Below are 45,418 nucleotides of genomic sequence, written 5' to 3' on the forward strand. Positions count from 1 at the left end.
GTCTGACGAGGTCGGCCGTCAGCAAGGCCGTCATGGAGTTGGAGCAGAGCCTCGGCGCACGCCTCCTGGATCGCACGACGCGGCGCGTCACGCCGACGGAAGCGGGCCTCGCCTATTATGAGCGGTGCCTCGCAATTCTGGCCCAGGTCGAGGAAACGGAAGCTCAGGTCTCAAGGCTACACGACGAACCCAAAGGCACGCTGAGGGTCAACGCGCCGATGTCGTTCGCGCCGGAGTTCTCGCCGGATGGCGGGACGGTTGCGTTCTCGGTGAGCAACGGCGGCGTCACCAACATCTATGCTGCCGGCGTCAACGGCAGCAAGCCGGTGCAGCTCACCTCGGGGGCGGAGATCGACACGGCTCCGTCGTATTCGCCCGACGGGTCCAGAATCGTGTTCGAATCCGACCGGGGCGGACAGCCGCAGCTCTACGTGATGAGCGCCAGCGGCGGCGGTGCGCAGCGCATCTCGTACGGGCAGGGCATCTACTCGACGCCGGTGTGGTCGCCGCGCGGCGACCTCATCGCCTTCACCAAGCAGACCGGCGGCGAGTTCCAGATCGGCGTCATGAAGACGGACGGCTCCGGCGAACGCATCCTCTCCTCCGGCTTCCAGCAGGAAGGCCCGACCTGGGCGCCCAACGGCCGCGTGCTGATGTTCTTCCGCGACTCCAATGGCGGTCCGAAGCTGGTTTCGGTCGATCTCACCGGCCGCAACGAACAGCCGATCCCGACCGCGAACTTCGCCTCGGATCCGGCCTGGTCGCCGTTGCTGGAGTAAGGGTTGTTCTCCTTACAACAAATACTGAAAAGAGGCCCTTTCGGGCCTCTTTTCACGCCTTCGTCGCGTTTTGGCCGCATTTCCGCCTAGGGTCCGCGCGCAATGTCGCCTCTGTTCAGCGTTGGGCGTAAAGGGTCGCGGACGGCGATCTAAACCGAATTTTAACCGTGTTTCTTGAATGCCGGTTAACCCAAACGTGGTTACTGGGTGATCAACGAAATCACTCGAATGCGAAGGAGAGGCGGCATGGGCCGTATCGCAGCACTTACCAGAAACCCCGCCATGATCGCACTGGTGGCAGCGCTTGCCATCACCGGCTGCGCCTCGAAGAAGACCCCGAACAATCCCAATGACCTTGGCCTCAACGGCGCGGGCGCCGCGACGCCGGGCTCGGCGCAGGATTTCACCGTCAACATCGGCGACCGCATCTTCTTCGACACCGACTCGACCGCGATCCGCGCCGATGCCCAGCAGACGCTCGCCCGCCAGGCCCAGTGGCTCAACAAGTACCGGCAGTATGCCATCGTCGTCGAAGGCCATGCCGACGAACGCGGTACGCGTGAATACAATCTGGCGCTGGGCGCTCGCCGCGCCGCCGCCGCCCGCGACTTCCTGGTTTCAAAGGGTGTCGCCGGCAGCCGCCTGAAGACCATCTCCTACGGCAAGGAGCGTCCTGTCGCGGTGTGCGACGACATCTCCTGCTGGTCGCAGAACCGCCGCGCGGTCACCACGCTCAGCGGTGCCGGCTCCTGACGTATGATCCCGAAAATCAGTTTCGATTTTCGGAAAAGGATCATGCGTCGGAAGTAAGTGCTTCAGTGGCCTTTGCGCGTCCAAAGGACGCGCGGCGCTGAAGTCGGCAAAAATGCAACACCACCCTTGCGAAAGGCGGCCCCCGGGCCGCCTTTTTCACATCGGCATGCCTGAAACAAAATTTGGCCGAAGTCTCGCGCCCTGCTATGAGCCGAGGGCGCTTGACTGGTCCCACTCTGATTTGGAAGGCGCGGAAACAGGCTAACGACACGGCGAGAGGCACATGCATTTGAGATCGGTTCTGAGCGGCACGCTTGCGATATTGCTCCTATCAGGCGTCACCGCCTTTGCCAGCGGATCGGGGACCGGCGGCGCCGGGCAAACCGACAGCGGCTTTTCCTTCCATTTGCCGTCGATCGAACTGCCCAGCCTCTTCGGCGACAAGAAGCAGCCCGAGCAGGTCCAACTCGCGCAGGCAAACAGCACCGCCCAGCTCGAGGACCAGCTGCGCCAGATGAACGGCAAGCTCGAGGAGCTCAATTTCCAGATCCTGCAGATGCAGGAGCAAATCCGCAAGCAGCAGGAAGACAACGAGTTCCGCTTCCAGCAGCTCGAGGGCGGCTCGCAAGGCGGGCAGCAGCCGGCAGGGCAGAAGAAGTCGCAGGCGGCCCCAGCGGGTGCTGACACCAGCGTGGCCGAGGCGCCGGCCACGCAACCTCCGGCCGCTTCGGGCAACCAGGCCGCCAGCCAGTCGTCGGGCGGCCAGAGCGTCGAGGACGTCATTGTCGAATCCGGCAATGGCGATCCGGGCAAGGTCATTCCCGGAAAAGGAGCGCCTGAAAAGACCTTCGGCTCCATCACCGTCGACAAGAACGGCAATGTGATCGATGCCGGAGCCGGCACCCAGGCTACCGCTCCCACGCAGGACGCCGCACCCGCCACCAGCGCTCCGGCCAAGGCTGGCAAGTCTGACGGCACGGTGGTCGCGGCATTGCCCTCCACCAACAATCCCGAGGAGCTCTACCGCAATTCCTATCAGTTCATCCTGTCGGGCGACTACAGCACCGCCGAGCAGGGTTTCCGCGACCATATCGCCCGCTTCCCCAAGGACGCCAAGACGGCGGACGCGCATTACTGGCTGGGCGAGTCACTGCTTGGCCAGCAGAAATACCGCGACGCGGCGGAAGTCTTCCTCGCCGCCAGCAAGGACTATCCCAAGGCCAAGAAGGCTCCCGATATGCTGCTGAAGCTCGGCGTGTCGCTGGTCGGCCTCAAGCAACACGACGTGGCTTGCGCCACCTTCAGCGAGGTCGGCAAGCGCTATCCCGATATCTCCAATGCCCTCAAGGAACGCGTCAAGCAGGAGAAGGCTCTCGCCGCGTGCTGATCCCGCGGTGATGCCGCAGCCCGGAACCGGGGCTTTCGAGGCGCTTACATTGATGCTCGACACCGAGCCCGATCTTTCGACAAAGCTTTTTTCGCACATCGATTTTACCAGCGGCGCCGTTGCAGCCGTGTCCGGCGGCAGCGATTCGACCGCGCTGCTTCTCCTTCTCAAACACCATCTCGACCAGACAGCGCCGTCCACCAGATTGCTGGCGGTGACGGTAGATCATGGCTTGCGGCGAGGCTCGGCCGCCGAAGCGCAAGCCGTGGCGAAGCTTTGCGTCGAGCGCGGCATCGCGCACCGCACCATGGCGTGGTCCGGTGACAAGCCATCGACCGGCCTGCCGGCGGCGGCGCGGCAAGCGCGCTACCGGCTGCTGGCGGGAGCCGCACGCTCTGAGGGGCTTGGCCTGATCGTGACCGGCCACACACTGGACGACCAGGCCGAGACGGTGCTGATGCGGCATGCGCGGGATGCGAACCGAGATTCCGCCGATGCAGCCGGACGGGGGCTTGCCGGCATGGCGCCGGCCACGCTCCACGACTGGCGTGAGTGGATCGTGCGCCCGCTTCTCGGGACAAGCCGTTCGGCGCTTCGCGATTTCCTGCGGCGCGAGCAGGTCGGCTGGGCAGAGGACCCGACCAATGCCGACGAGGCTTTCGAACGGCCGCGCCTGCGCGCGACGCTAGCTGGCAGCGCCGGGCAAGTGGACGATGTGCTGGCGCTGGCCAGCCGGGTTGCTGCCGAGCGCGGCCGGCTTGGCGCCGATGCGGCGGAATTGATCGGCCGCTTCGCGGGCCAGCCGGCCACCGGGCTGCTCCGCCTCGATCCCGGCCTGCTTTCGGCCGGCAACGACCGGGCGGCCGTCTATGCGCTGCGCATTCTGCTGGCCACCACGGGCGGGCTCGCCTTCCTGCCGGACCAGTCGCGTGGCGAAGCGTTATTCGGCCGGCTGAGGGCTGGATTTCTTTGCGCCACATTGTCGCGGACGGTGGTCGATTTCCGGCGCGCCGGCATCTTCCTGCGCCGCGAGGCGCGCGGCTTGCCGCCTGACATCGCGGTCAGTGACGGTGCCGTCTGGGACGGGCGACGCCGGATCACGTTGAACGACGGCAGCGGCGCATTGTTGATCGGGCCGTGCGGGATGGCGGCGGCGAAAACGCTGGTCCCTGGCGAAGGCGAAACCCCGCCAAGCCTGACCCGTGCCGCCCTGGCCGCCGAACCGGCGGCGCGACAAGCCCTTGATCCCCCTGGAATGACGCGTGGCGAACGGGCGCCGCCAGGGTTCGTCGCGCTCCCGGTCGTTGCGCCATTCGCGGGCTTTCTGCCGTCCTTCGATCTTGCGCCGGCGCGCGCCGTGGCTTCGCTGATCGGAGCTACGCCCGTTCCGGCTTCGCCCTTGCGCGGCCACAGTGCCGGTTGATCTTGGGCGAAAGCTTAACCCAGACGTGCTGTTATGCTTGGCAAGGGGGAGCGCTCTCCCTATGTTAGGCTCAAGTTTCTACTCATGACGCTGTCCACCCCAGGACACCAACGGGACAATTGATGAATCCGAACTATCGCAACCTAGCGCTCTGGGCGATCATAGCGGTCCTGCTCATTGCCCTCTTCAATCTGTTCCAGACACCGCAGACGCGCGGCGCCTCGGCCGATGTTCCCTACTCGCAGTTCCTGCAGGATGTCGCGGCCGGCCGGGTCAAGACGGTGACCATAGCGGGCGCCCGCATCACCGGCACCTATACCGACAATTCCACCGGCTTCCAGACCTACTCGCCCGGTGATCCGTCGCTGGTCTCGCGGCTGCAGGACAAGAACGTCACCATCAACGCGCGGCCCGAGACCGACGGCTCCAACTCGCTGTTCGGATACCTGATCTCGTGGCTGCCGATGATCCTGATCCTCGGCGTGTGGATATTCTTCATGCGCCAGATGCAATCGGGTTCCGGCCGCGCCATGGGCTTCGGCAAGTCGAAGGCCAAGCTTCTGACCGAGGCGCACGGCCGCGTGACCTTCCAGGACGTCGCCGGCGTCGACGAAGCCAAGGAAGACCTCGAAGAGATCGTCGAGTTCCTGCGCGATCCGCAGAAATTCCAGCGCCTCGGCGGCAAGATTCCGCGCGGCGTGCTGCTGGTCGGCCCTCCCGGAACCGGCAAGACGCTGCTTGCCCGCTCTGTCGCGGGTGAGGCCAACGTGCCGTTCTTCACCATTTCGGGTTCGGACTTCGTCGAAATGTTCGTCGGCGTCGGCGCCAGCCGCGTGCGCGACATGTTCGACCAGGCCAAGAAAAACGCGCCCTGCATCATCTTCATCGACGAAATCGACGCGGTCGGCCGTCATCGCGGCGCCGGTCTCGGCGGCGGCAACGACGAGCGCGAGCAGACGCTGAACCAGCTGCTGGTCGAGATGGATGGCTTCGAGTCCAATGAAAGCATCATCCTGATCGCCGCCACCAACCGTCCCGACGTGCTTGATCCGGCGCTGCTGCGCCCGGGCCGCTTCGACCGTCAGGTGGTGGTGCCGAACCCCGACATCGTCGGCCGCGAGAAAATCCTCAAGGTGCATGTGCGCAACGTGCCGCTGGCGCCCAATGTCGACCTCAAGGTCGTTGCCCGTGGCACGCCCGGTTTCTCCGGCGCGGACCTGATGAACCTCGTCAACGAGGCGGCGCTGATGGCGGCGCGGCGCAACAAGCGCTTGGTCACCATGGCCGAGTTCGAGGACGCCAAGGACAAGATCATGATGGGCGCGGAACGCCGCTCGTCGGCCATGACCCAGGCGGAGAAGGAGCTGACCGCCTATCACGAGGCCGGCCACGCCATCCTGGCGCTCAACGTTCCGTCGGCCGACCCGCTGCACAAGGCCACCATTATCCCGCGTGGCCGCGCGCTCGGCATGGTCATGCAGTTGCCGGAAGGCGACCGCTATTCGATGAGCTACAAGTACATGGTCTCGCGGCTTGCCATCATGATGGGCGGCCGTGTCGCCGAGGAGTTCAAGTTCGGCAAGGAGAACATCACCTCCGGCGCGTCCTCCGACATCGAGCAGGCAACCAAGCTGGCGCGCGCCATGGTCACGCGCTGGGGCTTCTCCGACAAGCTCGGCCATGTCGCCTATGGCGACAACCAGGAAGAAGTCTTCCTCGGCCATTCGGTGGCGCGTACGCAGAACATCTCGGAAGAGACGGCGCAGATCATCGATGCCGAAGTGCGCCGCCTGATCGATGATGCCTATTCGACGGCGAAGTCGGTGCTGACCAAGAAGAAGAAGGAATGGATCGCACTGGCCGAGGGCCTGCTCGAATACGAGACGCTGTCTGGTGACGAGATCAAGCAGCTGATCGCCGGCGAGAAGCCCGCGCGCGACCTCGGCGACGACACGCCGCCCAGCCGTGGCTCGGCAGTGCCTAAGTCCGGCGGCCGCCGCAAGAAAGGCCCGGAGCCCGAAGGCGGCATGGAGCCGCAGCCGTCGAGCTGAGGATTGCGCGAGAGACGTTGATTGAGAAACGCCGCGGATCAAACCGCGGCGTTTTGCTTTGGGTGGTTAAGCCTGCGGCTTGATGATCGGCGAAGCCGGAGCGAGAGCCAATCTCCCCCTTGTGGGGGAGATTGGCAGCGTCGCCGGCCGCGCGTCTCCCCGTAGCGCAGAATGGGATTCCTCCAGATCTCCTCCAACAAAAAGGCCCGCGAACCTTGCGGCTCGCGGGCCTTTGTTTCCAGGTGCTGCTACCGATCAGCCCTTCAGCCGCGCATTGCACAGGCTGTAATAACCGCCGCCCTTCTGGATCCAGCGAAGGCCGTTCAACGTACCCGCCTCCTTGTTGCCGTGGTAGCCCTGCAGGCAGGTCTTCATCCGCGCCTTCGCGGGCTTTTCGGTCTGGAACTCGGCGGCGAGGGTGGTCGGGAACGTCACGCCCGCAGGCGCTACGGTGGGGGCGACCGCCGTGCTGGTTTCCTTTTTCGGCGGCAGCGCGGTTTTGACCGTGCCCGCGCTGACGCTCTCCGTAGCGGATGCCGCGCATTTCTCCTTGCGGAAAGCAGCCCAGTCCATGCCGTTCAGGGTGCCGCCTTCCTTGGCCGCCCGATAGGTCTCGCCGCATTCCTTCATTGTCAGTGCGCTCGCAGGGGCGATGCCCCAAGCAACCAATGCAGTCACAGCCAATACCGCCAATTTCAAACTGGGCATAAGATCCTCCGGGTTGATAACAAAGTCAGATGTCTTTTTGTATACTGTTTGTTCTTCTTATGTTCAACCAGAATCTTTGCAAGCTACCGGCGGGCAGTGTGGCGAACTGACGATGCCAATAGCTTTCCCGATATACAGATGCGAGCCAGCCGCCGGCGTCTTCGCGCGAAACAAAAGGCCCGCGAAGCAGATGCATCGCGGGCCTTTGCCTGTCCTTGCCGGACTTTCCGTCTAATTCAATTCGATCTCAACCAGGTCATGCCCCGTCGATACGGGGAATGCCATGCGTCGATCAGCCCTTCAGCTTGGCGTTGCAGAGGCTATAGAAGCCGCCGCCCTTCTGGATCCACTTCAGACCACCAAGCGCGTTGGCGTCCTTGAGGGCGTAGTACTGATCAAGGCAGGTATGCATGCGGCCCTTTCCGGGGGTCTCGCTGGCATACTTGGCCGAGATCGCGGTTGGGAAGGTGACGCCCTTGGGCGCGACAGTCGTCGGCTTCTCCGGCTCCTTGGTGTAGTTCGCCTCGCTCGCAGCTGGCACGCTGTCGTCATCGGATGCGCTTGCGCCGCATTCGGACTTGCGGAAGTCGTTCCACTTCTTGCCGCCCAGCGTACCGGCGGTCTTGGCAGCCTGATACTTGGTGCTGCATTCGGCCATGCTCAGGCCCTTGCCGCTGGCGGCGGCGGGGGCTGCTGCGGCCTTCGTGGTCGCCGGCTTGGTGGTGTCGGCGGCAGCGGATGCGCCGGCGGCGCACTGGGTCTTGCGGAAGTCGTTCCACTTCATGCCGTTCAGCGTGCCGGCAGTCTTGGCGGCCTGGTACTTGGCGCTGCATTCCTTGGATGTCAGGCCCTTGGCCGTGCTGTCGGATGCAGCGGCGGCGGTCGCAGCCTTGGTCGCCTTGGTCTCGGCGGCCTTGGTGGCCGCCGGCTTGGTGTCCGTGGTGGCGGCGGCGTCGGTGCCGCACTGGGCCTTGCGGAACTGGTTCCAGGTCTGCCCGGCCAGGGTCCCCGCATCCTTGGCTGCGTTATACTTCGTGCTGCATTCGGCCATGGTCAACGCGTTGGCTGGCGCGGCCAGGAACAACGTCGCGACCGCGAGGCCGGTCAGAGTGGCAAGTCGGTGGATGAGCATAGCGTTTCTCCGTTGCTGCAGCCCATTGTACGTCCCTGCGAATCAATAACGCTCCCCGATCGGTTGCGCCAGATGCCAACTGGCGTATATATCACCGAAATTCGCGTTCTAACGACAAGGTGATGAAATCATTGAGCGTTACGGCCGCGGCGGCAAGAATTTTCAGGGTGTATCCGCACCAAACAGCTCGCGTGAATGGTATATTGTGGCGTAACAGTGTCATCTAGCCAGGCTGCGGCCAGGTTGTGTGCAGTGCACAACAATGATTTTCTAAGGATTGGTAACATATAATCACACAATGTGATCAAGGCGCGGCGGCCAATTGTGGCAAGACGTGCCGGCTAAGAACAATCGGGGATACCGACCAGCATGGCAGGCAATTACTTCGGCACGGATGGCATCCGCGGGCGTGCCAACAAGTTTCCGATGACCGCCGAAATCGCCATGCGCGTCGGCATGGCCGCCGGTCTTTCGTTCCAGCGCGGCAGCCACCGCCATCGGGTCGTTCTGGGCAAGGACACCAGGCTTTCCGGCTACATGATCGAGAACGCGATGGTGGCCGGGCTTTGCGCCGCCGGCATGGACGTGTTCCTGCTCGGCCCGATCCCGACGCCGGCTGTCGCGATGCTGGTGCGTTCGCTGCGCGCCGACATAGGCGTCATGATCTCGGCCTCGCACAATCCCTATTATGACAACGGCATCAAGCTGTTCGGTCCCGATGGCTACAAGCTGTCCGATGAGATCGAGGAGCGCATCGAGAGCATGCTCGACAAGGATATCGAGCTGGCGCTCGCCGATTCCGACGGCCTTGGCCGCGCCAAGCGCGTTGACGGCGTCCATGACCGTTATATCGAATTCGCCAAGCGCACCTTGCCGCGCTCGATGTCGCTGTCGGGTCTCAGGATCGTCGTCGATTGCGCCAATGGCGCGGCCTACAAGGTGGCGCCCGAGGCGCTGTGGGAACTCGGCGCCGACGTCGTGGCCATCAACGTGGAGCCCAACGGTTTCAACATCAACAAGGAATGCGGTTCGACCCATCCGACGGGACTGCAGAAGAAGGTGCATGAAGTTCGCGCCGATATCGGGATCGCGCTCGATGGCGATGCAGACCGGGTCGTCATCGTAGACGAGAACGGCGCGATCGTGGACGGCGACCAGATCATGGCGCTGATCGCCGAGTCCTGGCACCAGAGCGGGCGGCTTGCCGGCGGCGGCGTCGTCTCGACAGTCATGTCCAATCTCGGACTGGAGCGCTTCCTCGGCGGCATGAAGCTGCAATTGCACCGTACCAAGGTCGGCGACCGCTATGTCGTGGAACATATGCGCGCGCATGGGCTCAATGTCGGCGGCGAGCAGTCCGGCCACATCGTGCTGTCGGATTTCTCGACCACCGGCGACGGCCTCGTTTCGGCGCTCCAGGTGCTGGCCTGCATCAAGCGGCAGGGCCGCCCGGTCAGCGAACTGTCGAAGAAGTTCGAGCCGGTGCCGCAGCTGTTGAAGAACGTGCGCATCGCTGGCGGCAAGCCGCTCGAGGAGGCTCCCGTCAAGGCCGCCATCGAGGAGGCCCGCCACCGTCTCGGCAAGGCCGGGCGGCTGGTCATCCGCCCATCCGGCACCGAGCCGCTGATCCGCGTCATGGCCGAGGGCGACGATCCGCAGCTGGTCGAGGCGGTCGTCAACGACATCGTCGAGGTCATCTCGGAAACCCGCAGCGCCGCGTGACCCCAGGCGCCCGGCAAGGGCGTCGAGCCGCAGTCCCGCTCATATCAAGGCCCGCCCTCACGGCGGGCTTTTTGCTGGTCGGCAGCCTGTCGTGTGCTGTCGAGATCGTCGCCGCGACACCTCGCATTTTAGTGATTCTTGGTTAATCGACAGGGTTAAACGCCTTTTAACCTTTGCAATTCATTATCCACGCTTGAAAGCCAATCTCATTGTCGGACGCGATCGCCGTTCCGAGGTTCCTAGGGGTGACAAGCATGTTCAATACAGCAAGAAAGGCCCTGTTCGCCGCGCTGTTTGCTGGCCTGGCCTGGCCGGTGTTCGCAGCCGACCTGCCGGAGCCGCAGGTCGAAGAGGCGCCGCCGCCGGTCTATGAGCAGCCGGTCGATGTCGGCGGCTGGTATATCCGTGGGGACATCGGCTACCACAAGTCGAAAGTAGGCGACATCGACTACATCACTTACGGAGCCGAGCCTTGCCCATGCGGACCCGGAGCCGTCGGGATCGCCGGCAGCAAGTCCTTCGACTACGGCAAGCTCAAGGGCGGTTTTTCGCTCGGCGCCGGCGTCGGCTACAAGATCAACGAACACTTCCGCACCGACCTGACCGCCGACTACTGGTTCAAGTCGAACTTTAGCGGCGGCACTTCGGACCTCACGACGGTCTCGGTCGAAGCGTCGAAGATGAGCGCCCTGCTGCTGCTCGCCAACGCCTATGTCGACATCGGCACTTGGCACGGCATCACGCCTTATGTCGGCGCCGGCATCGGCGGCGCGCGCGTCAAGTGGGATACCGTGTACGATCCGCGTCCGGGCGAAACGGAGTCCAACCCGGGAACATCCAGCTGGCGCTTTGCCTATGCTGTCATGGCCGGTGCTTCCTACTGCCTGACCGACAAGATCATCCTCGATGCCGGCTACCGTTTCTCCCATATTCAGGGCGGCCGCATGTTCGAATATGGTCCAGCCGGCGCCACGCCGGGTGCTGGGCCGGGCTTCGACCATGGCTTCAACACCCACGAGGTGCGCGGCGGTCTGCGCTACCAGTTCGGCGGCAACAACGGTTGCGCCGCGCCTGCCGTAGCCTACCAGCCCGAACCCGAGCCGATCTACACCAAGTAACCATCTTCCTTCTGGAATCTTCGAACCGCCCGGCATCAGCCGGGCGGTTTTCGTTTGTACGCAGGAACCGAAATTAGGCCCGAAAATCAATTCGCTAACGCTCTGTTAGCCTTAACCCCGACTTAACCACTATGGTTAACAATGCTTCCTGAAACGATGGTTGCCGCGGCTTGTCCGACGGCGCCGAATCCGGGAGCCGGGGACCATGATATCAACATCGCGTATGGCGCTGGCGCTTGCCGCATTCGCCTCGGTGCCGCTGACATCGGCACTCGCCGCCGACTACGACCCGCCGGTCTATGTCGATCAGGCGCCCGACTATGTGCCCGTTGAGGTCGGATCGGGCTGGTACCTGCGCGGCGATGTCTCCTACCTGGTGCAGAAGAGCTTCAGGAACGACAGTTTCAGCTTCACGCCGGCGAGCTTCAGCGACACGGAAGACCCGGTCTTTGCCAGTGTCGGCTTCGGCTATCATTTCAACGACTGGCTGCGCGCCGACCTCAATTTCGGCTATCTGCCCGGCAACAGCGTCGGCGTCGGCTACGATAATTCCGGAACGGTAACGGCCTATACCCAGGCGTCAGGCAACCTGAAGAACTATGCTTTCTCCGGCATTCTCAACGGTTACGTCGACCTTGGCACCTACGTCGGCATCACGCCCTATGTCGGCGCCGGCGTCGGCATCGTTCGAAGCAAGCACACCCTCTCGGCGAGCTATTTCACCAACAACAGCGACCCGACCGACGATTTCGTCCTGAGCGACAACAAGACCCAGTACTCGTTGGCCTATACGCTGAACGCGGGCCTCGCCTACCAGGTCACCAAGAACGTTTCCGTCGATCTTGGCTACCAGTACTTCTCGGCCCCGAGCGCCGAATATGTGACGGCCGAAAGCCTCACCTCCTATCCGGTCAAGAAGGGCATCAACAACCACCAGATCAAGCTCGGGCTGCGCTACGATCTCTGGTAGGACGGGAGAGACCGACATTCCGGCGGCGGATCCTCGGGTCCGCCGTTCGCGTTTGACATCACGCGATCCTGATCCGGGATCGCTGATATCCTGGCAGCGACAAAAACTTTCCCCTTGACGCCCGAGGCGTGAACGCATATCGCCGTCCGTGGGCCACCCCTCCCCAACGAGGGGCCACTATCTGGAAGGATAGACCACGATGACGACGCATACGAAGCCCGGACTCCGTCCGGCAAACCCCAATTTTTCTTCAGGTCCCTGTGCAAAACGCCCCGGCTGGTCGGTCGAGGCGCTGAAAGCGGCCGCGCTCGGCCGCTCCCACCGTGCCAAGATCGGCAAGGCCAAGCTCGAACAGGCGATCGAGCTGACACGTGAAATCCTGCAGGTTCCCGCCGGCTACCGCATCGGCATCGTGCCGGCGTCCGATACCGGCGCGGTCGAGATGGCGCTGTGGTCGCTGCTCGGCGAGCGCGGCGTCGACATGGTCGCCTGGGAAAGCTTTGGCGCCGGCTGGGTCACCGACGTGGTCAAGCAATTGAAGCTGACCGACGTGCGCAAATTCGAGGCCGGCTATGGCGAACTGCCCGACCTCGCCAAGGTCGATTTCGACCGCGACGTGGTCTTCACCTGGAACGGCACCACCTCCGGTGTGCGCGTGCCCAACGGCGATTTCATTCCGGCCGACCGCAAGGGCCTGACCATCTGCGACGCGACATCGGCCGCCTTCGCGCAGAGGCTCGATTTCGACAAGCTCGATGTCGTCACCTTCTCCTGGCAGAAGGCGCTGGGCGGCGAGGGTGCGCACGGTATGCTCATCCTGTCGCCGCGCGCGGTCGCGCGGCTGGAAAGCTACAAGCCTTCATGGCCGCTGCCGAAAATCTTCCGCCTGACCTCCGGCGGCAAGCTGATCGAAGGCATCTTCAAGGGCGAGACCATCAACACGCCTTCGATGCTGTGCGTCGAGGACTATCTCGATGCGCTTCACTGGGCGAAGGCGATCGGCGGTCTCGATGCGCTGGTCGCCAGGGCGGATGCCAACGCGGCGGTGCTGGACGGTTTCGTTGGCAAGTCCTCATGGTTGGGACACCTTGCCGTCGAAGTTGCCACGCGGTCGAACACCTCTGTGTGCCTGTCCTTCACCGATCCCGATATCGCCGCGCTCGACGCCGACGGACAGGCGGCTTTCGCCAAGGGGCTCGTCTCGGCGCTCGACAAGGAAGGTGTCGCCTACGACATCGGCTCCTATCGCGATGCGCCTCCCGGCCTGCGCATCTGGTGCGGCGCCACCGTCGAGACTTCTGATCTCGAAGCGCTGCTGCCCTGGCTCGACTGGGCTTTCGCCGCGCAGAAGGCGTCGCTGAAAGCGGCCGCCTGATCCCTCCCCCTTGAGGGGAGGGTGGCCCGAAGGGTCGGGTGGGGTCCTTTCCACCCGCTCGACCTCCACACGACAAAGATTAGGCCGTGTCCGGCCGCACCGATCCCACCCCGGCGCTTTGCGCCGACCTCCCCTCGAGGGGAGGGATGCCAATCGCAAAGGATGAAACCCATGCCTCGCGTTCTCGTCTCGGATAAACTTTCCACCACAGCCGTGCAGATCTTCAAGGATCGCGGCGTCGAGGTCGACTACCTGCCTGATCTCGGCAAGGACAAGGAAAAGCTGCTCGAAGTCATCGGCCAGTATGACGGCCTCGCCATCCGCTCGGCGACCAAGGTCACCGAGAAGCTGATCAACGCCGCCACCAATCTCAAGGTTATCGGCCGCGCCGGCATCGGCGTCGACAATGTCGATATCCCGGCGGCAAGCCGCAAGGGTATCATCGTGATGAACACGCCCTTCGGCAATTCGATCACCACCGCCGAACACGCGGTGGCGATGATCTTCGCGCTGGCGCGCCAGATTCCGGAAGCCAATGCCTCCACGCATGCCGGCAAGTGGGAAAAGAACCGCTTCATGGGCGTCGAGATCACCGGCAAGACGCTGGGCGTCATCGGCTGCGGCAATATCGGCTCGATCGTCGCCACGCGCGGCGTCGGTCTGAAGATGCATGTCATTGCCTTCGATCCGTTCCTGTCGGACAAGCGCGCCGAGGAGCTTGGGGTCGACAAGGTCGAACTGGACGAGCTTTTCGCCCGCGCCGATTTCATCACGCTGCACACGCCGCTGACCGACAAGACGCGCAACATCATCGACGCGGCCGCCATCGCCAAGATGAAGAAGGGCGTACGCATCATCAATTGCGCCCGCGGCGGCCTCGTCGTCGAGGCTGATCTGATCGCGGCACTGAAGAGCGGCAAGGTGGCCGGCGCCGGCATCGACGTGTTCGAAGTCGAACCGGCCGAACAGAACGCGCTGTTCGGCATGGAGAATGTGGTCGCCACGCCGCATCTGGGCGCCTCCACGGCCGAAGCGCAGGAGAATGTAGCGCTGCAGGTCGCCGAACAGATGTCGGACTATCTGATCAAGGGCGCGGTCTCCAACGCCATCAACATGCCCTCGATCACGGCCGAGGAAGCGCCAAGGCTGAAGCCGTTCGTCAAGCTCGCCGAAGTGCTCGGCGCCTTTGTCGGCCAGGTCACCGAGGATCCGATCAAGGAAGTGGAAATCCTGTTCGACGGTTCGACGGCGACCATGAACACCCGCGCGCTGATCAGCGCGGCGCTGGCCGGGTTGATCCGGCCGCAGGTCGCCGACGTCAACATGGTGTCGGCGCCGATCATGGTGAAGGAGCGCGGCATCATCGTCGCCGAGGTCAAGCGCGACAAGTCGGGCGTGTTCGATGGCTACATCAAGCTCACCGTCAAGACCGAGCACATGACGCGCTCGATCGCCGGCACCTGTTTCTCCGACGGCAAGCCGCGCTTCATCCAGATCAAGGGCATCAACCTCGACGCCGAGGTCGGCCAGCACATGCTCTACACGACCAATGCCGATGCGCCGGGCATTATCGGCCTGCTCGGCACGGTGTGCGGCGAGAACGATGTCAACATCGCCAACTTCCAGCTTGGCCGCAACCGGCCAGGCGGCGACGCCATCGCGCTGCTCTATCTCGACGCGCCGTTTCCGGAAAAGGTGCTGGAGCAGGTGCGGGCGCACAAGTCGATCGACTCGGCCAAGCGGCTGCAGTTCGACGTCGGCGCGGTGTAGGCCATTCGTAGCAGAAAGGCGTGGAAGCACCCCGCGATCCGTCAGGCGCGGGGTGCTTCGAGCCGCTCAGCCCAGCCGCACCCAATCCACGGCTTCGAGCACATAGGGCGCGAACAGGAAATCGCGGATGCCGGCGATCCTGTCCTGCGACCAGTCGACCAACACGAAATGCGCCGGCCTTTCCATCGGGCCGGTGCCGTCGAAGACCAGCATGGCCGGTTGCCCTTCGACCGCGCCGAAAGCGAAGCGCCATTTCGTCACCTCGGCATAGCGGGTGAAGTAAGGCGCGATTTTCTCGCGCCCGTCCAGCCGCAGGCGATTGACCAGTTCGAGCTTCACGTCATCGGCAAGCATGGCGCGGATCGCGTCGAAATCGCCGCTGCGGAACAGCTGGACAAAGGCGGTCATCCTGCTCCGGTCGGGCCCTGACATCAGCGGCAGTCTCGTGTCGTCCGGCGTCCGGGCCAGTTGCTTCAGGGCTACGCGCCCGCGCTGCAGCGCGGATTTGGCGGCTGCCCCCGAGCACCCGGCGATATCGGCGATCTCGTCCACGGAATGCCCCAGGACATCCTTGAGAATCACAGCACAGCGCTGAAGCTCGGGCAGGCGCAGAAAGGTCTGGAAGCCGATCGCGACGATGTCCGGTTCGGGCATGGCCGCCGCCTCGACGTCCTCAGTGAGCGGGACGACCGCGTGGCGCGACCCGGCGCGCAGGAAATCGAGGCTGGCGTTGTGGGCGATGCGAAATAGCCAGCCATCGAGATTGTCCACCTCGGTGCCCTCGGCCCGCGCATGCAGCGCCTTGAGCAGCGCATCCTGCAGGACGTCCTCCCCGGCGATGGCCGACCCCGTCATGCGCGCGCAGTAGCGATGAAGGCGCGGCCGCAGCGCTTTCAGGCGGTCCTCGAAGTTGTCGGTGTTCATCTATCGGGTCCCGTTGTGCCGCGGCGGCCTTGCCGCTGGTGACGTCATGGAGATGTCATGAGTATCGTGGAACCGGGGCGGGTCAAACGTCCCGGTTGTCGAAGAGAAACATCCGCACGCCCGTCTCGTCGGGCGCAAACAGCCGGCGATCCGCTCCGGCCGCTTGCCCCTCGGGGCTTGCGAACGCCTTTCCGATGGCCGCAAGGTCGTCGAAATAGAGCGTGCCGATCCGATGGACATCGGAGGCTCCCACGGGTGTTACAATGGGGCCGTCGCTGACCTCGTATTTCCTGAGGCCCGGGAGCTTCAGGGCGAGGGGAACGTGGACATCGAAGTAGTGCCGGTCGAAAGCCTCGACGTGTTTCGGGGTGGGGTAAATCACGACCATCCGCGCCATTGCGGTTCTCCTTTGTTGACGGTTTGGTGAGGGCGTGTTCATGCCGGGCGGATTTCACCCAGCACCTGCGTGCCAAGTATCGACTCCAGGCTCGCCAGTTCGACAATCCTGGGGAAATAGGCCTTCATGCGCGGATCGGCGCGCATCGCCGCGACGGCCGCCGGGTTCTCCCACTCCGAGTAGATGACGACGCTGGCCCCATCCTCCGCGGCGATGAGCCGGGTCGCCCTCCAGCCGGGAAGCGTGCGGATCACCGTTTCGGTGTTCTGCTTCAGCAGCGCGATCAGCGCCTGCTGCTTACCGGGCTCGACCTTCAGCAGATTGATCAGGATGACGGATTGGTCGGACATGGCATGTCTCCTCTGTTGCCAACATGCCAAAGACGAGCCGAAGGATGAAAACGGATCGCGGCGTGAAATTTTTTACGAGCCATTGGCCGCGCATCGCACGGTTCGTAATGGCGGTGGCCACGGAGGGCGCGGCAAGGACAACAGGCGCTGGACCAAAGGCCCGTCTAGCGGCTGGCGGGCATCGCCGCCTTTCGGCCGCTGTATTCGGCGAGCGCGATGCCGCCGAGCACCAGCGCCAGTGCCAAGGCCTGGTAGAGCTGGAACGTCTCGCCGACGATCAGCACCGAAAGCAGCGTGCCGAAGATCGGCACCAGGTTGATGAACAGGCCGGCGCGGTTGGCGCCGATCAGCTCGTTGCCCCTGATATAGGTCATCTGCGAGACGACCGAAGCGCCGATCGCGGTGTAGACGATCACAGCCCAGCCTTGCGCATCCGGCACGTCGACCTTGCCGGCCGCGGCCTCCCACAGGAAGAAGGGCAGCGACGTGATGAGCGCGGCGACCGACATGGCAAGCATCAGGCTCTGCCAGCGCATTGCCGGCTTCAGCCGCAGGCCGACCGAATAACCGCTGTAGAGGACGACCGCGACCAGCATGATGGCGTCGCCGAAATTGAGCTCCAGGGTGAGCAGCCGGCGCGGATCGCCGTGGCAGGCGGTCAGGATCACGCCGACGATGGTCAGCACCACGCCGGCGATCTGCGTCCAGTTCACGCGCAGGCGGAAAAAGATGAAATTGGCAATGATGATCAGGACCGGCATCGCCGCCTGTTCGATCGAGACGTTGATCGCCGTGGTGTAGTTGAGCGCGGTGTAGAAGATGGTGTTGAACAGGGTGAAGCCGCTGGCGCCCAGCGCGGCGAGCACGAACCAGTGCCTGCGCACGACGGGCCAGTCCTCCTGGATCGTGCGCCAGCCGATCGGCAGCAGGATCGCCACCGCCAGCAGCCAGCGCAGGAAGACCAATGTCATCGGCGAGACGTGGCCGACGGCAAGCTTGCCGGCCACCGAATTGCCGCCCCACAGCAAGGTGGTGAGCAGCAGGAACAGGTAGGCGCTTCGATGCATCGCGGGATTCCGGCCGCGGCCGGTGAGCCGCATTGTTGCCGGCCTATTGCCCCCGCCTGCGCAAGTAAATGATGTCAAAGCCGAAAATTGTTGTGCCTCAGGGCATTTTCGGCGGCAAAGAAAGGTCGCGCTCACGAGGTCTTGACGCTATAGAGGCCTGTCGTTTCGAACCATATTCAAGCCGCGCCGCGGCCTCTCAAGGGAAAAGAATCATGGCCAATGTGGTGGTCGTCGGCTCGCAGTGGGGCGACGAGGGCAAGGGCAAGATCGTCGACTGGCTGTCGGAGCGCGCCGATGTCGTGGTGCGTTTCCAGGGTGGCCACAATGCCGGCCACACGCTGGTGGTCGACGGCAAGGTCTACAAGCTGTCGCTGTTGCCGTCGGGCGTCGTGCGGGAAGGCAAGCTGTCCATCATCGGCAATGGCGTGGTCTTCGATCCGCATGCTTTCGTCGCCGAAGTGGCGAAACTCAAGGCGCAAGGTGTCGAAGTAACGCCGGATCGCCTGAAAATAGCCGAAAACACCGCGCTTATCCTGTCACTGCACCGGGAACTGGATGGATTTCGCGAAGACGCGGCCTCCAATTCCGGAACGAAGATTGGCACGACGCGCCGCGGCATCGGACCCGCCTACGAGGACAAGGTGGGCCGGCGCGCGGTTCGGGTGATGGATTTGGCGGATTTGGAAACGTTGCCCCTGAAGGTCGACAGGCTGCTGACGCATCACAATGCGCTGCGTCGGGGCCTCGGTCATGCCGAAGTCACGCATGAAGCGATCATGGGTGAGCTGACCTCGGTCGCCAACGAGATCCTGCCCTATATGGACCGGGTCTGGAAGGTGCTGGACGACAAGCGCCGTGCCGGCGAGCGCATCCTTTTCGAAGGCGCGCAAGGCACGCTGCTCGACATCGACCATGGCACCTATCCGTTCGTGACCTCGTCCAACACCGTCGCCGGGCAGGCGGCGGCCGGATCCGGCGTTGGTCCGGGCGCCATCAATTATGTCCTCGGCATCACCAAGGCCTACACGACACGCGTCGGCGAAGGGCCGTTCCCGACCGAGCAGAAGAACGAGATCGGCGAGTTCCTGGGCACGCGCGGCCATGAATTCGGCGTCGTCACCGGGCGCAAGCGCCGCTGCGGCTGGTTCGACGCGGTGCTGGTGCGCCAGGCTGTCGCCGTCAACGGCATCAAGGGCATCGCGCTGACCAAGCTCGACGTCCTCGACGGGCTGGACGAGATCAAGGTCTGCACCGGCTACCGGCTCGACGGTGAGATGATCGACTACCTGCCGGCCAGCCAGGGCGCACAGGCGCGCGTCGAGCCGGTCTACGAGACGCTGGAGGGCTGGAAAGGCACCACCGCCGGCGCGCGCAGCTGGAACGATCTGCCGGCCCAGGCCGTCAAATATGTCCGGTACATCGAGGAGCTGATCGGCGCGCCGGTCGCACTCCTCTCCACCAGCCCGGAACGGGACGACACGATACTTGTGACCGATCCGTTTCAAGACTAGTTTCTCAAGCCTTTCCGGGCATTGCGGCTGATTTGCGGGGGCCGGCGCGGAAACAAAATACAGGTCGACCGAAGCATGGTAGATTTCGTTGCTATTCTGAAAAATGCGTTCGAAAAGCACGGCGACGAGACGCCCGAAAAGCGCACGCGCATCTATAACAGCGTTCGTACCATGCTGGCTAAGAAGCTTGCGGAATATTCGCCGCCCATGGCCGCCGAAGCCATCGCCAGCCAGAAGCGCTCCCTGGAAGACGCCATCACAAGTGTCGAGCGGGATTATGCCAGGAAAGCCCCGGAGGCCGATCCGCTGGCCGAGCTGGAGCACATCTTTTCGTCCATCGACCGCAACAAGAACCAGCCAAGCCACACCAAGCAGCCGGCGAAGCCTGATCCGACCCCCGCTCCGTCTCCGTATCGGCCCGCGCCCGCCGCTGCGAGGCCGGAACCATACAGGCCTGAGCCTTACAAGCCGGCGCAGCCCGCGGCGAGCCCCGAACCTTACCGGCCGGCGCCTGCCCCTGTCGCGAAGACCGAGCCGAGCTGGCAAAGGCCAGCGCCGGTGCAGCCGGCTGCGGACTTCCCGGAGAAGGCCCTGCCGGGCATGGACATGGCCCGGGACGACGATCAGGACGACGTCTTCGCCAATGATGAAGCGCCCGTGGCCGACGACACTTTCCAGCGCCTGCGCCCGGTGGAACGCAAGCGCAGTTATGGCGGGCTGATCGCCGCCGTCGTCGCGCTGCTGGTCGTGGCCGGCGGCGGTTACGGCATCTGGCTCAACAAGGACGCTTTCGGCAAGATGCTGGGCCTGGGCGGCAGCAAGGTCGTCGCCAAGACCGAACCGGTGAAGCCGGCGCCGGCCAAGCCTGCGAACGACGCCGCGGCGACGCCGCCGGCCCCCGCGACCGGTGCGGAAGGCACGAAATTCACGCAGCGGCTGACGCCGGAAGGCGGCGAGACCGACCCCGGTCCGGCCGGAGGACAAAGCGGCATAGGCGAGGGTGAATCGGTTGCCGCGCTGACGACGCCGCCATCGGCGACGAATGCTCCCGCCAATCCGCCGCCGGCCACCGGGGCACCGGCCGCGACGGCGCCTGCCACGACCCCGCCTGCCGCTGCCACGCCAGCCGCGGGCGCCGCGCCGGCGACGCCGCCCGCCAATGGAACCGCGGCGCCGGCCGCAGCGGCGACGCCGCCGGCTCCGGCTGGCGCAACGCCACCCGCACCGGCCGCCGCCGCTGCACCGGCCTCGGTACCGGTTGGCCAGAAGGCGATCTTCTATGAGGAGCGCACGAGCACCGCGCAGGGCTCCGCCGAGCCCGGCAGCATTGTCTGGTCGCTGGTGCAGGAATCGCCGGGCGGTGACCTGCCGCCAGAACCGGCGATCCGCGCCGAGGCGACCATTCCGGGCAAGGACATCCAGCTGCGCATGACCATCCGGCGCAACACCGACCAGACGCTGCCGGCGAGCCACATCATCGAGATGATCTTCCTGACGCCCGACGGCTTCGAGGGCGGCGGTGTCGACAACATCCTGCGCGTCGCCATGAAAAGCTCCGAACAGGATGCCGGCAGCCCGTTGATCGGCATTCCGGCCAAGATCGCCGACGGCTTCTTCCTCGTCGCGCTCAACGACACCAAGGCCGACGAGGACGCCAACATGACCCTGTTGCGCGGCCAGGACTGGATCGACGTGCCGGTCGTCTACAAGACCGGACGGCGGGCACTGCTCACCATGGAAAAGGGCATTCCCGGCGAGAAGGTGTTCGACGAGGCGATCAAGGCCTGGCAGGCGAAGACGGCGGGTTGACGATTGGGGTCTCGCCCCGCCGCCGCCTTCGTTCAGAAGCCTTGGAACAGCATGTCGAGTGCGGCGACGATGTCGTCGCGATGCCTCGTCAGGTTCAACCGACTTTCGCCCAATTCGCTCACCGGAACGGTGGCAATGAGGTGTGTGGCCATAACCAGCTTGCGGGCGTTGACCTCGAATATCGGATGGAGTTTTCGCATTGGCGGCGGCACCATTGCCACCGGCAGAAGCGGGACGACTACGCGTGTCTTGAAATTGTCGAGCAGGTCGGATTGAACGTCGAGCAGATAGCTGCCTTCGACGCGGCCTGCGAAGACGTCATATCGAGGCATCAGAACTGCCGATACTCTTCCAACGGAATGCCGTTCTTTTCGGTATAGTCGTTCCAGGCATCAATAGTGGCGCGGTTCTCAAGCTTCCACAGCCGCGTTTTTTCAGCTGCCACCGCTTCCGCGATACCAGCTTCCGCAGCGCGCGAGACATTGACGTCCAGCCCCTTGGCTTCCCTCATGAGACTGGAATCGATCGACAGGTTTGCAGGCTGACGGATCGCATTCAAGGCAATCTTACGCATAATGGCCTCCGCAACATGCGCATAATATATGCGCACTCCCGTTCTGGAGCAATATCGAGCGACTTGGGTTGCCGGTCGACTGTGCCTACCCCTCCATCTCTTCCCGCAGCATCTCAAGCTCCAGCCATTCTTCCTCCAGCGCCGCCAGCGTGGTGCGTTCCTTGTCCAGGGCGGCGATGGTCTTCTGGAACGAGACCGGATCGCGTTCGTAGAAAGCCGGGTCGGCGATGTTGTTCTCCAGCCGGGCGATCGACGCCGTTACCGCTTCCATCTTCTTGGGGAGAGATTCCAGCGCGAATTTCTGCTTGAACGACAGCTTCTTCGCCGGGCCTTTTGGCGTTGCCGGCTCGCTTCTGGCTGCCGCCGGGGCCTCGCTCCCTTCGGCCTTCGCACGCGCCTTGCGGTCGTCGAGCCTCGTGCCGCCGCGCTGCGCCAGCATGTCGGAATAGCCGCCGGCATATTCGACCCAGCGGCCGCCGCCGTCGGGCGCAATCACGCTGGCGACGGTGCGGTCGAGGAAGTCGCGGTCGTGGCTGACCAGGATGACGGTGCCGGCGAAACCGGCGACCAGTTCCTGCAGCAGTTCCAGCGTCTCCATGTCGAGATCGTTGGTCGGCTCATCGAGCACCAGGAGGTTCGCCGGCCGCGCCAGCACGCGCGCCAGGATCAGCCGCGCGCGCTCACCGCCGGAAAGCTCGCGCACCGGCGTGCGCGCCTGCTCGGGCTTGAACAGGAAATCCTTCATGTAGGACACGACATGGCGCTGCTCGCCATTGATGACGAGGTTTTCGCCGCGGCCGTCGGTGAGATACTGCGCCAGCGTCTCCTGCGGATCGACCGCCTCGCGCTTCTGGTCGAGCGTGGCGATCTCCAGATTGGTGCCGAGCCGAACCGAACCGGCGTCGGGCGCCAATTCGCCGGTCAGCATCTTCAGCAGCGTCGTCTTGCCGGCGCCGTTCGGCCCGACGAGGCCGACGCGGTCGCCGCGCTGGATGCGGGTCGAGAACCCCTTGACCACGGTGAGGTCGCCGAAACTCTTGTCGATGGCCTTGGCCTCGATCACCAGCTTGCCGGATTCGGCGGCGTCGCTCGCCACCATGGTCGCCGTGCCTTCGGCGCCGCGGTGGCCGCGAAAGCGCTGGCGCATGGTCTGCAGTTCACCGAGACGGCGCATGTTGCGCTTGCGCCGCGCCGTCACGCCGTAGCGCAGCCAGTGTTCCTCGCGCACGATCTGGCGGCCGAGCTTGTGCTGCTCGCGTTCCTCTTCCTCCAGCACCTGGTCGCGCCATTCCTCGAAATGGCCGAAACCCTTGTCCAGCCTTCGGGTCTGGCCACGGTCGAGCCAGACGGTGGCGCGCGACACGCGTTCGAGGAAGCGGCGGTCGTGCGAGATGACGATGAGGGCCGAGGAGGTCCGGACGAGCTCTTCTTCCAGCCATTCGATGACCGACAGATCGAGATGGTTGGTCGGCTCATCAAGCAGCAGGATGTCCGGTTCTGGAGCCATGACGCGGGCCAGAGCCGCCCGCCTGGCCTCGCCGCCTGACAGATCGTTGGGCCGTTCCTCGCCCGACAGGCCGAGATGCTCCATCAGATAGCTGGCGCGGTAGGGATCGTCGGCAGGCCCGAGCCCCGCCTCGACATAGGCGCGCACGCTGGCAAAACCCTCCATGTCGGGCATTTGCGGCAGATAGCGCACGGTCGCGGAAGGCTGGCGGAACACTTCGCCGTCCTGCGGCGCGATGAGGCCGGCGGCGATCTTGAGCAGCGTCGACTTGCCCGAGCCGTTGCGGCCAACCAGCGCGATCTTGTCGCCGGCCGAGGCGCTCAAGGCGGCGCCGTCGAGCAGCGGCGTGCCGCCGAAGGTCAGTTTTATCCCGTCGAGATTGAGAAGAGGCGGGGCCATGTCAGCTTTCGGGCAAAGGATGGGGATGGGCAAGCAGCAGCGCACGGCCGTGGCCGAGGGCGATTTCGAGGCCTCCGGTCTTGTCGACCCTGACCTCGTTGGAGATGGTCAATGAAGATCCGAAAGCGACCTCGACCTGGTCGAGCGGCCATTTGGCGCCGGTAACTGTCAGGCCGGCAAGTTCGGAGAAACCCAGGATCGAGAACAGCGTGCCGTCGGCGTAGTCGAAGCGCGCTGTTCCATGCAGCAGGGGAATGCCTTCCTGGGCGCCACTGGTCAGAAGCACATCCGTCCCTGCCTCGGCCAGCCGCAGGCCGAGCGCCAGGTGCAGGAAGGCATGGTCGGCGCGCTTGCCGCCGAAGGCGCCGGCAAGCACAAGCCTGGTCGCGCCGCGTTCGAGTGCCGCCGCGATCGCCAGTTCGCCGTCGGTGGCGTCCTGCTCCGCCGGAAATGTCCGGCGCGGCACGTCGGCGAGATCGTCCGGCAGGCCGGCCGGCACGGAATCGAAATCGCCAACCCACAGTTCCGGCACAAGGCCCAGAAGCCGCGCATGGCCGATGCCGGCATCGGCGGCGATGACGCGCGAGCCTTCGACCTGGAGGTCGAGCCGTGGCGTGCGGACGAGGTCGCCGCCAAGCAGGATGGTGAATGTGCTCATATCCGGTGGCCCTTACCAGCCCGGCACGGGAAACGGAAGGCGGCAAACTCCCACTTGCGCGGTTCTCCGGCCGGGCCTATGTGTCGAAACGCTCTAACGGGGTGCCGGCCGCGATCGTCGCGAACCGGCTGAGAGGCAGTCTCGCCAACCCGCTGAACCTGATCCGGTTTGTACCGGCGGAGGGATTAGACGTTTCGGACAGTCCGACGCCTCAATTCCTTTCAATTCGAACGAAGGAGGCGCCGATGCGCACGCTTTTATACGCTCTTGTCTCAGCAGCCGTCATGGCTCTGTCCGGACCAGCCTTGGCCAAGGACAAACTCACCGTCTACACCTATGAGAGTTTTACCGCCGACTGGGGTCCAGGTCCGGTGGTGAAGAAGGCGTTCGAGGCTGAATGCGGCTGCGATGTCGAGTTCGTCTCGGTCGCCGATGGCGTCGCGCTGCTCAACCGCGTCAAGCTGGAGGGCGCGTCGACCAAGGCCGATGTCGTGCTTGGGCTGGACACCAACCTCACCGCCGACGCCAAGGCTACCGGCCTGTTCGCGCCGCATGGCGCGGTAACGGACGTCAACGTGCCCGGCGGCTGGAGCGACGATACGTTTGTTCCCTTCGACTACGGTTACTTCGCTGTCGTCTACGATACCGAGAAGCTGAAGAACCCGCCGAAGAGCCTGAAGGAACTGGTCGAAGGCAGTGGCGACGACAAGATCGTCATCCAGGACCCGCGCACCTCGACGCCTGGCCTCGGCCTGCTGCTGTGGGTGAAGTCGGTCTATGGCGACAAGGCGCCGGAAGCCTGGGCCAAGCTGAAGACCAAGGTGCTGACCGTGACGCCGGGCTGGAGCGAGGCCTATGGCCTGTTCACCAAGGGCGAGGCGCCGATGGTGCTGTCCTACACCACGTCCCCGGCCTACCACATGGTTGCCGAGAACACCGAGCGCTACCAGGCGGCGTCCTTTGAAGAAGGCGAGTATCTGCAGATCGAGGTTGCCGGCGTTACCACGACCGGCGCCAAGAACCCGCTGGCGCAAAAATTCATCGCCTTCATGACCGGGCCGAAATTCCAGGATGCCATTCCGGAGACCAACTGGATGTTTCCGGCCGGGAAGACCGACAAGGCGCTCAACGCGGCGTTCGACAAGCTGGTCAAGCCGACCAAGACCCTGCTGTTCAGCCCGGAGGAAGTGGCGGCCAACCGCAAGGCCTGGGTCGATGAGTGGCTGGCGGTGATGAGCAAGTAGTTTGGTCTTATGATCGAAATGAGCAAGTAGTTTGGTCTTATGATCGAAAGATGAGTGCTCTACGGCGCCCCCCTCTGCCCTGCCGGACATCTCCCCCTCTAGGGGGGAGATTGGCAGCTTGGGTGCCCCGCTCGTTCACCCGGCATTGGTCATTGGCGAAATCGCCAATGGCGGCTGATCTCCCCCCTAGAGGGGGAGATGTCCGGCAGGACAGAGGGGGGCGCGAAGGAACTCGACGCCTACTAAGGGTCTTTCGTGCAGCGCGCGTCTGACCCCCGCGTCACCGCCGGCATTGTCGCGCTCGTCGCCATCGCGCTGCTGATCGGCGGCGCGTTCGCCGGGCTGCTCGTCGAGGGCGGTCATGACCTCTCCGGCGCCTGGGCGGCTTTCGATCCCTATCTGCTGCGCGTCGTCCGGTTCACGCTCTGGCAGGCAATCCTGTCGACGCTGCTTTCGGTCGTCCCGGCGCTGTTCGTGGCGCGTGCACTGTCGCGGCATCCGCGGTTTCCCGGCCGCGCCTTCATCCTGCAGCTCTTCGCCGTGCCGCTGGCGCTGCCGGCGATCGTTGCCGCGCTCGGCATCCTGACGCTCTATGGCCGTGCCGGCTATTTCTCCGGCCTGTTCAGCGCCATTGGCGGTCAGGGGTGGCCGGGTATTTATGGTCTGTCGGGCATTCTGGTCGCGCATGTCTTCTTCAACCTGCCGCTATGCGTGCGCCTGTTCCTCGAAGCGCTGCAGACCATACCGGCTGACCAATGGCGGCTGGCGAGCCAGCTCGGCATGGGCGCGCGGCCGGCGTTCCGGCTGATCGAATGGCCGACACTGCGCGCGGCCTTGCCTGGTGTCGCCGGCCTTGTCTTCATGCTGTGTATCACCTCCTTCACCATCGTGCTGACGCTCGGCGGCGGGCCAGCCGCGACAACGCTGGAGGTCGGCATCTACCAGGCGCTGCGCTTCGATTTCGATCCCGCGCGAGCCGTGGCACTAACATTGCTGCAGATCGCCTTGACCTTTGTCGTGGTGCTGGCGCTGACGCGGCTCGGCGCCAATGTCGTGGGCGACACGAACCTGCCGGTGGCTCCTCGCCGCTACCTGCGGGTCAGCGGCAGTGAGGCTTCGCTCAACACGGCGCTCATCGTTCTGGCGCTGCTGTTCGTCGCCGGACCGATGGCCGCGACCGTGATGGCGGGGCTGGGCGCCGATCTTGGCAGGCTTGCCGGCGAGGCGGCGGTGCGGCAGGCGACACTGACAAGTGCCGCGCTGGCCTTCCTGTCGGCGCTGTTGTCGGTGATGCTGTCGCTGGCCCTGACAATGGCGCGGCGGGCTCTGGCCTTGAGCCGGCGCACAGCCCGAAGGACGCTGCTCGAACATGCCACCGATACCGGTGCCGGTTTCGTGCTGGTGGTGCCGCCCATCGTCATCGGCGCCGGCTGGTTCCTGCTGCTGCGCCATGCCGGCGACGTCTTTGCCATCGCCCCGGTGATGGTCGTCACCGTCAACGCCGTCATGGCCATGCCTTTTGCGTTGAGGGCCGTGCGCCCCGCCTATGACGCGGCGAGCGAGCGTCATGAAAGGCTCTGTGCGCAGCTCGGCATTTTCGGTTGGGCCAGGCTGAGGTTGATCGACTGGCCAACGCTGCGACGGCCGCTCGCCACAGCCTTCGCTTTCGCCATGGCGCTGTCGCTTGGCGATCTCGGTGTCATCGCCTTGTTCGGCAGTGATTCCGTGCAGACATTGCCCTACCTTCTCCTGGCGCGCATGGGCAGCTACCGCACGCAGGACGCCGCCGGGCTGGCGTTGCTGCTTGGCGTGGTCTGCCTGGCCCTGGTGCTGGCGGCCGACCGGCTGAGAAAGGAGACGGTGGTTCGTGACTGAGCGGGCAATTGGCGGGCAGGGGGCTTCGGTTCGGCTGGACAAGGTTTCGTTCAGCTATGGCGAAACGTCGCTTGCTTTCGACGTCGCGTTCGCCGCGGCGCGGATCACCGCCATCATGGGACCGAGCGGCTCGGGAAAGTCGACCCTGCTCAATCTGATCGCCGGGTTCGAGACGCCATTGTCCGGCCGCGTGCTGATCGGCGGGGCCGATGTCGGCGCCGAACCGCCGGCGGCGCGGCCGGTGTCGATGGTGTTCCAGGAAAACAACCTTTTCGCCCATCTCTGCGTCGAGCAGAATGTCGGGCTCGGCCGTTCGCCATCATTGCGGTTGAGCGAGGCCGACCGCGCGGCCATCGCCGACGCTCTTGCCCGCACCGGCCTTGCCGGCAAGGAAAAGCGGCTGCCGCGCGAACTGTCCGGCGGCGAACGGCAGCGCGTGGCGCTGGCGCGGGTGCTGGTGCTGGATCGCCCGGTGTTGTTGCTCGACGAACCTTTCGCGTCGCTCGGGCCCGCCTTGCGCGACGACATGCTCGACCTGGTCGCCGGCCTTCATGCCGAGCGAGGCATGACCGTGCTGTTCGTCACCCATCAGCCGGAAGACGCCCGCCGCATCGGCCAGAATGTGGTGTTTGTGGACAATGGCACAGTGGCGGCCATGGGCACTGCAGACGAATTCTTCGCCGGGACTGGTCCCGAAGCATTCCGGCGCTATATCGGCGTGAGTGCCCTATCACGAGATATTGCCCGGAAGCGGACATAATTTACGGTCAAACCGGCTTCAGGCGAAGGGACGCTTGCTTGCCTTGGCAGAAGTAGTGTGGCTAGGTCCGCCCTACCGGTCCGGCACAGGCCGTGATTTGCCTGCAGCATCCACCGCGAGCCCTTGAGGGGGCGTAGTGGAGGCCGTAGCAGTTTGTTTTTGCGCATGACAGTTCCGAAGATCGCCCCCGGTTTTCGTGGTCATGCTCCGGGACCCGAAAGGAAGCCGTTCTGGCGATCGGCGTTGAAAGACCAAGATTGAAGCCGCTGGCGCGCTTTCTGGCACTGGCCGGCTTTGCCGTGGCACTGGCAAGCTGCCAGATGTTCACGCCGCCGGACGTTCAGGAATCAGGCTTCCAGCCATCCGACAAGCCGATCACCGTCGACAATGTCGTCGCCAATGCCAAGCTCGCCGAAATGGCCAAGGCGCAGCACCCGCGCATCCTGGCGACCTATGGCGGCGAATATTCCGACCCCAAGCTGGAGCGCATGGTCGCGAAGGTCGTCGGCAATCTGACCGTTGTGTCGGCCAATCCGACCCAGACCTATCGCATCACCATTCTGAATTCACCCAACGTCAACGCCTTCGCCCTGCCTGGCGGCTACCTCTACATCACGCGCGGCCTGCTGGCGCTGGCCAATGATTCATCCGAGCTTGCCGCCGTCATCGCGCACGAAATGGGCCACGTCACCGCCAATCACGGCTTGCAGCGCCAGCAGCTGGAGGCCGAGGAAGGCCTGGCGACCAAGGTGGTCTCGGACGTGCTCGGAGATAGCCCGACCGCCAAGGCGGCCCTGATCCGCGGCAAGCTCAGGCTGGCGCAGTTCTCGCGCAACCAGGAACTGGAGGCCGACGCTATCGGCATCAAGTCGATCGGCGAAGCCGGCTACGATCCCTACGCCGCCGGCCGTTTCCTGCAGTCGATGTCGGCCTATACCGACTTCCGCTCGATATCGGGCGCCACCGACGCCAGCCTCGACTTCCTGGCCACGCATCCGAACACGCCGCAGCGCATCGACCTTGCGCAGCGCCATGCCCGCCAGTTCGGCGCGCCCGGCGTCGGCACGCGCGACCGCGATTCCTTCCTCGCCGGCATAGACGGCCTGCTCTATGGCGATACGCCGGAGGAAGGCTATGTACGCGGCGAGACCTTCCTACATCCGGGCCTGGGCGTCTCGTTCACGGTGCCGGACGGTTTCATCATCGACAACAACGCGGCGGCGGTGACGGCCACGGGGCCTGGCGACATCGCGATCCGCTTCGACGGCGTTTCGATCGACAAGAACCGTGCCCTGACCGATTACATCAAGAGCGGCTGGGTGGCGGGTCTCGACGAGAATTCCGTCAAGCAGGAGACGATCAACGGCAACGAGGCCGCGACCGCGCATGCCGGCGCGGAAGGCTGGCAGTTCGACATCGCGGTGATCCGTGCCGGCGGCCAGGTTTACCGGCTGCTGACCGCAGCGCCTTCGGCCAGCACCTCTCTGGAAACCGTGGCGCGTTCGGTGAGCGGTTCGTTCCGCATCCTGAGCCCCGCTGAAAAGGCGGCGCTGAAGCCCTTGCACATCCGCGTGCTTACCGTGCAGCCCGGCCAGACCATGGGAACGCTTGCCGCGCAGATGGTTGGCGTCGACCGCAAGCTCGACCTGTTCCGCGTGCTCAACGCGCTGTCGCCGGGCGCGGCGGTTTCTGCCGGTGACAAGGTCAAGATCGTCACCGACAAATAGCTGATATCGTGAGGTTCAGGCCGCCGTCGCCAGAAATTCCGGATTCTGCTTCACCAGCGCGACCTTGAGTTTCTCCATGGCGCGCGCCTCGATCTGACGCACGCGCTCCTTGGAGATGCCGAGCGTCTCGCCAAGCGCCTCCAGCGTGGCGCCGTCATCCGTCAGCCGGCGTTCCTCGATGATGCGCAACTCACGGGTGTTGAGCGCGGCGAGCGCGGCCTTCAACCAGACCGAACGGCGCGCGACGTCGATCTTGTCGCCGACGACCTCGTCGGGCAGCGGGTCGTCCGAGACGAGGAAATCCATGCGCTCGGTGGCGCCCGAATCGTCGGCAAGCGGGACGTTGAGCGAGGAATCGGGAGCCGACAGCCGCGAATCCATCATCGCCACATCCGCTTCGGAAACGCCGAGTGCCACCGATACCTCGCGGTAAAGGGTTTCGTTGGAAAGCGGTTCGGCGCCATTCGCAAGACGGGCGCGCAGGCGCCGCAGATTGAAGAACAGGGCCTTTTGCGCCGAGCTCGTGCCGCCGCGCACGATCGACCAGTTGCGCAGGATATAGTCCTGCATCGAGGCGCGAATCCACCATGTCGCATAGGTCGAGAAGCGCACCTCGCGCTCGGGCTCGAAACGGGCGGCGGCCTCGAGCAGGCCGACATGGCCTTCCTGGATCAGATCGCCGAGCGGCAGTCCGTAGTGGCGGAACTTGGATGCCATGGAGATGACAAGGCGCATATGGGCGACGGTAATGGAGTGCAACGCGTTCTGGTCGTTGTCCTCTTTCCACAGCAGTGCCAGCCGGTGTTCCTCATCACGCTCGAGATAGGGCGCCTTCATCGCCGCGCGGACCATGATCCGTCCTGCCGTGTCTTCCATCATGAGGCGCTCCCCTGGCTCAGGCGATGTGACCGATGTCACGAACTTGGCGGGCACAAGCTTGAAATCGCGGCGTCGTGCCCTAGAAAATCCAAAACAGCCATGCGCGAGAAAGGTTCCGCTGGTAGCGGCGGACTTAAGCCGTCCACGCGGCCCGATATTGGTTCCGGTCGGGCCAATCTCTGTGTCGAATTTTTCTTGAAGAATTCAGTTTCGGAAATGTCTCGTTTTTGAAAATCTGTTCCTTATTTTTTCGCTCCGCATCTGTCATTTTCCAGTCCTCACAACATGCCGGGTCTCCGGCCAAGGACGGGATCACAGAAAAATGAAATGGCTCAAGTCACTCATCATCGCCGGAACGCTGCAGGCGCTGGCCGTCGCATCCGGCCATGCCGGGGCAAATCTCGACCAGATCAAGCAGGCGGGTGTCATCAAGGTCGGCACGGAGGGTACTTACGCGCCCTTCACCTATCATGACGCTTCAGGCGCCCTGGTCGGCTTCGACGTCGAGATCGCCAAGGCGATCGGCGACAAGCTCGGCGTCAAGGTCGAATTCCTCGAAGGCAAGTGGGACGGGCTGATCGCCGGCCTCGACGTCAGCCGCTACGATGCCGTCATCAACGAAGTCGGCATCACCGATGCCCGCAAGGCCAAGTACGACTTCTCGGATCCCTATATCGCCTCCAAGGCGGTGCTGATCGTGCGTGGCGACAACACCGACATCAAGAGCTTCGCCGACCTCAAGGGCAAGAAGTCGGCGCAGTCGCTGACCTCGAACTTCGGCAAGCTGGCCGAGTCGAACGGCGCCGAACTCGTCGGCACCGACGGCTTTGACCAGTCGATCCAGCTGCTCCTGACCGGCCGCGCCGACGCGACCATCAACGACAGCCTGTCGTTCCTCGACTTCAAGAAGCACAAGCCCGACGCCAATGTGAAGATCGCGGCGCAGGAAGAGAACGCCGACTATTCCGGCGTCATCGTGCGCAAGGGCGATCCCGAACTGGTCGCCGCCATCAACAAGGCGCTGGCCGACATCAAGGCCGACGGCACATATCAGAAGATCGCCGACACCTATTTCGGCCAGGACGTTTCGAAGTAACTCACGTCGGGGCCGGTCAGCGGCTCCTGCAACACCATCCGGCGGCGGGCTGTCTTTGACGGCCCGCCGCTTTTGTCGTGATATGGCGCCAGCATAAGCGTTTCAATCACGCCGCCTTGACTGTTCCGGAGGGTCTTTCGTGCCGCACTGGCTGCAACTGATGCTGGACTCGCTGCCTTCGCTGTTGTGGGCGGCGCTGATCTTTACCGTGCCGCTGACGCTGTTGTCCTTCGTCCTCGGGCTGACCGTCGGTCTTGGTGCGGCGCTTGGCCGGCTGTTCGGGCCAAGGCCGCTGGTGGCGCTCGTGCGTTTCTATGTCTGGATCTTTCGCGGCACGCCGCTGCTGGTGCAGCTGTTCCTGATCTTCTACGGCCTGCCGTCGGTCGGCATCTTGCTCGACGCCTTCACCGCGGCCCTGATCGGCTTCACGCTCAACATCGGCGCCTACACGTCGGAAATCATCCGCGCGGCCATCGGCTCGGTGCCGAAAGGCCAGTGGGAGGCAGCCTATTCCATCGGCATGACATGGAGCCAGGCGATGCGGCGCACGATTCTGCCGCAAGCAGGGCGCGTCGCCGTGCCGCCGCTCTCCAACACCTTCATCTCTCTGGTCAAGGACACCTCGCTCGCCGCCGCCATCACGGTGCCGGAAATGTTCCAGGCCGCGCAGCGCATCGTCGCCACGACCTACGAGCCGCTGATCCTCTATGTCGAGGCGGCGATCCTCTATCTGGCGTTGAGTTCGGTGCTGTCGGCCCTGCAGACGCGGCTGGAGGGACGGCTCAACCGCTATGGCGGCTTCCTGGAGGCGCGCTCATGATCGGCCTCACCAACATCGAAAAGCGCTTCGGCGACAATCTGGTGCTAAAGGGGGTGACGGTCACAATCGCCGAAGGCAGCGTGACCGCGCTTGTCGGGCCTTCGGGCGGCGGCAAAAGCACGCTCCTGCGTTGCATCAACCTGCTGGAGATCCCGACGTCGGGCACGGTTCGCATCGGCGACGAAACGCTGGAATTCCGGCCCGGAGCCAAGGTGCCGGCCTTCGACATCAGGCGGCTGCGCCTGCAAACGGGCATGGTGTTCCAGAATTTTCAATTGTTCCCGCATCGCACCGCGATCGAGAATGTCATGGAAGGACTGGTGACGGTGCTGAAATGGTCGCCCGCGAAGGCGCGCGAGCGGGCGATGGCGCTTCTGGAGAAGGTGGGCATGGCGCACAAGGCCGACGCCTGGCCGGCGACCTTGTCGGGCGGCCAGCAGCAACGCGTGGCGATCGCCCGGGCGCTGGCGCCGTCGCCCAAGGTGCTTCTGTGCGACGAGCCGACCTCGGCGCTCGATCCCGAACTGGCGCAGGAGGTGGTCGACGTGCTGGGCCAGCTTGCCAGCGAGGGCACGACCATGGTGATGGCCACGCACGACCTGCGTCTCGCCTCCAAGATCGCGCGCGAAGTGGTGTTTCTCGATGCCGGCGTGGTGGTCGAGAGCGGGCCGGCTTCTGTCGTGTTCGACAATCCCGAGCGCGAACGGACGAAACGGTTCATTGCTTCGCTGCGGCAGGAGGCGGCGGCGGAAGGTGGCAAGATCTCTTCGTAGGTCTGCGCTGCCCCTCATTGCCCTGCCGGGCATTTCTCCCCGTATAGTGACGGGGAGAAAGGTCGCCGTCATTGATGATTGCGCAAATCATCTTCGTTTCAAGAAAGAATGTGGAGGCTGCGGAAGTGGCCCTTCTCCCCGTCGCTATACGGGGAGAAGGTGGCGGCAGCCGGATGAGGGGCGGCGCGGCGTATTCAAATTCCGCTTCCCAAAAGCAAAAAACCCGGCGCGAGGCCGGGTTTTTCATGAACTCAAACTGGCAAGCGATCAGGCAGCTTCTTCCTGCTCGGCTTCCTCATTGTCGGCCTTGGCGCCGCGCTTGGGGCCCTTGTTGAGGTTGACCTCGATCAGGCGCACGGCTTCGGTTTCCGACATGCGGTTGACGGCGGCGATCTCGCGGGCCATCCGGTCGAGCGCGGCTTCATAGAGCTGGCGTTCGGAATAGGACTGTTCCGGCTGGTTGTCGGCGCGGTAGAGGTCGCGCACGACTTCCGAGATCGAGATCAGGTCGCCCGAATTGATCTTGGCATCATATTCCTGGGCGCGGCGCGACCACATGGTGCGCTTGATGCGGGCGCGGCCCTGCACGACCTTCAGCGCGCGTTCGACATAATCCTCTTCCGACAGCTTGCGCATGCCGATGGAGGTCGCCTTGGCGACCGGCACCTTCAGGCGCATCTTGTCCTTCTGGAAGTCGATGACGAACAGTTCCAGCTTGTGCCCGGCCACTTCCTGCTCGTCGATCGAAACGATCTGGCCGACGCCGTGCGCCGGGTAGACGATATATTCGCCGGTCTTGAAACCGTGACGCGCACCGGTGGACTTCTTCTGCGGTGTGGTTGTTGCCATTACGCCCTGAACTCCTTGTTGTGGTACCGGCATCCTGCCGGCCCGAACTCGTGCGATCGGGGAACCCGATCGTTAGCCGCACAACTGGTGTACCCACCGGGAAAGGCCGGGACCGGCAAACCGCACGAATTGCGACCGCCTGGCCCAGATCGCTCTGGTCCGGATTGGGAATTTCACCTTTCAGTGATTTGGGGCGTCTGCGCCATAAATCGACGTTGTGTCACCGGCATGTTTCGTTGGTGTAACACAAAAAGTCGGAAGAATCAAGGTTTTGCTGCATACGCGAAGGCCACGACCTATCGCCGCCTGTCAAGGCGGTTAATGCACCATACCCTTTACGCTGCGTCATACCGCCTGAACGGTAGCGCTGTCAGTCACCCTCGCCGGGCTCGGCGGAGAAGTACTTTTCGAACTTGCCGGCCTCGCCGTCGAAGGCCTTTGCGTCGGCCGGCGGTTCCTTCTTGGCCGTGATGTTGGGCCATTTCTCGGCATATTCGGTGTTGATCTGCAGCCACTTGTCGAGGCCGGGCTCTGTGTCCGGCTTGATCGCATCCGCGGGGCATTCGGGCTCGCAGACACCGCAGTCGATGCATTCGTCCGGATGGATGACGAGCATGTTCTCGCCTTCATAGAAACAGTCGACCGGACAGACTTCGATGCAGTCCATGTACTTGCACTTGATGCAGTTGTCGGTCACGACATAGGTCATCGGTCGGCTCCGGGACGTCCCAACTTTATTGGGCTTTTTCCGTGAGGTAACGCCTTTGGCAGCCGCTTGCAAGGGCGGCCGTGCCCGGTGGCGCCGGCGTTTTGGAAATGAAATTTCATGCCGCCGGCTATGACGGGGTCATTGTCATCTCCGGGATCATTTGTTTGCCGGATTCAGACGTGGCCCGCATCCCGCATCCGCCGCGGCAAAGCCGCCGCCTTGGGGCGACTGGCCTCAATCGTCTTCGAACAGGCGATCGGTCTGGCGACGCTCTTTCTTGGTGGGTCGGCCACTGCCGGCCTCGCGCAGCGCCGGGATCGCGTCGGGAAGGGCCTCGCCTTTCGGTGTGGGCGGCGGCGACATGTCTTCGTAAAGGGTACGGGCTTCCTCGGCCGGGCCGCGCCGGGTGCCGGCGCCGAGCACCTTCCAGACGAAGATGCGCTGGTCGAGCGTGATCGTCAGCACGTCACCGGGCTTGACCAGATCGGAGGCCTGCGCCGCTTTGTCGCGATTGATGCGCACGCGACCCGCGACCACCAGCTTCGCCGCCAGCGAGCGCGATTTCACCGCGCGCGAGAAGAACAGCCATTTGTCGATGCGCTGGCGGCCTTCCGCAACCATCGAACCCCGCCGGCTTACTTCTTAAGCTGGTCGCGCAGGGCGGCGAGCTTGGCGAAAGGTGAGTCCGGATCGAAGCGGGCCGGGCGCTCCTCGCGCGGCTTGGGCTGGAAGGCGGGTTTTCCGCCGCCCTTGCCCCGGTCGGGGCCTTTGCCTTCCGCTCTGTTGTTCTTCCAGTCCGGCCTGCCGTCGCGGCGATCGGCGCGATCGCCTTGCGGCCGTCCGTCACGGCGCTGCTCGCCTTCGCCCTGCGGCTTGGGCTTGAACTTGGAGCGGTCGAAGCGCGGCTTGCCGGCGCCGTCGCGCCGACCTTCATGGGCGGGGCGTTCGCCTGACGCGCCGGTCGCCTGAGCGCCACCAGCTTCGGCCGGCGCATTGCCGCGTCCGCGCGCCTGTCCGTTGCGCTGGCGATTGTTGCGGCCTTCGTGATGGCGGGGGCGCTGCTCGAAGCGGCCCTGACGCCACAACAGGATCGGCTTCGGCGCTTCGGCTTCGGCAACGGCCTCGCCAAAGGCCGTTTCGGCCGCCACGGCAGGCTCGTCCGAAACCACCTCAGTTGCCGTCACGGCTTCGGCAGCCGGTTCCGCTGGCGTTGCCTCGACAGGCACGGCTTCCACCTCCGGCTCGCCGGCAGGTTCAGCAGCGGCCTCGGCTATCGCCTCCGATGCAGGTTCTTCTTCGGCTTCGGCAGGAGCTTGCACCTGCTCTTCCGGAACAGGGTCGGCCTGCGCTTCCGCGATGGCTTCGGCCGGAGCTTCGGCAGCGGCTGCCGGTTCGGAACCGTCCACCGCAGTCTCCGTAGCCCCATCCGTCGCGGCGGCTTCGGCCGCTCTGGCCTGCTCGGCGCGCGCGGCCTCTTCCGCCGCGAGCTTGGCGGCGGCGGCTTCCCGGGCGGCATTGTCCTGTGCCTCCAGCCGTGCCTTGACCTCGGCCGCCGGCTTCGGCTCGGCGCGATAGCCAAGGCCTTTCAGGATCTCTTCCATGTCGTCGGCGGTGGCGCCCAGAATGGACATCATCGGCGGCGTCACCATGAAGGACTGGCCGTCATAGGCGCCGTCCGGACGTTGGCCGAGGCCGGGCTTCCAGTTGGTCGCCGGGCGGATCAGGTCGGCCAGCCGCTCCAGAATGTCGATGCGCACGGCGCGGCGGCCGAGATTGCGGTAGCCGGCCAGCTTGTAAAAGGCCTTGTCGAAGGCCTGATCGATGACGACGGACGTGCGTCCGGATGCCAGCGCATGGACGACATCGCCAAAACCAGGCTTGTCCTTGCCGTCGTTCTTCAGCGCCCACAGCAGCGTCACCAGTCCGGCGGGAGCCGGCTTGATCAAGGCCGGCACGAAGACATGATAAGCGCCGAAGCGTACGCCCAGCCGGCGAAGCGCTGCCCGGCCTTCCTGGTCGAGCGACTTCATCTCCTCGGCGATGTCGCGGCGGTTGATGAGGCCGAAATTCTCGACCAGCTGGAACGCGATGCCTCTGCCGATGCCCGAAATCTGCTCGGCATTCTTCAAATCGACCAGCGGCTTCAGCAGCGACTCGATCTGGAAATTGACGAACCGTTCGGCGCGCGCGGCGACCTTGTCGCGCGCCGGGCCGGTCAGCTGTTCGTCGGCCAAAAGCACGAGGCGCGGCTTCAGCGCGTCTTCGCCGGACACCAGCGTGCCGATCGGCGCGCCGATCCAGCGCAGGACACCGTCCGAGCCAAGCGCGAGGTCGCCATTGGGGCAGGCGCCGAAGCGTTCGGCGCGCGCCTCGAATTCGGCGGCCAGCGCCTTCTGCGCGGCGGTGCGCACGGCCTTGGCGTCTTCGCCGCCGGCCGTCTGGTCGGCGGTGAAGCGGAACCCCTGCAATTCGCCAACGTGATGGCCTTCGACAAGGACGGTTCCGGTAGGACTGATTTCGGCTTCAGGCATGGTATTTTCTCTAAGGCGCCGCATGAGGACGGAAGTCCTGCGGTCTACGAAGCGTTTCGTCAACCGTTCATGCAGCGCATCCGACAGTCTGTCTTCGATTTCGCGCGTCTTTTCCTGCCAGTGTGCCTGATCGGCCAGCCAGCCGGGCCGGTTCGACACGAATGTCCAGGTGCGGATCTGCGCGATGCGGTGCGACAGCGTGTCGATGTCGCCCTCGGTGGTGTCGGCGCGGCGCACCTGCTCGGCCATGTAGTTCTCGTCGACATGGCCATGGCGGGCAAGGTCCATGTAGATCGAAGCGATGAGATCGGCGTGCTGGGCCGGCGCGATCTTGCGGTAGTCGGGCAGCGCGCAGGCTTCCCACAACAGCGCCACGCGTTTGGCATCGCTGGCAAGAGCGCGGATCTCCTCGTCGCGCGACAGATATTCGAGCGCCTGCGCATCGACGGCCGGCAGAGCGCGGGTCAGGCCCTCGACCGGCGCGTTGGTCTCGATCGAGCGCTTCAGCGCGTCAAGGCTGCTGAAGTCGAAGCGGGCGGTGCGCCATTGCAGCACCTTCACCGGGTCGAAGTCATGGCTTTCGATCTTCTTGACCAGTTCCTCGTCGAGCGGGTCGACCTGGCCGGTGACGCCGAAAGTGCCATCGCGCAGATGCCGGCCGGCGCGGCCGGCGATCTGGCCAAGCTCGGCTGCCGTCAGGTTGCGGTACTGATAGCCGTCGAACTTTCGGTTCTGGGCGAAGGCGACATGGTCGAGATCGAGGTTGAGGCCCATGCCGATGGCGTCGGTGGCGACGAGATAGTCGACATCGCCCGACTGGAATAGCGCCACCTGCGCGTTGCGCGTGCGCGGCGAAAGCGCACCGAGCACGACGGCGGCACCGCCCTGCTGGCGGCGGATCAGTTCGGCGATGGCGTAGACCTCGTCGGCGGAGAAGGCGACGATCGCCGTGCGGCGCGGCAGGCGGGTCAGCTTCTTGGAACCGGCATAGGCCAGATGCGACAGGCGCGGCCTCGTCACCACCGAGACGCCTTTGAGCAGACGCTGCAATATGCCGTGCATGGTGGCGGCGCCGAGCAGCAGCGTTTCCTGGCGGCCGCGCAGGTGCAGGATGCGGTCGGTGAAGATGTGGCCGCGCTCGAGGTCTCCGGCGAGCTGCACCTCGTCGATGGCGACGAAGGCGGCATCGGTCTCGCGCGGCATCGCCTCGACGGTGCAGACCGAATATTTCGCGCCGGGCGGCTGGATCTTTTCCTCGCCGGTGATCAGCGCGACCTTGTGGGCCCCGACCTTCTCGCAGACACGGCCATAGACCTCGCGCGCCAGCAGCCGAAGCGGCAGGCCGATGACGCCGGTCTCGTGCGCCACCATGCGCTCGATGGCGAGATGGGTCTTGCCGGTGTTGGTCGGTCCAAGCACGGCGGTCACGTCGCGGCCCGACAGGATCAGCGGCTCTGTGTGTTTGGGCTGGATATTCATCGGCTCGGAAATAAGGCTTTCTGGCCACTCATTGTCGGGAGCGCGCCTCGCGTGGCGCGTGTGACAGGCGACACATAGGGATTTCGGGCGCGAAGCGAAAGCGGAATGTTCCGGCAGGGGCCTGGAGGTGCCTTGGTCAACCCGCAAATCAGCCGGCGCTTAACAGTTGGAACGAGTCTGGAACGAATCGGCGACGAATCGCTGACTCCTCGGGATTCAGCTTTTGTTCACGGCTACATATGGATTTCGTGACCATGAGTCTCACCACATGCTGAATCGTCGAACTGGCCCGTTTTATGCTAGGCGAGTTACGCCGTTAATCCTTGCCGGAACGCTGGTCGAGCGGCCCGCCGGCTTCCGGCCAAGATTATGAAATTGTTAATCTTTCTGAATTTCGTCTTAAAGAATTCCGCAGGTTTCAGGCGATTAATGTTAACATTGCGCTCAAAGCCGGAACGAATCGGCGACAAACCGGCGCCGGCGCTATTTTCCCGGTTTGTTCCGTCAATATGTTGTGTTGTGAACAGCTTATCCACCGACAATCCACAGGCTTGACCACAGGTTTAGCCACAGATTCCGGTGAGCCTGTCTGTCGCCGTTAACCTTTGCGTGCCGGATTGGATCATCGCGCGGCGCCGTGTTCCCGGACCCGCGGAACTGGAACTGAAAAGCGGACCGGTTCCCGATCCGCTATCACGGCTTGAAGGCCGTTGCCTGTCTCAGGCGAAGTACTGGCCGCCATTGGCTGTGAGTGTCGAACCGGTGATGAAGCCGGCCTCTTCGGAAGCGAGGAACACCACGCAGCGCGCGATCTCTTCGGGTTCGCCGAGGCGGCCGACCGGGATCTGCGGCAGGATGCGCTCGTTGAGCACTTTCTCGTCGATCGCCTTGACCATCTCGGTGGCGATATAGCCGGGGCAGATGACGTTGACGGTGATGCCGGCGCGGGCCCCCTCTTGCGCGAGAGCCTTCGAGAAGCCGATGTCGCCGGCCTTGGCGGCGGAATAGTTGACCTGGCCGGCCTGGCCCTTCTGGCCGTTGATCGAGGAGATGGTGATGACGCGGCCGAACTTGCGGTCACGCATGCCGCCCCACAGCGGGTGCGTCATGTTGAAGACGCCCGACAAATTGGTGTCGATGACCTCTTTCCACTGCTCGCGCGTCAGTTTGTGGAACATGGCGTCGCGGGTGATGCCGGCATTGTTGACCAGCACCGAAACGGGGCCGAGATCGGCCTCGACCTGTTTGATGCCGGCGGCGCAAGCGTCATAGTCGGCGACCGACCATTTGTAGACCGGGATGCCGGTCTCCGCCTTGAACTTCGCAGCCGCCTCGTCATTGCCGGCGTAGTTCGCGGCAACGGAGTAGCCGGCCTTCTTCAGGGCGATCGAGATCGCGGCGCCAATGCCGCGCGAGCCACCGGTGACGATTGCAACCTTGGTCATGCGTTTCCCCTTTTGATATCGCCCTGTTGTCGGGCTTGGCAGGCACTGGATATGAAACGGGCGGCTTGCGCCGCCCGTCAATCGTTTTCTCAGAGGGCTTCCACGCACATGGCGACGCCCATGCCGCCGCCGATGCAGAGCGTGGCGAGGCCTTTCTTGGCGCCGCGGCGGCGCATCTCGTAGACCAGAGTGTTGAAGACGCGGGCGCCCGAGGCGCCGATCGGGTGGCCGATGGCGATGGCGCCGCCATTGACGTTGACGATCGAGGGATCCCAGCCCATGCCCTTATTGACGGCGCAGGCCTGGGCAGCGAAGGCTTCGTTGGCCTCGACCAGGTCGAGATCGCCGACCGACCAGCCGGCCTTTTCAAGGGCGCGCTTGGAAGCCGGGATCGGGCCAGTGCCCATGATCGACGGATCGACGCCGGCGGTCGCCCAGGAGGCGATGCGCGCCAGGGGCGTGATGCCGCGCCGCGCGGCTTCGGCTTCGCTCATCAGCAGCGCGCCGGCCGCACCGTCATTGATGCCCGAGGCGTTGGCCGCGGTCACCGTGCCGTCCTTGTCGAAGGCGGGCTTGAGCTTGGTCATGGCGTCGAGCGTGGCGCCGTGGCGGATATATTCGTCCTGGTCGACAATGGTGTCGCCCTTCTTGCCCTTGATGGTGAAGGCGACGATCTCGTCCTTGAACTTGCCGGCCTTCTGCGCGGCCTCGGCCTTGTTCTGCGAGGCCAGCGCAAAATGGTCCTGATCATCGCGTGTGATCTGGAACTGGCGGGCGACGTTCTCGGCCGTGTTGCCCATGTGGTAGCCGTTGAAGGCGTCCCACAGCCCGTCCTTGATCATGGTATCGATCATCTTGTAGTCGCCCATCTTGACGCCGGCGCGCAGATGCTCGGCATGCGGCGACAGCGACATCGATTCCTGACCGCCGGCGACGATCACCTTGGCGTCGCCCGTGGCGATCTGCTGCATGCCGAGCGCGATGGCACGCAGGCCCGAACCGCAGACCTGGTTGAGGCCCCAGGCGGTGGTTTCGATGGGCAGGCCGGCAAGGATCGAGGCCTGGCGGGCCGGGTTCTGTCCCTGGGCGGCGGTCAGGACCTGGCCGAGGATGACCTCGTCGACTTCGGCGGCCTCGACACCGGCGCGCGACAGCAATTCCCTGATGACGACGGCGCCGAGCTCATGCGCTGGCGTGGCCGCGAAGGCGCCGTTGAAGGAGCCGACGGCCGTGCGGGCGGCGCTGGCAATGACGATGGAATCGGACATTTTCTTCTCCAGACTTCAAGGGTGTTGTTCTGTCGTTGAGGACTTTTCTTGCCCTTTCCAAACCCCAAGTCAAACCGGAAATCGGCATGGCGCCCATGCGTCGCAAGCAGGCCGCGCATTGTGGTGCAGGCGGCCCGGGCGTTGCTGCGCAGCATATTTTGCCTGCTATGCAGCATTATATGCTCCCGCACTGCACAAACTGCTTGGAATTATGAGGCTTTTGCGCATATCTTCAAAAAGGGCGCAATCGTTACCGGCTGCTTACTCAGGCGCGCCGGTGTCCGGGGAGGATGCAGATGGCCGCAAAAGACGATCCGATCATTATCAAGAAATACGCCAACCGCCGCCTCTACAATACGGGCACCAGCACGTATGTGACGCTCGAGGACCTGGCCGAGATGGTCAAGAAGGGCGAGGAGTTCACCGTCCAGGACGCCAAGACCGGCGACGACATCACGCATCCGGTGCTGACCCAGATCATTTTCGAACTGGAGAACAAGGATGGGCAGAACATGCTGCCGATCCCGTTCCTGCGCCAGCTGATCGCCTTCTATGGCGACCAGATGCAGATGATCGTGCCGAGCTTCCTCGAACAGTCGATGATCGCCTTCTCCAAGGAGCAGGAGCGGTTTCGCGAGCAGATGAAGGGCGCGATCGGCAAGTCGCCGCTCGACGTCATGAAGATGGCGACGCCGATGAAGGCGCTCGAAGAGCAGACGCGGCGCAACATGGAAATGTTCCAGAACGCGATGCGGCTGTTCACGCCTTTTCCGCCAGCGGCCCCGACCCCTGCCGCGACCCCCGCCGAGCCCGCCCGGAAGGAAGCGCCGGAGAAGCCCGACGATCTGCAGCAGCTGAAGGACCAGATCGCGGCCATGCAGCGCAAGCTCGACACGATGTCTTGATCTAACTTCAGTCAATCCGGGGCAGCAATCCATCATAACGGCCGCGCGGCCTGATGATGTTGCCACTCACGATCTGTTCGACCATGTGCGCGGCCCAGCCGACGCCGCGTCCAAGCGCGAACAGTTGAAACGGCGCGTCGCGCGGCAGGCCGAGGCCGCGCGTCATCACGGCCAAGGCAAAATCTATATTCGGACGGGCGCCGGTCGCGGCGATAACGGCGGTCTCCAGCGACCGCAATGTGTCGTCGCTGTTGCCGATGGCAGCCAGAAGCGCGGTGGCCCTGGGGTCGCCTTCGGGATAGAGCTGGTGGCCAAAACCCGGTAGTGGCCGGTCGTGGCCGAGCCAGCGCCGGATCGCGGTGTCGGCGCCGTGCCGTGCCGCGTCCTCGGCCAGATGCATCACCGCTTCGCCGGCGCCACCGTGCCGGGGCCCGGACAATGTCGCCAGGCCTGCCAGGAGGCACGCAGCGGGCGAAGCCCCGGTCGAGGCCGCGACGCGCGCCGCGAAGGTCGAGGCGTTGAGTTCGTGATCGGCAAGCAGGACAAGCGCCCGGCGGATCGCATCCGCGCCGTCATCGCTCACCGACCAGCCTCGCGCCAATCGGTGATGCAGCGGGTCGGACCCTGCCGATGCACCGAGGGCGCCGGCCAGTACGCCGATCGCGCGCGCGGCGTCGGTACACAGTGAGGCGGCGTTTCGCCCAAGCGAAGGCCGCTCCTGGCCGGCAAGCATGGCGAGCCGCGCAAAGGCCGAAGCACGGCCGGCCTGATCGGAGAGGGGCGCCGCCGTCTCGAAATGGGCCGGTTCGGGCAAGGCCCACAGCACGGCGGCGGTCTCCTCCAGCGTGGCATGTTCGCTGAGCGCGGCCGCATCCTGGCCGCGATAGATGAGGCGACCGTGCCAGACGGTCGAGATGGCGGTGACGATCGACGGCTCACCCCAGGCGATCGCGCTTTCGGCGATGGCCGAGGGGCTGCGCCCGCGCGCCCGGCGGGTCGCCAGGGCCGCGATGTCATCGGCGCGATATTCGCTGCGGCGCGGATCGGTGCGATCCGGACGCATGCCGATTCGGCCGCGGCTGACATAGGCGTAGAGCGTCTGCGGCCGCACCTTGAGCCGTTCCAGCGCCTCTTCCCGCGACAGCCATTCGGACATGACGAGCCTGATATTGATTATGTTGATCAAGATTGATGCTTCTTTTGCACACGCTTATCTCCGATCAGCAAAAGCTTCAAGGAGACAAGGCGATGGCGAATGGGCTCGATGATGTGGTGGCGGCCGAAACGGTGCTGTCCGACGTGGACGGCCTGGGCGGCCGCCTGACGATCCGCGGCCATTCACTGCCCGAACTGGCCGGACGATGGAGTTTCCCGCAAGTCGTGCGCCTGCTGCTCGACGGCTTCTTCGACGATCTCCCCGGCGATGCCGAACTGGCGGGGCGTTTGGGCAAAGCGCGTGTCGAGGTTTTCGAACGCCTTCAGCCTTCGCTGGCCTTGCTGGCGCCGCTTGAAGTCTACAGCGCCATGCGCGCCGCGATGGCCCTGTTGCCGGATGGCGAAACGCTGGCGGACGCCTTGCTGCTCATTGCGGCGCCCTCGGTGCTGACGCCGGCGCTGTTGCGGCTGCGGCGTGGCGAGCAGCCGATCGCGCCGGACGCCAAGGCCGACCATGCCGCCGACATGCTGCGGATGCTCAGGGGTTCGGCCCCTTCGGCGGCGCTTGCCAAGGCGCTCGATACCTATCTGGTGACTGTCTGCGACCACGGGCTCAACGCCTCGACCTTCGCCACCCGCGTCGTCGCCTCGACATTGGCCGGCCTGACGTCGTCGGTGCTGGCCGGGCTTGGCGCGCTGAAGGGGCCGCTGCATGGCGGTGCGCCCGGCCCGGTTATCGAGATGCTCGACGCGATCGAGGCGCATGGCGATGCCGCCGGCTGGCTGCGCGACGAGATCGCCCATGGCAGGCGCATCATGGGCTTCGGCCACCGCATCTACCGCGTGCGCGATCCGCGCGCTGACGTGCTGAAGGCGGTGGTACGCAAGCTTGGCGGCGAAGGCGAAGCCGGGCGCAGGCTGGCCTTCGCCGAGACGGTCGAGCAGACGGCGCTCGACGTGCTTCGGATCGCCAAGCCGCAGCGCTCGCTGCAGACCAATGTCGAGTTCTACACGGCACTGGTGCTGGAAGCGGCGGGCTTTCCGCCTGATGCCTTCAGCAATGTCTTTGCCGCCGGGCGTGTCGCCGGCTGGGTCGCGCATGCGCGCGAGCAGCAGACGACCGGCCGGCTGATCCGCCCGCAATCGCGCTATGTCGGTCCGGTGCCGGACCTGGTTGCGTAACGCAGGTCTGGTTTCCTCGCCCCCGCGAAGCGGGGGAGAGGTGGCCCGGCGAAGCCGGGACGGAGAGGGGGACGCCAGCCGCAAGGTCCGCGTCGCCGATGGTTGAGCGCGGGCGCTGATCTGCGTTGGCAGTTCTGTGCGCCAAATTTCCTCTGCCGCGCAGGCCCCTCTCCGTCCCGGCTACGCCGGGCCACCTTGTATCTACACGAGAGAGATTTCGTGGGAATGAAGCGATTGAGCCAAGGTCCGGGCGGCCGCCCGGACCTTGGCTTGGCGAAGTCGCCCGTACCACCTGAGGTTACAGCCGCGGGAGAGCTTGGGATCTTCGCCTTCGTCA

39 protein-coding genes and 1 riboswitch are annotated in these 45,418 nt (G+C 64.5%); of the genes, 21 read left to right on the forward strand and 18 right to left on the reverse strand.

The annotated features are described in order from the left end of the window. The 5 genes from J0I79_RS13330 to ftsH all read left to right on the forward strand — a co-directional run. Nucleotides 1–779, forward strand: a 779-nt coding sequence (locus J0I79_RS13330; protein ID WP_292858889.1) for a LysR family transcriptional regulator, incomplete at its 5' end; no start/stop codon positions are given. Nucleotides 780–1,025: 246 nt separating this feature from the next. Further along, nucleotides 1,026–1,532 carry a peptidoglycan-associated lipoprotein Pal gene (pal, locus tag J0I79_RS13335; RefSeq protein ID WP_292858891.1) on the forward strand — a complete coding sequence of 169 codons (507 nt, stop codon included), beginning with the start codon at nucleotides 1,026–1,028 and terminating at the stop codon, nucleotides 1,530–1,532. Nucleotides 1,533–1,815: 283 nt separating this feature from the next. Further along, nucleotides 1,816–2,919, forward strand: coding sequence for a tol-pal system protein YbgF (ybgF, locus tag J0I79_RS13340; RefSeq protein WP_292858894.1), 1,104 nt, complete (start codon nucleotides 1,816–1,818; stop codon nucleotides 2,917–2,919). A 52-nt stretch (nucleotides 2,920–2,971) separates the two neighbouring features. After that, entirely contained in the window at nucleotides 2,972–4,342 is a 1,371-nt protein-coding gene (gene tilS / locus J0I79_RS13345; protein ID WP_292858999.1) for a tRNA lysidine(34) synthetase TilS, read from the forward strand. Between the two features lie 122 nt (nucleotides 4,343–4,464). Then, nucleotides 4,465–6,393, forward strand: a complete 1,929-nt coding sequence (gene ftsH, locus J0I79_RS13350; RefSeq protein WP_292858897.1) for an ATP-dependent zinc metalloprotease FtsH — start codon at nucleotides 4,465–4,467, stop codon at nucleotides 6,391–6,393. Nucleotides 6,394–6,648: 255 nt separating this feature from the next. Here ftsH and J0I79_RS13355 read toward each other — a convergent pair whose 3' ends face one another. After that, on the reverse strand, nucleotides 6,649–7,101 hold the full coding sequence (locus tag J0I79_RS13355) for a hypothetical protein (RefSeq protein ID WP_292858900.1): 453 nt from the start codon (nucleotides 7,099–7,101) through the stop codon (nucleotides 6,649–6,651). 292 nt (nucleotides 7,102–7,393) lie between these two features. Then, nucleotides 7,394–8,233 (reverse strand): hypothetical protein, encoded by an 840-nt coding sequence (locus tag J0I79_RS13360; protein ID WP_292858903.1) that lies wholly within the window; start codon nucleotides 8,231–8,233, stop codon nucleotides 7,394–7,396. Nucleotides 8,234–8,602: 369 nt separating this feature from the next. Between J0I79_RS13360 and glmM the strand changes: the two genes are divergently transcribed. The 5 genes from glmM (at nucleotide 8,603) to serA (ending at nucleotide 15,188) form a co-directional block, all read left to right on the forward strand. Further along, nucleotides 8,603–9,955, forward strand: a complete 1,353-nt coding sequence (gene glmM, locus J0I79_RS13365) for a phosphoglucosamine mutase (protein WP_292858906.1) — start codon at nucleotides 8,603–8,605, stop codon at nucleotides 9,953–9,955. 254 nt (nucleotides 9,956–10,209) lie between these two features. After that, complete coding sequence (locus tag J0I79_RS13370; RefSeq protein WP_292858909.1) at nucleotides 10,210–11,073, forward strand: outer membrane protein; 864 nt, start codon at nucleotides 10,210–10,212, stop codon at nucleotides 11,071–11,073. A gap of 205 nt (nucleotides 11,074–11,278) precedes the next feature. Then, a complete protein-coding gene (locus J0I79_RS13375) occupies nucleotides 11,279–12,043 on the forward strand; it encodes an outer membrane protein (RefSeq protein WP_292858912.1) in 765 nt (254 codons plus the stop codon). A gap of 199 nt (nucleotides 12,044–12,242) precedes the next feature. After that, nucleotides 12,243–13,418, forward strand: a complete 1,176-nt coding sequence (locus tag J0I79_RS13380) for a phosphoserine transaminase (protein ID WP_292858915.1) — start codon at nucleotides 12,243–12,245, stop codon at nucleotides 13,416–13,418. A 171-nt stretch (nucleotides 13,419–13,589) separates the two neighbouring features. After that, entirely contained in the window at nucleotides 13,590–15,188 is a 1,599-nt protein-coding gene (serA, locus tag J0I79_RS13385) for a phosphoglycerate dehydrogenase (RefSeq protein ID WP_292858918.1), read from the forward strand. A gap of 66 nt (nucleotides 15,189–15,254) precedes the next feature. On the opposite strand, the gene J0I79_RS13390 is transcribed toward serA, so the two are convergent. The 4 genes from J0I79_RS13390 to J0I79_RS13405 form a co-directional block, all read right to left on the reverse strand. After that, on the reverse strand, nucleotides 15,255–16,112 hold the full coding sequence (locus J0I79_RS13390; protein WP_292858921.1) for a sigma-70 family RNA polymerase sigma factor: 858 nt from the start codon (nucleotides 16,110–16,112) through the stop codon (nucleotides 15,255–15,257). A gap of 82 nt (nucleotides 16,113–16,194) precedes the next feature. Beyond that, complete coding sequence (locus J0I79_RS13395) at nucleotides 16,195–16,509, reverse strand: EthD family reductase (protein ID WP_292858924.1); 315 nt, start codon at nucleotides 16,507–16,509, stop codon at nucleotides 16,195–16,197. 38 nt (nucleotides 16,510–16,547) lie between these two features. Continuing rightward, nucleotides 16,548–16,859, reverse strand: a complete 312-nt coding sequence (locus tag J0I79_RS13400) for an antibiotic biosynthesis monooxygenase family protein (RefSeq protein WP_292858927.1) — start codon at nucleotides 16,857–16,859, stop codon at nucleotides 16,548–16,550. Nucleotides 16,860–17,023: 164 nt separating this feature from the next. Next, nucleotides 17,024–17,926: a DMT family transporter gene (locus J0I79_RS13405; RefSeq protein ID WP_292858930.1), complete on the reverse strand. Its 903-nt coding sequence runs from the start codon at nucleotides 17,924–17,926 to the stop codon at nucleotides 17,024–17,026. Nucleotides 17,927–18,138: 212 nt separating this feature from the next. Between J0I79_RS13405 and J0I79_RS13410 the strand changes: the two genes are divergently transcribed. Both J0I79_RS13410 and J0I79_RS13415 read left to right on the forward strand, forming a co-directional pair. Then, on the forward strand, nucleotides 18,139–19,437 hold the full coding sequence (locus J0I79_RS13410; protein WP_292858933.1) for an adenylosuccinate synthase: 1,299 nt from the start codon (nucleotides 18,139–18,141) through the stop codon (nucleotides 19,435–19,437). Between the two features lie 75 nt (nucleotides 19,438–19,512). Then, nucleotides 19,513–21,246 (forward strand): hypothetical protein, encoded by a 1,734-nt coding sequence (locus J0I79_RS13415; RefSeq protein ID WP_292858936.1) that lies wholly within the window; start codon nucleotides 19,513–19,515, stop codon nucleotides 21,244–21,246. Nucleotides 21,247–21,278: 32 nt separating this feature from the next. On the opposite strand, the gene J0I79_RS13420 is transcribed toward J0I79_RS13415, so the two are convergent. The 4 genes from J0I79_RS13420 to J0I79_RS13435 form a co-directional block, all read right to left on the reverse strand. Then, nucleotides 21,279–21,578, reverse strand: coding sequence for a CcdB family protein (locus J0I79_RS13420; RefSeq protein WP_292858939.1), 300 nt, complete (start codon nucleotides 21,576–21,578; stop codon nucleotides 21,279–21,281). Further along, nucleotides 21,578–21,820, reverse strand: a complete 243-nt coding sequence (locus tag J0I79_RS13425; RefSeq protein ID WP_292858942.1) for a type II toxin-antitoxin system CcdA family antitoxin — start codon at nucleotides 21,818–21,820, stop codon at nucleotides 21,578–21,580. Before J0I79_RS13425 ends, J0I79_RS13420 begins: the two co-directional genes overlap by 1 nt. Before the next feature lie 85 nt (nucleotides 21,821–21,905). Then, nucleotides 21,906–23,726, reverse strand: a complete 1,821-nt coding sequence (locus J0I79_RS13430) for an ABC-F family ATP-binding cassette domain-containing protein (RefSeq protein WP_292858945.1) — start codon at nucleotides 23,724–23,726, stop codon at nucleotides 21,906–21,908. A 1-nt stretch (nucleotide 23,727) separates the two neighbouring features. Beyond that, a complete protein-coding gene (locus J0I79_RS13435) occupies nucleotides 23,728–24,384 on the reverse strand; it encodes a thiamine diphosphokinase (RefSeq protein ID WP_292858948.1) in 657 nt (218 codons plus the stop codon). Between the two features lie 87 nt (nucleotides 24,385–24,471). Further along, a riboswitch (TPP riboswitch) is annotated at nucleotides 24,472–24,586 on the forward strand. A 43-nt stretch (nucleotides 24,587–24,629) separates the two neighbouring features. On the opposite strand from J0I79_RS13435, the gene thiB reads away from it, so the two are divergent. From thiB to J0I79_RS13455, 4 genes are all read left to right on the forward strand, one after another. Continuing rightward, nucleotides 24,630–25,628 (forward strand): thiamine ABC transporter substrate binding subunit, encoded by a 999-nt coding sequence (thiB, locus tag J0I79_RS13440; protein WP_292858951.1) that lies wholly within the window; start codon nucleotides 24,630–24,632, stop codon nucleotides 25,626–25,628. 255 nt (nucleotides 25,629–25,883) lie between these two features. Further along, nucleotides 25,884–27,503, forward strand: a complete 1,620-nt coding sequence (gene thiP / locus J0I79_RS13445) for a thiamine/thiamine pyrophosphate ABC transporter permease (RefSeq protein ID WP_292858954.1) — start codon at nucleotides 25,884–25,886, stop codon at nucleotides 27,501–27,503. After that, on the forward strand, nucleotides 27,496–28,263 hold the full coding sequence (gene thiQ, locus J0I79_RS13450) for a thiamine ABC transporter ATP-binding protein (protein ID WP_292858957.1): 768 nt from the start codon (nucleotides 27,496–27,498) through the stop codon (nucleotides 28,261–28,263). The genes thiP and thiQ overlap by 8 nt, the downstream gene beginning before the upstream one ends. 257 nt (nucleotides 28,264–28,520) lie before the next feature. Beyond that, nucleotides 28,521–29,990 carry a M48 family metalloprotease gene (locus J0I79_RS13455; RefSeq protein WP_292858960.1) on the forward strand — a complete coding sequence of 490 codons (1,470 nt, stop codon included), beginning with the start codon at nucleotides 28,521–28,523 and terminating at the stop codon, nucleotides 29,988–29,990. 15 nt (nucleotides 29,991–30,005) lie between these two features. Here J0I79_RS13455 and J0I79_RS13460 read toward each other — a convergent pair whose 3' ends face one another. Continuing rightward, on the reverse strand, nucleotides 30,006–30,869 hold the full coding sequence (locus J0I79_RS13460) for an RNA polymerase factor sigma-32 (protein WP_292858963.1): 864 nt from the start codon (nucleotides 30,867–30,869) through the stop codon (nucleotides 30,006–30,008). Nucleotides 30,870–31,191: 322 nt separating this feature from the next. On the opposite strand from J0I79_RS13460, the gene J0I79_RS13465 reads away from it, so the two are divergent. The 3 genes from J0I79_RS13465 to J0I79_RS13475 all read left to right on the forward strand — a co-directional run bounded on the left by J0I79_RS13465 (nucleotide 31,192) and on the right by J0I79_RS13475 (nucleotide 33,558). Continuing rightward, complete coding sequence (locus J0I79_RS13465) at nucleotides 31,192–31,965, forward strand: amino acid ABC transporter substrate-binding protein (protein WP_292858966.1); 774 nt, start codon at nucleotides 31,192–31,194, stop codon at nucleotides 31,963–31,965. 139 nt (nucleotides 31,966–32,104) lie between these two features. Further along, a complete protein-coding gene (locus tag J0I79_RS13470) occupies nucleotides 32,105–32,785 on the forward strand; it encodes an amino acid ABC transporter permease (protein ID WP_292858969.1) in 681 nt (226 codons plus the stop codon). Then, complete coding sequence (locus J0I79_RS13475) at nucleotides 32,782–33,558, forward strand: amino acid ABC transporter ATP-binding protein (RefSeq protein ID WP_292858972.1); 777 nt, start codon at nucleotides 32,782–32,784, stop codon at nucleotides 33,556–33,558. Before J0I79_RS13470 ends, J0I79_RS13475 begins: the two co-directional genes overlap by 4 nt. 267 nt (nucleotides 33,559–33,825) lie before the next feature. Here J0I79_RS13475 and J0I79_RS13480 read toward each other — a convergent pair whose 3' ends face one another. The 6 genes from J0I79_RS13480 to J0I79_RS13505 all read right to left on the reverse strand — a co-directional run bounded on the left by J0I79_RS13480 (nucleotide 33,826) and on the right by J0I79_RS13505 (nucleotide 41,839). After that, nucleotides 33,826–34,407, reverse strand: coding sequence for a CarD family transcriptional regulator (locus tag J0I79_RS13480; protein ID WP_137930869.1), 582 nt, complete (start codon nucleotides 34,405–34,407; stop codon nucleotides 33,826–33,828). Nucleotides 34,408–34,777: 370 nt separating this feature from the next. Continuing rightward, complete coding sequence (gene fdxA / locus J0I79_RS13485) at nucleotides 34,778–35,116, reverse strand: ferredoxin FdxA (protein WP_141833746.1); 339 nt, start codon at nucleotides 35,114–35,116, stop codon at nucleotides 34,778–34,780. Nucleotides 35,117–35,350: 234 nt separating this feature from the next. Beyond that, complete coding sequence (locus J0I79_RS13490; RefSeq protein ID WP_292858982.1) at nucleotides 35,351–35,737, reverse strand: RNA-binding S4 domain-containing protein; 387 nt, start codon at nucleotides 35,735–35,737, stop codon at nucleotides 35,351–35,353. A 14-nt stretch (nucleotides 35,738–35,751) separates the two neighbouring features. Continuing rightward, on the reverse strand, nucleotides 35,752–39,126 hold the full coding sequence (locus J0I79_RS13495; RefSeq protein WP_292858985.1) for a helicase-related protein: 3,375 nt from the start codon (nucleotides 39,124–39,126) through the stop codon (nucleotides 35,752–35,754). A 719-nt stretch (nucleotides 39,127–39,845) separates the two neighbouring features. Further along, nucleotides 39,846–40,571: an acetoacetyl-CoA reductase gene (gene phbB, locus J0I79_RS13500; protein ID WP_292858987.1), complete on the reverse strand. Its 726-nt coding sequence runs from the start codon at nucleotides 40,569–40,571 to the stop codon at nucleotides 39,846–39,848. Nucleotides 40,572–40,660: 89 nt separating this feature from the next. Next, entirely contained in the window at nucleotides 40,661–41,839 is a 1,179-nt protein-coding gene (locus tag J0I79_RS13505; RefSeq protein WP_292858990.1) for an acetyl-CoA C-acetyltransferase, read from the reverse strand. Between the two features lie 296 nt (nucleotides 41,840–42,135). Here J0I79_RS13505 and phaR point away from each other — a divergent pair, with 296 nt between their 5' ends. Next, entirely contained in the window at nucleotides 42,136–42,744 is a 609-nt protein-coding gene (gene phaR / locus J0I79_RS13510) for a polyhydroxyalkanoate synthesis repressor PhaR (RefSeq protein ID WP_292858993.1), read from the forward strand. Nucleotides 42,745–42,751: 7 nt separating this feature from the next. Here the strand turns inward: phaR and J0I79_RS13515 are convergent, their stop codons facing one another. Beyond that, nucleotides 42,752–43,900 (reverse strand): citrate synthase, encoded by a 1,149-nt coding sequence (locus J0I79_RS13515; protein ID WP_292859002.1) that lies wholly within the window; start codon nucleotides 43,898–43,900, stop codon nucleotides 42,752–42,754. 92 nt (nucleotides 43,901–43,992) lie between these two features. Between J0I79_RS13515 and J0I79_RS13520 the strand changes: the two genes are divergently transcribed. After that, nucleotides 43,993–45,081 carry a citrate synthase/methylcitrate synthase gene (locus tag J0I79_RS13520; RefSeq protein WP_292858996.1) on the forward strand — a complete coding sequence of 363 codons (1,089 nt, stop codon included), beginning with the start codon at nucleotides 43,993–43,995 and terminating at the stop codon, nucleotides 45,079–45,081. Nucleotides 45,082–45,418: the final 337 nt, after the last annotated feature.

Source organism: Mesorhizobium sp. (assembly GCF_017306585.1).
Lineage (GTDB): Bacteria > Pseudomonadota > Alphaproteobacteria > Rhizobiales > Rhizobiaceae > Mesorhizobium.

Bases quoted from the DNA above. Each gene is read 5' to 3' on its own strand.
- pal (WP_292858891.1), top strand. From the start codon at position 1,026: ATGGGCCGTATCGCAGCACTTACCAGAAACCCCGCCATGATCGCACTG.
- ybgF (WP_292858894.1), top strand. From the start codon at position 1,816: ATGCATTTGAGATCGGTTCTGAGCGGCACGCTTGCGATATTGCTCCTA.
- tilS (WP_292858999.1), top strand. From the start codon at position 2,972: ATGCTCGACACCGAGCCCGATCTTTCGACAAAGCTTTTTTCGCACATC.
- ftsH (WP_292858897.1), top strand. From the start codon at position 4,465: ATGAATCCGAACTATCGCAACCTAGCGCTCTGGGCGATCATAGCGGTC.
- J0I79_RS13355 (WP_292858900.1), bottom strand. From the start codon at position 7,101: ATGCCCAGTTTGAAATTGGCGGTATTGGCTGTGACTGCATTGGTTGCT.
- J0I79_RS13360 (WP_292858903.1), bottom strand. From the start codon at position 8,233: ATGCTCATCCACCGACTTGCCACTCTGACCGGCCTCGCGGTCGCGACG.
- glmM (WP_292858906.1), top strand. From the start codon at position 8,603: ATGGCAGGCAATTACTTCGGCACGGATGGCATCCGCGGGCGTGCCAAC.
- J0I79_RS13370 (WP_292858909.1), top strand. From the start codon at position 10,210: ATGTTCAATACAGCAAGAAAGGCCCTGTTCGCCGCGCTGTTTGCTGGC.
- J0I79_RS13375 (WP_292858912.1), top strand. From the start codon at position 11,279: ATGATATCAACATCGCGTATGGCGCTGGCGCTTGCCGCATTCGCCTCG.
- J0I79_RS13380 (WP_292858915.1), top strand. From the start codon at position 12,243: ATGACGACGCATACGAAGCCCGGACTCCGTCCGGCAAACCCCAATTTT.
- serA (WP_292858918.1), top strand. From the start codon at position 13,590: ATGCCTCGCGTTCTCGTCTCGGATAAACTTTCCACCACAGCCGTGCAG.
- J0I79_RS13390 (WP_292858921.1), bottom strand. From the start codon at position 16,112: ATGAACACCGACAACTTCGAGGACCGCCTGAAAGCGCTGCGGCCGCGC.
- J0I79_RS13395 (WP_292858924.1), bottom strand. From the start codon at position 16,509: ATGGCGCGGATGGTCGTGATTTACCCCACCCCGAAACACGTCGAGGCT.
- J0I79_RS13400 (WP_292858927.1), bottom strand. From the start codon at position 16,859: ATGTCCGACCAATCCGTCATCCTGATCAATCTGCTGAAGGTCGAGCCC.
- J0I79_RS13405 (WP_292858930.1), bottom strand. From the start codon at position 17,926: ATGCATCGAAGCGCCTACCTGTTCCTGCTGCTCACCACCTTGCTGTGG.
- J0I79_RS13410 (WP_292858933.1), top strand. From the start codon at position 18,139: ATGGCCAATGTGGTGGTCGTCGGCTCGCAGTGGGGCGACGAGGGCAAG.
- J0I79_RS13415 (WP_292858936.1), top strand. From the start codon at position 19,513: ATGGTAGATTTCGTTGCTATTCTGAAAAATGCGTTCGAAAAGCACGGC.
- J0I79_RS13420 (WP_292858939.1), bottom strand. From the start codon at position 21,578: ATGCCTCGATATGACGTCTTCGCAGGCCGCGTCGAAGGCAGCTATCTG.
- J0I79_RS13425 (WP_292858942.1), bottom strand. From the start codon at position 21,820: ATGCGTAAGATTGCCTTGAATGCGATCCGTCAGCCTGCAAACCTGTCG.
- J0I79_RS13430 (WP_292858945.1), bottom strand. From the start codon at position 23,726: ATGGCCCCGCCTCTTCTCAATCTCGACGGGATAAAACTGACCTTCGGC.
- J0I79_RS13435 (WP_292858948.1), bottom strand. From the start codon at position 24,384: ATGAGCACATTCACCATCCTGCTTGGCGGCGACCTCGTCCGCACGCCA.
- thiB (WP_292858951.1), top strand. From the start codon at position 24,630: ATGCGCACGCTTTTATACGCTCTTGTCTCAGCAGCCGTCATGGCTCTG.
- J0I79_RS13460 (WP_292858963.1), bottom strand. From the start codon at position 30,869: ATGATGGAAGACACGGCAGGACGGATCATGGTCCGCGCGGCGATGAAG.
- J0I79_RS13465 (WP_292858966.1), top strand. From the start codon at position 31,192: ATGAAATGGCTCAAGTCACTCATCATCGCCGGAACGCTGCAGGCGCTG.
- J0I79_RS13475 (WP_292858972.1), top strand. From the start codon at position 32,782: ATGATCGGCCTCACCAACATCGAAAAGCGCTTCGGCGACAATCTGGTG.
- J0I79_RS13480 (WP_137930869.1), bottom strand. From the start codon at position 34,407: ATGGCAACAACCACACCGCAGAAGAAGTCCACCGGTGCGCGTCACGGT.
- fdxA (WP_141833746.1), bottom strand. From the start codon at position 35,116: ATGACCTATGTCGTGACCGACAACTGCATCAAGTGCAAGTACATGGAC.
- J0I79_RS13490 (WP_292858982.1), bottom strand. From the start codon at position 35,737: ATGGTTGCGGAAGGCCGCCAGCGCATCGACAAATGGCTGTTCTTCTCG.
- J0I79_RS13495 (WP_292858985.1), bottom strand. From the start codon at position 39,126: ATGAATATCCAGCCCAAACACACAGAGCCGCTGATCCTGTCGGGCCGC.
- phbB (WP_292858987.1), bottom strand. From the start codon at position 40,571: ATGACCAAGGTTGCAATCGTCACCGGTGGCTCGCGCGGCATTGGCGCC.
- J0I79_RS13505 (WP_292858990.1), bottom strand. From the start codon at position 41,839: ATGTCCGATTCCATCGTCATTGCCAGCGCCGCCCGCACGGCCGTCGGC.
- phaR (WP_292858993.1), top strand. From the start codon at position 42,136: ATGGCCGCAAAAGACGATCCGATCATTATCAAGAAATACGCCAACCGC.
- J0I79_RS13515 (WP_292859002.1), bottom strand. From the start codon at position 43,900: ATGTCCGAATGGCTGTCGCGGGAAGAGGCGCTGGAACGGCTCAAGGTG.
- J0I79_RS13520 (WP_292858996.1), top strand. From the start codon at position 43,993: ATGGCGAATGGGCTCGATGATGTGGTGGCGGCCGAAACGGTGCTGTCC.